Source organism: Roseivirga seohaensis subsp. aquiponti (genome assembly GCF_001267955.1).
GTDB lineage: Bacteria > Bacteroidota > Bacteroidia > Cytophagales > Cyclobacteriaceae > Roseivirga > Roseivirga seohaensis.
In genome coordinates this window covers 173,015-230,685 of record NZ_JSVA01000008.1, presented here as the reverse complement: position 1 = coordinate 230,685, position 57,671 = coordinate 173,015, and the positions used below count along the sequence as shown (strand labels likewise).

Here is a 57,671-nt window from a genome sequence, read left to right as displayed (position 1 = left end):
CACCATCAGGATTAATAACAGGCACTACTAGTGTAATTACATTATCTCTAATTTTCTGCATTTCTTCCGACTCCTCAGAAGCAATTCTCCACATTAGTTCAGAAGTCATTTGAGCGTGTGCTCTTTCTGTAGCGTGCATTCCACCGTCAAACCAAACAATGGCTTTACCTTCTTTTGATAGCTTTTTTGCCTCGGCTTCAGAAATTTCGGCTCTCGAAAGCTTCTCACTGATTTCTCTCCATTGCTCCAACTTTTTCATGTTTTCTTCACTAGAAATAAACACGAGTTTCATCGGACGCCCCATTACAGATTTTCCTATTTCGATCATTTGAACGCGATCGGTAGAGGCAGCTAGTTTATCGTAGTATTCCAGCATTTGGTCATAGTCGGCCAATTTATAGTCGGCACCTACTTCATGACCAAAGGTTTCCCTTGGGTGAGGGATTTTCTGTGCACTCAAAGAAAAGCACGCCAGAAATAGCAAAGCGAATAGTATTTTAATTGATCTCTTCATCTTTTGATATTAAGGTTTGGCTGAATATACCACTAATGCACAAGCCTTATGCCTCCAAATCTGTTAAGCTAAGAATATTTGAAATGAATGGGGAATTATTGGTTTAAGGTAAATTGGTTATTGAGAAGACTGATTACTAACAATCGGAAATCACTTAAGCTACTCAATTAGGCCACACTATTTCATAACCATATATATGCATACATTACGAACGAGACGTTTCCTTCACTTTTAAGATTGAAAAATTTTCAAAGACTTTCACCCACAATTAATAGTGATAGATTAAATTGTGCACTAGGTGTTCACATTTTACCAATAAAGGATATTAAGGAGTAGCAATTTATGGCGAAAACACGCGGAGGTTCTTCAGCGAACCTGTCAGATGGGAATGAGGTGATTGAACGAATTCGCAGAGGAGACCAGTCGGTTATATCTGCTATTTACAGACAGCTTCGCCCTGAGTTTTTGAGCTGGGCTGCCATTCGCTTTAAGGTAGATCAGGAACAGGTAATCGATGTTTTTCAGGAATCGATGATTGTTTTCTACAGAAATGTGGCAAAAGGGAAGCTGACTGAATTAAATATCTCGGTAAAAACCTACCTGTTTGCTATTGGTAAGAATTTGCTACTAAAAACAATAAGAGACGAAAAAATACATCTCGACATAGATGAATTGCCGGCAGAGGCTTTTGAAGATTGGGAATTGGAAAAAGTGTACGAACAGAGCCATAGTAGGCAGCTTTTGTCAAATGCGTTAGATTCACTGGGAGCACCTTGCAAACAGATAATTCTGATGTTTTACTATCGCGAATTTTCTATGGAGGCTATTCAGGAACAGCTGGGGTATAAAAGCGAAGCTGTGGCCAGAACACAAAAAAAGCGCTGCATGCAATACTTAAGAGAGGTGTTCAATACAAAGGATAAAAAATAGTGAACGAGAGAGACTATCAACTTATAGAAGATTACCTGAACGGAAGCTTGAAAGCTTCGGAAAAGGCAGAGGTTGAAGCACGTTTGATGCAAGACAATGCCTTTGCCAAAATTTTAGCTCAGCAGCAAGATTTACTTGCCGTGGTAGATAAAAAAGTGGAGGATGATTTAAGACTGCTACTGGCCAAAGAAGAAGCTAAGCTTAGCAATAACGTAACGAATAAAGTAAGTTCGCCAACAATACCTATTAGCAGGTGGCTCAGTGTGGCAGCAGCTGTAGTTGTGCTAATTACGGTTGGCTGGCTACTTTTTAGAAACGAATCGAGCCCCAATGGGTCAACTTTGTTTGCTGAAAATTTTACAGCCTACACCAATATTATTGCCCCAAACCGTAGGGGGGAAAATGATGAAAGCCGTCTAAGCCTAGCATTTCTAGCATATGATAATAAGCAATACCAAAAAGCAATTGCTGATTTTGAAACACTGAAAAGCGATACCCTTAAGAGCGAGCTCACTTTTTACATTGGGGTGAGTTATTTGGCAATAAATGAAATTGAAAAAGGTATAATTACCTTAAAAGATGATGCAATAGACAGCAAGTTTGCCATGGAAAAGCAGTGGTATTTGGCACTTGCCTACCTAAAGAAAAACGATATTGATGCTGCTAAGATAGCGTTGAATAAGGCCTTACATCTTTCTACAGACCCCGTACTTGGCAGAAATGTATCCGAACTACTAGATAAAGTAAACTCGATTGAGTGAGTTTTGTATCCTTAACCTTTATTCCAGACCTTTTTTCTCCACAAAGCGGTTCCACTTACTAAGGTAAGTGCTACCAATACAATTAGCCATAAGTTAAAACGATTGGGCTGGGTAATGGCTTTTTCGTTACCCGAAAGCACAAATCCAGCCCAATAGAATGGGTGTGTCATGCGGTCGTTGTTCGCTTGTTTTAAGTATTCAGTTTTTGCCAAATGAAGTGCTTCTGTTTTAGATTTTTCAGCCTTAATACCCTCATAAAAGTTATTCATTAGTGTTTTGGTTTCCTTGTCGGGAACCATCCAAAGGCTCATTAAAGTTGCTGGACAACCAGCTGCAGTAAAAGCTTGGGAAAGACTGAGCACTCCTTCGCCTGGAAGTAAACGGCCGTAACCTGTATTGCAAGCGCTGAGCACAACCAGTTCTGTATTGAAATTCTGATGATAGAGCTCCGAAACACTCAATTGCTCATCGTCATTTTCAACGTCTGGCGTAAACAAAAAACTCGAATACATCGGCTGATCATTATTGATGGTACTGTGCATGGCCAAATGCATCACTTTATAGTTTTCGCCAGCTTTTAAAAGTGCAGACTTTGTAGCGTTTTCACCTGTAAACATATCCCCATTCATCAACACAGATAGTTCCTCAACTTCTTCTTGTGCCCCGGGAAGTATCGAGACCCACTCCTTACTTGTGGTATAATTGACCGCTTTTGTTTGGTGATATTCAGGAGCAAAACCTACCCAGAATTGGTGTGCCTTACGCTCCGTTTCGTTTAGTTGTTTGTTCCATAAAGTAGCTGAATAAGCATAATGAACACGGAATTTGTGCAGTAAATACGATAGGCCAGAAAAGCTATTCTCTGCTTTTTGCTGGGTTACCAAGGTCTCAAACGGAATGGTACTGATTTCCTTATCGGGGATAATTAGCAGGTTTTTATAGTTTTGTACATACTTAAAAACAGGAGCAACTAGCGATTGGTGAAGTGCATAGGCAGCGTTACTATACTCCATTGGTGAAGCTCCAGGATTTAACAATAACTCACGATACTGTGCTATCTGCTCTCTTACAGCGGCCGCATTTTCAAATTGCTGGGCAACAATATCTTGCTGAGTAATTGTGTAAATAAAGAAGCGGTCATCGTGAAGAGAATAAACCAACGTAGCAGTCTTTTCGTCAAGCTGTTGCTGTATTTCGGTTAGGCCAACAGGGGTCACATTACGTTTTAACCCATAATATTTAGGGAAATTTTCTTGAAGCTGCGCCTCAAAAATCTGGTTATCCTTGTGCAATTGAAAAAGCTCATTATAAGCATTTCTCAGTGCAGTACTATCGGCTTGTTCCTTCTGACTTTCTTTAAAAATACTTCTCTCAACTTCTGCAATGCGTTTTTTAAAGTCTCTGTCTCGTTCATAAATATCTTCTGGTAATTCGGCCAGTGTACGCACTTCTTGGTCATTAAAATAAAGTAGTGTTTTGTTAATTTTGGCTTGTTCAGACACTCTAAATGCACTTACACTAAACTTCTTTTGCCCGGTAATTTTGAAGAGATCAAGCAATATAGACTGCTGTATGGACATGGCTCTGTCGAAGCCTCTTTTATAAAATAAAGATGCGTATTCTGTTTCCCCTACCTCCTCGAAATGAGCCACTGCTTGTTCAATATTTTGTAATGCCACTTGCAGAATTTGCTCCTCTTCTTTCGGCTTTTGCTTTGCCAATTGCTTCAGGTAGAATGCGTGGTTGCTCAATAATGTAGCCGAGTTGCTTTGTAGCGACTGCTCGTTTCGGTTAAATACCCGAATGGTTGTATCGGGAGCTAGACTTTTGTTTCCATGAGCATCGTACCTCAGCGAGAACAGGCTATACAGCAGTGCATTTTCATAATCGCCTTGTGCATCGTAAGTCTTCGACAACGAATATGTTACATAGCCAAACATATAGTCGTTTGGGTTGGCTGTACGTGGCAAAATTTTGAGAAGTTCAGCTACCGCCTTTTTGTATTGTCCTTTATACCTAAGAAGGTTTGCTTGTGCTGTAAGGTAGCGAGTTTGCCATGTTGGGTGATTTATCATGGTTGGCACATCATAAGCTACTTGGTAGTAATGTTGAGCGGAATCATAATGCTCCATCGCTTCGTGTGTTTGCGCTATTAATGAGTAAGTTGTGGCCAAATCATACTGGTATTCAAAACCAGTCTCCTTTTGCGCATCAGCAAGTGGTTTTAATAGTTTTATACCTATATGGTAGAAACGCAAAGCCTCATTGTAGTTTTCAAACGAAGAATGTTTACTGGCGATTTCTATATACGATCTAAAAGGGTTTAATCCTTGTTTTATTTTTAAGTCGAGCGCCTTTTGTAGATAACTTAAGCTCTCATCGGTGTCTAAATAAGCGCCAAGATTTTCGTACCCAACAATAAGATAATCTGGATTTTGTTCAGCTACTTGCTCCCAATTTTCTACTGCCTTTTTAAAGTGAAAAATGGCTTTTCTGTGAAACTCCATGCTACGATAATTTGCCGCAAGGTTGTTATGTACTAGCCCAATATCGGCAAATGCACTAGGTGTGTTTTCGTAATAAAGCTCCAAGGATTTTTCCAGGTAGTAGAAAAGGCTATCAGGATTTTCCGCACCGCCATGTAGCTCACCTAAATTGTAGAGGGCATCTATGGTGTATTTGTTTTTCTCGCCAAAGTGTTTGTTATATAGTTTCAAGGCTTTATGGCTATGGTTAATTGCTGACTCAAACTCACCTTTATATCCCAATACCATGCTGTATTGGTTCTGGAGTGTTGCAATGAGGGTATCTGGCAGGCTCAGCTTCAGAGTTTCGATCAATAGATTTTCGGCCTTGCTATAATCTTCCTTTTCAAGTAATTCAGAAACTCTGAGGCTATTGGTCATAGCTGCTTCCAAATTGTTGTTTTGTCCCTTAATACTTAAGATAGATGCCCAAAATACTAACATGAGCAAACAAAGCTTTAGTAATCTTGAGAAATAGGAAATGTTCATTGAAGTAATTTAAAAGCCTTTTTCATGACCAATATAAAAGGCAAAACGCAGAGCATGAGGCATTTTTTAAAAAAGTTTCACCACTGTTCACACCTACTATTCTCATGGTATTAACTCATGATTCATTGGGTTCAGACAGCACTCAGTTGATCAAAATTTTTGAAAATTAAATCAACATCTATGAGAAAAAAACTACTCATTTTATTACTGCTTAGCTTTAGCACTTATGCATGGGCACAGCAATTTACGCAAACCATATCTTTCCTTGGTACAGGGGAAGATAGCAGACTAAAGGGCTTTGGCTCAGAGCTTTCAATGTATGGAGATTACCTAGTAGCGAGTGCGCCAGAGTACATAAACGACAACGGATTACGCAGATACGATGACATCTTTTACGTATTTAAGCACAGCAATGGCAGTTGGGCAGAGGTGAGCAAGTTGGAACCACCAACTGGCCATACTTTTGATGAAGCCACCGGTCGAGCAATTATCGGCAAAGATTTTATAGTGATTGGAAGAAAACCTAACGGAGGTGACACGGACAGTTCTTTGGCATTCTTATACCAAAAGCAAACCGATGATAGTTGGCAATTTCATAGCATGCTGCCAGAAATTAACAGAACCGGCATTCGCAATGTTTCAATGGATTTTACCGGAGACCATTTGGCTCTGTTTGTCAATAGTGACTCTGGCTACGAACTGATTGTGTTTGATGTATATGGCGTTGATGGTACCGTTGATTGGGGAATTAGAGCAACGTTGGATTTGGGGACAGCAACCTCAATTAAAAATCAAACCGGAGGCCCGCTTGGACGAGGCGAAATATTCAAACATAAAAATGAATTTAGTGCTAACGGCTTTACTGGTCCGGCCATTGCCATGGACAGCAAATCAATTATTATCGGTTGGGATCAGTCATCAGTAGAATACAGCTATGTAACTCTCAACGTAAACGTGTATACTTATTCCAGCTTTAGTCCTAGGCAAATTCAGGCGGGGAAAGTGGATGTATATGAGCTAAAAGGAACATCTGAAATAGAGCACAAGCAAACCCTTACACATACGGGCTACGATGACTTTCATCAACTTGGCTACCAAGTAGGTATTTCTGGAAATACAGTTTTCGCCACTATGGAGGGTGGGCCAAATTCCGACCGAAAAGTCTACGTATTTGAGGTAGAGAGTGACGGAATTTGGTCTCAAGCCAAAATGTTGGCCCCTGCCGATTTAAGTGGAAACCATAAATACGGAGATAAAATACTGGTACGCGATAATAAGGCTTTTGTAGCTGCACCAGGCCTGACATACACCGAAAGTTCCGTAAATGCATCCGGAGTGGTATACGCATATGAGAGAAGTGCGCAAGGTGATTGGCAGGAAATACAAGCTATAAAGGGTGAGGTTATTCCTCCCAAAAATGGCTATGCCGGTGTTGGCCCATCTGGTTTTGGAACAGGTATGGCTTACACCGAAAACCTGCTTTTGGTAGGTGCTCCCAATACAAGCAATAGCTACTTCAATGATACTGGCAGAGGAGAGGTTTATGCGTTTGGTTCATGCGAAGCAAAAACCTATGAGGTGTCAGAGTCTGTTTGTTTAGACGATGGAAATTATGAATTTGGGGGTCAGTACTATTCTGAATCAGGAACCTATACTCACACTTTTCAGTCGGCTTTAGGCTGTGATAGTACCGTGGTGTTAAGCCTTACCATAAACCCATCAGATTTTGTAATGCTTAACGATATCAATTTGCGAGTAGGTAATTCTATAGACTTTGGCGGGCAAACCATTACTGAAACAGGAGAATACGAGCTTGTACTGCAAAATCAGTATGGCTGCGACTCTACAATAGTTCAGCCAGTAATCGTTTCGAACGATGACTTTGTAGGTCTTGGAGATGTGGAAATTTGTGAAGGCACCGAATATATTTTTGGTGATCAAACATTAACCGAGTCTGGATCATATCAGCTCGATTTGAAGAATGAAATTGGTGGAGACTCTACAGTAGTAGTAAATCTAATTGTTCGAGAAACCGATTTGGTTGTATTAGATGCAGTCGAGATTTGCGAAGGAACAAACTACCAATTCGGAGGACAAACCATTACCACATCTGGCGATTATGAGCAATTGCTAACGAATCAATATGGTTGCGACTCACTAGTAACGGTGAATGTAAAAGTGAATACTCCTGATTTTGTAATTCTAGATGACGAGAATCTATGCGAGGGTGCCATTTACCAGTTCGGAGAAACAGAAATTACTCAAACCGGCATGTACCAGCTCTTTTTAAAAAATCAGGCAAACTGCGATTCCACCGTTCAGGTACAGGTAAATTTTCATTCTCCAGACGTTGTAAATCTCAACACGGTAGATATTTGTGAGGGCGAAACATTTACGCTCGGTAGCCAATTATTGAATGCTTCGGGAGATTATCAGGCCATTTTAGTTAATCAATATGGTTGCGACTCTACAGTAAATGTATCGCTAAATGTACTAGACAAACCTAACCCAAGTATAACCCTTGATGAGTCCAACACAGACGAACCAACACTTAAGGCAGAACCAGAGAATGCCACTTATCAGTGGATAGATTGCGCTACAGGGCAGGCCATTGCAGGTGCCACAGGCATCACTTTTAAGCCAACAGTTTTTGGCGATTATGCAGTCGATGTTACCGTAAATGGATGCACACAGCGTTCGCAGTGTTTTAGCTTACAAGTACTAAGTGCTGAAGATGAGATTGAAATCAGTAATAGAATTTCCGTCTTTCCTAACCCCGCAGAAGACATGTTTAAAGTAGAAATGCCGGCTGTTTATCGAAAGATAAAGGCAACTATTTACAATACTCAAGGCATTGTGCAGAGCACAGCTACTTTCAACAATCGGCAGGCTTTCGAACTCAGTTTGGCGTCACTCCCTCAAGGTATTTATACGTTGCGAATTATTGCCGATGAAAACCGAGGTACCAAGCGAATTTTTAAGCAATAAAGACATCAGTTTACTAATTTTTAAATAGTTAAATCAATGAGAAGATTAAATCTAAAACATATAGTTCTCTGCTTGGTTTTGGCCGTTTGGTCATGCAATAGCGGTAGCGATGAAGAGCCAACGGAACAAGAGTTAGTAGTGAAAGCCCTGACAAAAACCTGGGGTATAGCTCCAGGAAGAAGCGTTGTTTTTCAAGGGCTCGATGCTTCAGTTTTTTGGGCGGATTTTGAATTGAGTTTTACCGACCGAAGGAGCTTTACCGTTTCTGGTGTACCAAGTGGCTATGACGATGTTTGGCCAGCATCTGGCACCTTTACCTTTCCAGATCCTAAAGATCCAAACTTAATAGAGCGCAACGATGGCGTTTTTATTAAGATCGAAATAACCTCTGAGACCAGAGTAGAGTTGGTTTTTGAACTTAACGACACCGGAGGGAGCGCGTTCGGAACAAGCGGCAACTACAGGTTCATGCTTGCTTCAGGTAGTTAATTTGAAATTATAGAAGTCCCGTTAGGGACTTTTTTTCTTTTTACTGTTCACATGAGTTGAGTAAATGATATAAAGGTTTGAAAAAACAAACGCATGAAATTAATACTACTAATCGGCCTACTTCTTTGCAGCCTTGTATTAAACGCTCAGGAAGAAAAGGATCATCCGCTCTTTCCTGCCTTTGAAGGCGCATCGATTTATCAATACGAAGAAACATCATTTGAACCTTACCAGCTGGTAACAGGCCTAGTCAATCCAGCATATAATAGTTCCAAAAACAAAAAGGCAGAAGGCCGAATCTTTAGAATATTCTATACCATGCCAACCGATAAAGCATCGGTTTATGAGGTATTCACCAACTTTAAAAAGGCACTGCAAAACAGTCAGGCAAAAACAATTTTTAGTTGTTATGGCAATGAATGCGGAGATATTAGTCTTTTCTGGAAAGAGCTAGAGCCTGCGCGCTTTCAAATCCCTGTATACTACGGTGAGCGCTTTGCCTACCATGCCGCAAGCTTTAGCAAAGGTGGAAAGGCCTACTATGTAGCCATGGTTTTTGGCTATGGTTTGGGCGAACAGGGTTACGAGATTCATGTGGTGGAAGCAGAAGAAATGGAGCAGAAAGTTGATTTAAATACCCTTGAATCTACTTTAAACGAGAAAGGCATGATTTCTATATACGGTATCACTTTCGACACCGGCAGTGCGAAAATCAAACCTGAATCGGACGATGTACTACAAGAAATTGCCAGCTACCTCAAAGCAAACCCGTCTGTCAATATATATGTAGTAGGCCATACCGATGATGTTGGAACAGTAGCCTCCAACCTTACGCTTTCCCAGAATCGGGCAGCTGCAGTGGTTAAAAAACTAACCTCCGTTTTTGGGGTAAACAGCACCCAACTCGAAAGTTCAGGCGTGGGGCCTTATGCTCCGGTAAGCAATAATATTTCGGAAGAAGGGCGAGCGAAAAACCGCAGAGTAGAACTGGTAAAACGACTAAAATAAGATAACCAAAATCCATGATTATGAGAAAGATAATATATCTGCTTTTAGCTGCAGTGATTGGAAGCACAGCTATAGCGCAGGAAAAAAAGAAAGACGAAGTAAAACGTAAAGCGAAAGAGAAAACAGAAAAGCGTTTGGACGATAAAATTGATAAAACCATTGACGGTGGTCTCAATAAGCTTGAGGGGCTTTTTAAAAGAAAAAATAAAAAGAAGAAAGGTGATGAATCAGAACCTGTTGATAGTACCGAGACAATGGACATATCTACCTTAATGGGTTTAGGAGGAAATGGAAAGGAGATTAATATTAAGCCAAGCTATCAATTTAGTAGCAGTATGAAGAGTCAATTCAAATTCTACGATTTGAAGAAGAATAAAGAAGTAGGTAATATTTACTACGAATACTTCTTTAGTCAAAATGATTACATCGGGATGAAATTTATGGATGAAGAAGGCAACCTTGGCAAAGCTTTCAACCTAATGATCATCGATGGCGATAATAGCATCAATTTTATGGAAAACGAGGGTTCAAAGATGGCTACCAGTTTTAACATGAATACAGCCATAAATTTGGATGAAGTTGCAGAAGAGGACTGGATGTCATCAGCCCAGTTAAAACAAACAGGAAAAACCAAGCAAATTGCTGGCTATGAATGTAATGAGTATGTAATGGAAGATGAGACCGCAAACAGAAAAATGACATTTTGGGTAGCGCCTGCACTTAGCAATTTAGCCAATCAAATGGGCAACATGTACAAGGGAATGCAAGGTAAAGGAGCAAGTATGGGTAGTAATCCTTTTGCAAGAGCCATAGGCGGAATGGTACTTGAAATGCACATGATCGATAAGGAAGAAAACATGGCCATGACAATGAACACACAGGAAGTAAATCCCTCACTAACCTATACCTTCAACACTGAGGGCTACCAAGTCTTCAACATGTCGCAATACACACCAAACGGGAATTAACATGATAAAAGCAATACTATTAATAATATTTCTGGCTGTAGCCGCTTGTGGTGGCAGTGGAGAAGGTACAGCCGTTAGTAATAGCACAACAGCCTCTGACAGCAAATGTCTAGAAGAAAATATCAACTTTCCGAGCAAGTTGCTGACCGAGCAAATGGTGCTTAAACTTGTAGACACTGAAGGAAAAGAGCTGGAAGTAAATGGTAGTGACAACAACAAGCGCACTGAATGGAATAGTCGAGATTTTAATTGGGATACGGGCCGAAAAGGCAACTTCCAAGGAATGGAGCTTCCGCTTATGAACTCAATTTCGCTGTATAGTATGGAGATAGTTAAGGCCGATAATCCTATCGAGAATTTTAAATCTACTTACAAAATACTAACTGATGAAGAGCGAAAAAAGCTCATGGCACAGTTGAAGGAGGGCTTAAAGGCCAAATTGGATGCTGGTGAAATTACCGAAGAGCAATACAATATGTCGCAAGGATTTACTGGTGTCTTTGCTAAACTCAATTATCAAAAGATTGATGAAAAAGTGGGTGACATTGCCATATGGGATGCCACAAGAACAAAGCTTAATCCTGTCTCTATGGGGGCATTAATTGTGCAGTATGGTAAGGTAAGGTTTAAACTAAATGTAGATGTAGGAGGTGAGAATGACGAGGCCAGTAAAGCCTTAGCCATCAAAGTGGCGCAAAGTATAATCGCAAATTGCAATTGACTACTTCACGTCTTATTATAAACAAGTAGTAATCGTCATTCCCAACCCACTGTCACAGGTTCTTCGAACCTGTGACTACTTCTATAAAAGCGAGACATAATAATCAGAAAGGTTTGAATTTAGCTTTTTAGACAAAAACGCTCATCAAATATTATCACTAGAAACAAACCCAAACTAAAGGTATATTCATCAATCAATGCATAATACTACAAAGAACCATTTCAACGGATTAATTTCTATAAACCTATTGGCAACAAATTCTCTCCAGCTTTATTAAAAGAAGAAACCCATATTAACATAAAATGCCCCTTTGCGATCTGGAGTAATACCGTACTGAGCGGTAAGTACTATGTATTCATAGAAATGAAGAAAGGCTCCGCCACCATAAGTAGTGGTAAAGCTGGTGCTTTCTTCTACATCATCGGCCCAAACCTTGCCATTATCTACAAAACCCAACACCCCAAAGTCGCCATTAAGAACAACGTTTTTAATTTTAGCCAAGCTTACTCGGGCTTCTGTATTCTGATAGACACTTCCTTTTCCTGCAAAACGGGTTCTTCTAAAACCCCTTAGGTTGGTTTGACCTCCTAGAAAATTAGATTGATGAAAAAGGTAATCTCCTACATTTTCACTCACCCCAAAACGCGTAGCAAAAGTCAATCTGAATGGTAGTTTTGGAGTGTAGTACAATGAAAAATCTGTGCTTAACCGTGCAAAATTCACATCATCACCATCAATCTCATTAAGATACGAAACCTCAGCATTCCATCGAATTCCTTTCGTGGGGTTAAAAGGATGATCTATATAATTCAATTCGGCAAACATTTTACCGCCAAGCATTCGCTTGCTAAAGGTGTTTAAAAATTGAGTTCCAATTTGATTTTCAAGAATTGTATTCGGTTGCTCCTCAACATCCGCATATTCGTACATAGGACCTATTCCGAACGAAAACATTTTACCAAAACGTTTAACCAATGGGGTTGACACATGAATGTTGCTTAGTCGCACACGGTAATAATCTAAATCTTGGGTAAACTCAGAATCATTTCCTTGCCCAAAGTAATTAAAGGCAAATTTTGGATTATGCCCCCAAGCATTTATTTCCAAATCCCAATTGTGAGCAAATAGTGAATAGAATTTAGCCTCTGTTTTTAAATTAAAACCTCTCGTTTTAGTCGAGAAATTTCCTTCTACTTTGAGTGAAGCCTGTGGGTCTCTTCGAAAACCAAACCGTTCCATATAAACTCCGGCTCCTAAAAACAGCCCATCGTCTGGATTTAACTCAAAAGAAAGCCTTGGTCCAAAGTAGTCATACTCAAAATCATCACGGCTAAACTCATTCACCCATGGGTTGTTTGACGCTACTGTGCTGGTTTCTTTACTTCGTTTAACTTCACTTATATCCTCTGGATTGTCGTAAATTTTTGTCTTATGACTCCACCCTTTTACTCTCGATTCATCTTCAAATGTATCTGTTCCTTCTCCCCCTACAATTCTTACTTTAATGCTTTCATCTACTTCTCCCTCAATTTTAAATTCATCGTCTCCGCCTAGCCCATAGAGCCATAACTCTTTAGTTACTTGGGAAGAAAAAGTGCGAGAATAAATCTTCTTTTCAATTTCATCATCGCTATTAATTTTAAACACCTCCACTTTTACCGAGTCATTATTCACACGTTTTACCTCAAACCTTTCATGTTTATTGCTTCCTACTATTCGTACAAACTTGGACAAGAAGAGGTAATAATCTTCTGCGTATTTATCTAATTCATTCCTTCTAGAAATCAGTTTTTTTTCAATATCCTGAGCGGAAAAAGAATACACTTCAGGTGGTAAATCCTGCATGGCTTGATGGATGATTTCGTCTGTTAATTCTCGCTGAATATCTTTAGCAATCTCTATCCAATCTTTCTTTTCTAACCTTGTTAAAAGGTTGCGGTCTACATGCCTGCCTGCATAGTTAATATCCCTTATGTTTTCTATTTCGTAAGTAAAATGCGACAATTCGCGTTTACCTGTGGGGCGTTTAATCAAAGAAGGCAACAGACCATCCATTAAAACAAAAGCCTGATCCCTATCCCTCGGTACTGCTTCAAAACGAGAGCCCTTGTCTTCATTTTCGAATTCTGCCCAGCGCCATTGATCCCAGTGGCGATCCCAATCACCAATAAGCATATCAAATAAGCGCGATTTGGCCAACTGGCGTTCGTCTACAAAGTTGTCATTGTCTTCATACAAATGCTCAAACAGCTTATCTGTACCTACAATATTTTTACTATTGCCAAACCTCTCATAATTTGAAAGGTCTTCATCTGGCCGTATTTCTGCCATAAATAATGCATCTCCAAATTCCTCAAGAAAATCCTCATAGCCTGGTATATTGGTTGACTTTCGCACATATAGTATTTCAGGCTTGGTATGGTAAACACCTACCGCATCAGCCATTTTTGGAATGGCCATAAAGGCATAAGGATGTGCCGATGAAATTTGGTCTTTAAGGATATTATGAAGCCATGTTCCTCTCAGGGCCTCTGGCAATACTTTGTAAGGGTATTTATCTAAACTTCTAAGGTTATACTGAATACCATTTTCTGCCAAAAGCCTTAAGGATTTCGTTTGATAGCCTCCCCCTATTTGAAGCACCTCCACTCCTCCCTTAAATAAGGTTGGTTCGAATACAGGAACGTTAATAGGAGTTGCCCATTCTTTTCTATAATGGTCTCCCCATAAAAACCTCCATAATCCATCTCTTTCATAATAATCAGAGTTAGGTATGGCTGTTTGATAATTTACAGTATCCTTTTTGGTCTGAGCCTTGGTTGTATTTACCATGAGGATCAGAAGTATAAGACAGGTTAATTTGGTTGTGTTCATACTTCGGCTTTGGCAAAACTTCATCCAAACGCCTGAAACACACAGATTCATTATACTTCAATAATATCGGGGAATTTTATGCACAAGATGAATTACAAATAATGTAGAATTTATTACTCACTATTGTTTAAAACCGCTTTTTCTGGTAACCATATACATGGTATGCTTTTGGTAATTCAACTGGTATGACAGCTCAACCAAACATAATTAACCAAGCCATAGATTTTGTTTCCGAACTCTACAGATCTACACACAACAAAGAAGTGGTTTATTACACACTACCAAACACTCTAGCCTTCCATTCAGAAGCCATGGAAATAGCAGAGCAAGAAGAGCTTAAAGACACCCTACATTTAGAAATTGCTACTTTATTTTTCCATACTCAGTTTTGGAATAAAAAAAATCCAGAGGTCAGTCGAAATACCCATCTGCACGAGTTTATCGAAACTCATAAAGCGAAACTAGATGAGCAAAAAATTATCGCCTTAATGGATTCCATCCATAATAATAGTGAGGGGAAAACTTTAGAAGAATCTATTCTATACGATGCCCATTACAGCTACCTAGGAAAAAAGAATTTCACCCGAAACCTTTACTTAAAAGCTAAAGATGAAGATAACCAACCTTCGGTTATAGAATTGCATCAAAAAAAGATTCGATTTATGATTGATCATAATTATCGAACATCATATGCCATTCGTGAATTTGCCGAACGAAAATCAAAAAACATATATAAGCTACAAACCATTGCCGACAAATGGATTTCTAAAAAGAACAAAGACAAAAGAAAGGATAGAAAACTCGGACGTGGAATTGACACCATGTACAAGTCGATTTATCGCAATCATATAAATTTAAGTGCCATAGCCGATGGAAAAGCCAACTTAATCATCAGTGTAAACACAATTATACTTTCCGTCATTATTACCCTTGCCGGTACTGGTTATACTTTTTTTGAAACTGGTTTTTTCAAATATGCCCGATTTACAGTGCCCGTTATTATTTTGCTCATCTGCTCTTTAACTGCTGTAATATTTGCCATACTTTCGGCAAGACCCAACGTAACCAAAAAGCGAGTAAACCGAGAAAGATTGCTCGCCAAAAAGAGCAGTATACTTTTCTTTGGAAATTTTGCTACGGTAGAACTCCAAGACTTTGTTCGTGAAATGGGCGTATTTCGCCAAGAGCAAACCCGTCTTTATGATAGCATGTCCGTAGACATTTATCAATTAGGCATAGTACTTCATCGAAAATACAGACTCGTTCAAATTTCATATAATGTATTTATGATAGGCCTTGCCGTAAGTGTATTATCATTCCTAGGAATTTTCATTTACTCTGAGTTTCACATTCAATGATTGGCATTTTAAATTGCTGAATTTTTGATCTTTAAACACTCGTATAATTAATCATAAGAGAAGATAAGAGAACAGGTTAATCAAATCACAATTTCCTTCTCTCCCTTTCCATCATTTTCTGTACTTTAGTCTATTATTTCCGATCGAAAAATCGTCATTCCGACTAACAGCCTATGTACCTGATATTTGATACCGAAACCACTGGTTTACCTAAAAACTATAACGCTCCGGTAAGTGATTTAGAGAACTGGCCCCGATTGGTTCAGCTCGCATGGCAGCTGCACGATGGTTACGGAAAACTGATTTCGGCTCAAAATTTCATCGTAAAGCCCGATGGCTTCACCATTCCTTATAACTCTCAGCAAATCCATGGCATTTCTACCGAAAGAGCAATGGAGGAAGGCCACGACCTCAATGAAGTATTAAAGGCATTTACCGAAGACCTCAACAAAACCAAAATTGCAGTTGGTCATAACATTGAGTTCGATTTAAATATTGTTGGGGCGGAATACCTACGTACCGAACAAGACAATAAGCTAGAAGGTGTAGAAAACATCGATACCAAAAACGTAGCTACAGACTTCTGTGCTATTCCGGGCGGGAAAGGTGGAAAATTTAAATGGCCTACCCTTACAGAACTACACTTTAAACTCTTCGGGAAAGGCTTTGACGATGCCCACGATGCCGCTTATGATGTTGATGCAACTGCTCGTTGTTTCTTTGGGCTGTTAGAACACAGCGTAGTTCCTCCCTTAGAAGGCGTTCGTTTATCAGAAATTAAATACGAAGCCCCAGAACTTGATGCCGCCAATTTTGCTAAAACAGATGAACAAGAAAGTGCAGGTGGCATTGGAAAAATAGACAAAGAAACCCTTTCCGATTTAAAAGAAGTACCGTTTTCTCACCTACACTGTCATTCACAGTTTTCCATTTTACAGGCCACTTCCGAACTCACCGCCATGGTGAATACTGCCAAAGAAATGGGAATGCCAGCCATAGCAATGACGGATCATGGAAACATGATGGGAGCATTTACTTTTGTAAAAGCAGCATTGGCAGCTGGCATTACTCCGATTGTGGGCTGTGAGTTTAACATCTGTACCGACAGAAGCAATAAAAAACTGCAAGACAATGGTAACCAAAGCGTACTGTTGGCCAAAAACAAAAAGGGTTATCACAATTTGGTCAAGCTGGCTTCAATTGCCTATACCGAAGGTTTTTACTACCTGCCCAGAATTGACAAAGACGATTTAGTAAAGTACAAAGGTGATTTAATTGCAACAACAGGTGGACTTTGGGGTGAAGTACCCTACCTCATTCTGAATGTGGGTGAAACCCAAGCAGAAGAAGCTTTTGTTTGGTGGAAAGAACAGTTTGGCGATGATTTCTATGCTGAAATTAACCGACATGGCATTCCAGAAGAAGACCACGTAAATCAAATTTTACTTCAGTTCTGCGAGAAACACAATGTTAAATACATTGCTACCAACAATACTTATTACACCAAAAAAGAACAGGCCGTAGCACACGATATTCTTCTTTGTGTTAAAGATGCTGAATCGGTAAGTAAGCCTAAAAAATACATTGGTAAACGCGGAAGAGAATTCCGTTATGGCTTCCCAAACGATGAATTCTACATCAAGTCGCCTGAAGAGATGAAAAAACTCTTCACCGATCTGCCAGAAGCCATTTCGAACACCAACGAAATCGTTGAAAAAATAGAATCTTACAAACTCGAGCGCGATGTACTGCTTCCCAAGTTTGATATTCCTCAGGAGTTTATTTCAGCAGAAGACGAAGCTGATGGTGGCAAGCGTGGTGAAAATGCCTTTTTGCGCCACCTTACTTATGAAGGTGCCAAAAAGCGCTATGGTGAAATCACCGAAGAAATTAGAGAGCGACTCGACTTTGAACTGGAAACCATAGCTAATACGGGTTACCCTGGTTATTTCCTCATTGTTCAAGATTTCACCAATAAGGCCAGAGAAATGGACGTATCCGTTGGACCTGGAAGGGGTTCGGCAGCGGGTTCGGCAGTGGCCTATTGCATTGGAATTACAAATGTGGATCCTATTAAGTATGATCTCCTTTTTGAGCGTTTCCTAAATCCAGACAGGGTTTCACTTCCCGATATTGATATTGATTTTGATGATGAAGGTCGTCAAAAGGTAATTGACTATGTAATCAATAAATACGGAAAAAATCAGGTAGCCCAAATTATTACCTATGGTAGTATGGCGGCCAAATCTTCCATTCGAGATACGGCTAGGGTGATGGAACTCCCATTGTCCGATGCCGATAGAATTGCTAAGCTTGTACCTGACACTTCATTGGCCAAACTGTTCGCCTTTAGCGAAAAAGAGTTAAAGGACAAACTAAAAGGAGATCAGGTGGCCTTGGCCCAAGAGCTTATCAAGATTTCGCATGGCACGGACGAGCTGGCCAGAGTGCTTAATCAGGCCAGAGTACTTGAAGGTTCAGTTCGAAACACCGGAATTCACGCATGTGGAGTAATTATTACGCCAGACGACATTACCAATTTTGCGCCTGTGGCATTGGCCAAAGATTCGGACATGTGGTGTACCCAGTTCGATAATGCTGTGGTAGAAAATGCGGGCTTGCTCAAAATGGATTTCTTGGGCCTAAAAACCCTCACCCTTATTAAAGATGCGGTAAAAAACGTAAAAGAGAGACACGGTATTGATCTGATTCCGGATGATTTTCCTTTGGATGACGAACTTACTTACGGGCTTTTCCAACGTGGAGAAACGGTTGGTATTTTCCAATACGAATCCAATGGAATGCAGAAGTACTTGCGCGACCTCAAGCCTACTGCTTTTGCCGATTTAATTGCCATGAACGCCCTGTACAGACCAGGGCCGCTAGAATACATTCCTTCCTTCGTTAGAAGAAAACACGGTGACGAAGAAATCACCTACGATTTGGAAGACATGAAGGAATACCTTGAGGAAACTTACGGTATTACGGTATATCAAGAGCAGGTGATGTTGCTTTCGCAAAAGCTGGCCGGTTTTACCAAAGGTGAGGCCGATGTTTTGCGAAAGGCCATGGGTAAGAAAAACCGACAATTACTCGATCAGTTGAAACCTAAATTCGTGGGTCAGGCGGTTGAAAAAGGTCATGCAGCCGATAAACTGGAGAAAATCTGGAAGGATTGGGAAGCATTTGCTTCTTACGCCTTTAACAAATCGCACTCTACCTGTTACGCTTATGTGGCTTTTCAAACTGCCTATTTAAAAGCGCATTACCCTGCTGAATACATGGCTTCGGTACTCAGCAACAACATGAACGATATTAAGCAGGTAACTTTCTTTATGGAAGAATGCCAGCGCATGGGTATTCCTGTTTTGGGGCCAGATGTCAACGAATCAAACTACAAGTTTACAGTAAACGCCAAAGGAGAAATTCGCTTTGGAATGGGAGCTATTAAAGGCGTTGGTGAAGCTGCCATAGAGTCGATTATTACGGAAAGGAAAGAGAACGGCCCCTACTCTAACATTTTCGAGTTTGCCGAAAGAGTAAATCTAAGAGCCGTAAATAAAAAGAACTGCGAATCGCTGGCCATGGCGGGTGGTTTCGATTGCTTTAAAGATTACCACAGACGACAGTATTTATACGCGCCTGAAAATGAGCAAACACTTCTAGAAAAAGTAATCCGCTACGCCAATGCTAAGCAAGCAGAAAAAGATGCAGCACAGGTGTCGCTATTTGGTGGAGATAGCAATGTGGCAACGCCTCTACCAAGTGTAGCAGTTTGCGAGCCTTTCAGCGAAATGGAAAAACTCAAAATTGAAAAAGATGTAGTTGGTTTTTACATTTCAGGTCATCCACTTAACCAGTTTGAGGTAGAGCTTGAAAGTTTCTGTAAGCCCATTTCCGATATCAAGAAATTCCCTAACCAAGACATTTCCATTGGCGGCATTGTAAGTGGAGTTAGAAATGGGCAAACGAAGAACGGAAAGCCCTTTGCCATTCTTAGTATGGAAGATTATAACAGTTCGGTGGAGCTCTTCTTGATGGGTGAAAAATACATGAATCACGCGCAGTATTTAAGACCAGGAGAGTTCCTATTCATTACAGGAAGAGTAGAACTGAACTGGCGTAAGAAAAATGAAATTCGAGACAATCCACACATTACCCCTACTCCCGAAGATTGGGAGTTGCAAGTGGCTGCCATTTCTCTTTTAAGTGAATTAAGAGAAAAAAGGGCAAAAGGAATTAAAGTGAGCATTAATGCCAGAGATGTAGATCAAGCAATGATCGATACGATTATGCAACTGGCAAAAGAGCATGAAGGAAATACAGATTTGAGGATTCAATTGGTAGAAAAATCTGAGAACCTAAGTGTAGAGCTTTTAAGCAGAAAAGTAAAAGTAGACCCCAATAGTAACCTGATTAGAACACTAAAAAAACTGGCCAATTCTGCTCATTTAATCACGAATTAATGGGTTTTAATAAAGGCAGACAATACTCTATTTATAATGCCAATGAAGGGTTGCTTTGGTTTTAGCTGTCAAATTGAACTTTTTAATTAGTTTTGTTGTCAACCTGCAACAATAGAAATAAGAACTTAATAAATATATAATGGCAAAAGCAATTGAAATTACAGACGCTAACTTTGATGAGTTAGTATTAAAATCAGACAAACCAGTATTGGTAGATTTTTGGGCAGCATGGTGTGGCCCTTGTAGAATGGTAGGCCCGGTTGTGGAAGAAATCGCAGGTGAATACGAAGGAAAAGCAGTAGTTGGTAAAGTAGATGTTGACGCTAACCCAGGTATTTCTGCAAAGTACGGCATCCGTTCTATCCCGTCTTTACTTTACTTCAAAGGTGGTGAGCAAGTAGACGGTGTTGTAGGTGCTGTTCCTAAAGGAACTTTAACTTCTAAACTAGAAGCTACTTTGGCTTAATTGACCATACATCTTAAAAAGACACTCAAAGGCTGCACGAAAGTGTGGCCTTTTTTTTGTGTCTTGACCGCATTAAGTCAATGACTTGACAACTACTATATCACACTCCATGGTGTCGAAAAAAACAATCTGCGCATATTCTTTTCTGACGCAAAATCGATACATTTTCAACTTGAAAAAATTCTGAAGGCTATCGCTATGCTTATATTGAGCTACCCTTCTAAATAAAACCCTCAGCATAGCATTATCGAAATGAACAAACCATTTGTAAAAGCAAATGAAAGTTGTTAGAACCGAAATACCATAGTCTGTAACTAATTTGGCGATGACCAAGCTTGAATGCTGTATTTATTAAAATTGATAAGTCTTGTTTAATTTATGAATCCAATTAAAACCTATGCTTACACCCTCTTTATTGTGATAAGCATTTTATTAATCTCGAGTTGTGATATCAACTCGAGATTAATAAAAGAAAATGAATTTTCTTCAGAAACCATTGAAGTACAACAGTCCACCATTCACATCCCTGTTGACTCCCTGGGGCTGATTATTTACCAGGTCGAACCTGTGATATATGAAAAAGGAGTTGATTTTTTCATGTATGCTTACAACAGGCATTTACACAGCTTTGATATTTACAATCTAACTAAAAAAGAATTTGACCACCGTATTCTGCTTTCTAGAGAGGGTCCCAATGAGGTCAATAAAGTATACAGTGCATATGTAAAAAATCCAGATAGTATTTACGTTATGGGAGCAGGCAGGCTATATCTTTTAGATAACAATGGAACTGTTAGAAAAAGTCATAACACTATGTTTGAATCGTTACAAAATTCAACTAATGGCTATTTTCATTCTCCTAACGAAGCCGATTTTAAAATCGATGAAAAAGGAGAAAACTTCATGGGCTTTTTCATTCACAACGATACAAAAGCCTCAGTTAGAACCACAGCCTCTCTCAATAACTTGATACTCGGGAAATTCAACCTCAAGAGTCCTTCTATTTCTTTTTATCCAGTCTCTTATTCTGAATTCATAAGGAAAAACCAAGGAGATTTCACTGAGATAAAACCTAATTTCTCATTCATTGGCAGCAAGCTATATTATGGCTTTCCCATTGAGTCTAATATTTATGAGTTTGACTTTTTAACAGAAAAAACCGCAGTGCATGGTGCAAAAAGTCAGTATTCTAAAAATCAGGCTGAAAGATATAGCTTGAACCCCGATTACGACTATAGAAATGAAGGAACTTGGTTCAATAGCGTAAATAAATATCCTGGAAAACCATATTACTACCGAACTCATTGGGGTAGTCAGGAAAAACTACAGCTCAATGGCGCGCCTACCAACGCCTTGACAAAACTAGGGTATATAATCTTCTTTGATTCTGAGTTAAAAATTATCAAAGAAATAGAGGTTGACAAAAACTGCTACTTAGAAAGCAGTTTCGCTACAAATGAAGGTGTGTTTTTCTGGGCGAAAGATGGAACAGATGAATCATTAATGAAGCTCTGTAATTACTCCATTCAATAAGACCTGATTTCCGAAGACCTAACCTGTGGTTGACGGTTATTAAAATAACTTAAGATGATACCACAGGTGATTTTTTCCATATAAATCGTTAGTATTCTCTACAGTACGCTGAACATAGGCCAGCACTCGAAATATTGAATTCATAAAGTGAAAGCTTTTTTCAAAACTTAATTCATGGAATTAGGTTAATTCGATAATGCCCATGATTACCACTCACAATAGATAGGACTATACCATTTATCAAATTCGCAATGCTTTTGTTCTAGACAATTATTTTTGTTTCGTGAAAATACTATCTTTGAAAAAGCTTTTCTAAACCATCTTGTTCTGCTGAACAGAAGAGAAGCGAGTTTTAATCTAATGGCAGTAATTTAAGTTACACCAATTTTTTGCCTCTTGTTTTTTTGAACAAGAGAGCAAATTAGTATCTCGCTTTCGATGAATAAAAACACTTATAAATTAGGGCTTATCATAGCTATAGTAGTGCTGGTTAGTATTGCCTACTCTTCCTATCGTACTTTTAAGGCCTATGATAATGATTCTTCTTGGGTAGTACATACCGCCAAAGTAAAAGCTACGGTCGAAAGTTTAAGTGTTCACCCCAGAGATATTTCCAACAACATTAGAAACTCTGCAATTAACAGAACTCCAATTGATAGCAGTTTGGTGCTGAGTAAATCCAGCCAAATGAAAAAAGAGTTGAGCCTGCTTGACAGCCTTGTTATTGACAATGCAAAGCAGAAAAATAACATGGTGGAAATGAGAAGACTTGTTGAACAATATGCAAGTTTTAGCGATAGCTTAGTAAGACTGATGAACACTAACAGAGGAGGCTTTAATTACAGCCTCCTTCGTATGATTGCAAACGAGCAAACCATGCTCGACAGCATTTTAAATCAGGCTGATGTTTTAAGAAGTGAGGAAAACAGACTACTAGATGCCCGCACACAAGAGCGAAGTCAATCACGTACCCTTACCCCAATTACAATACTATTATTAACATTAGTAGCGCTTGCTGTAATCACATTCCTCTTCATTATTACTTTTAACCTTGCCGATAAGAATACCCGAGCCAATAATGAACTAAAATCTAAAGTAGATGAACTAAACACAGAAATTAAAGAAAGAACATCACTTCAAGAACTGCTCACAAATATTCTCAACAGCTCACTAAATGGAATTATGGCTTTTAAAGCTATAAGAAACGAAAAAGGCAAGATTACAGACTTTCAGTTTGAAGTAGTAAATGAGGGTGCTGCTACTATAACTGGGGTGAGTAAAGAAAAGCTAATAAATACTACTCTGCTTAAAGAGTTTCCTGGCAATATAGAATCAGGACTATTTGACGCCTATGTACAAGTAGTTGAAACTGGTGAGAATTACCACACCACGAATCATTATGAATATGAAGACCTTAACACTTGGTTTGATATTGTTGCAGTTAAAAACGGTGACGGTTTCGTAGTTACCTTTACAGACATAACCCAGCAAAAAAATCATGAACAAGAACTATTATTAAATCAGCAAGAGCTTGAATCTACCAACCATAACTTAGAACAATTTGCTTATATCGCTTCTCACGATTTACAAGAGCCATTAAGAAAAATAAGAACTTTTGGCGACCGATTAAGAGGAAGATTAAGCGATAAATTAGATGACAGAGGAAATGATTATTTGAATCGAATGCAGAACGCAGCTGAGCGTATGCAAACATTAATTGATGACCTTTTGAAATTCTCTAGAGTATCTAGTGCCGACAGAGAGTTTGCGGCAGTAGATTTAAACAACATTCTGAGTACTGTTAAAACTGATCTAGATTACCAGATTTCGAAAAGCAATACCATTATTGAAAGCCAAGAGCTACCCACAATTTCTGGTGATGCAATTCAACTCAATCAACTATTTCAGAACCTAATTTCTAATGCAATAAAATATTCAAAACCAGATATCTCTCCCAAAATCGAAATTTCAGTAGAGTCAAGCGAAGAATGCCTAACGGAAGGCATGCCCGAGACTGATTGTTGGAAAATTCATTTTAAGGATAACGGAATCGGTTTCGACCCTCAATACAAAGATCAAATTTTCATTATTTTCAAACGGCTACACGGACGTACAGAATATACTGGCACCGGAATTGGCCTCGCCCTCTGTGAAAAAGTAGTAACTAATCATGGCGGTTTACTTTATGCGGAATCTGAATTAGGAAAAGGATCGATATTTACAATTATTTTACCCAAAGAAGAATTATGAGCCCTAGCACCAACTTAAACCCTATTAGCATATTAATGGCTGATGACGATCCGGATGATCAGTTAATGGCAAAAGAAGCCTTTGAAGAAAACAGAATGGCCAACGACCTCAACTTTGTTCAAGATGGCGAAGAACTGATGGACTATTTGCAACACAGAGGAAAATACAATGCCCAAAATGCCCCCAAACCAGGCTTAATCTTATTGGATTTAAACATGCCAAAAAAAGATGGCAGAACGGCTCTCAGAGAAATTAAAGCCGACCCTAAACTTAAAAGAATCCCAATTGTAGTATTAACAACAAGCAAGTCTGATGAAGACGTGTTCAAAACTTATGATTTGGGAGTTTCTTCATTCATTACCAAACCTGTAACCTTCGAAGAGTTAGTGGAAGTAACTAAAGACATCGGCAAATACTGGTTCGGAATTGTAGTTTTACCAAAAGATAACGAATAGACTTAACCTATGACCAGCCAACCAATTCGAATTTTATTGGTAGACGATGATGAGGATGACTTTGTATTGACGAAGGATATTCTAGATGAAATTGAAAGATTTCCTTATCAACTCACTTGGGAGCCCAGCTATAGCAAAGCCATCAGTAAGATCAACGAAAATGCCTTTGACATTTGCCTGATTGACTTCCGATTGGGTGAAAATGATGGTATTAGCATTATTAGCAATGCTGTTAAGAATGAAATTCAATTTCCCTTTATCTTACTTACAGGTAAAGGAGATAAAGAAATTGACTTAAGAGCAATGAATGAAGGAGCCGCTGATTACTTAGTGAAAGGTGAAATCACACCTCAGCTAATGGAAAGAAGCATTCGTTACGCTCTTAATCATAATAAAGCCATAAAACAGGTTAAAGAAGGAGAACGAAAGTTCAGACAACTTTTTGAACGTTCCATAGATGCAATTTACATATGCGATTGCAACCATAATTTATTGGAAGCTAACCCATCATTGGAAAAGCTCTTGGGCTACAAAAGCGAAGAAATATCGGGAATGAACATGAAAGATTTGTTTCTACACCCTGCTGATTTCGAACGATTTACACGACTATTATCGTCTAAAAGCCAAATTAAAAGCTTAGAAGCCGTTTTTCTAGCAAAAGATAATCGCAAATTAATTTGCCAATTAAACGCAGTAGTAAGAACTGACTTCAGTAAAAACTCGATCGGTTTTCAGGGCATTTTAAGAGATATAACGCTGCTTAAAAAAGCAGAACGCGATTTGTTAATGGCAGAAAAGTTGTCGGTCACTGGTAAAATTGCGCGAAGTGTAGCTCACGAGGTAAGAAACCCCCTAACGAATATACAGTTAGCTATTTCACAAATGCGTGATGAAGTAACAGAAGATGATTCGGAAATGGCATTTATGATTGATATGGTAGATAGAAACGCTGGCCGTATCAATCAATTAATAACAGAAATGCTCAACTCATCTAAACCAAAAAGTCTTCAGAAAGAAGAACTCTCAATGAATGAACTCATCAACGAGTCGATTGAGCTGGTGAAAGACAGGTTTATTCTTAAAGGAATGAAACTGGTTCAAAATCTAGACCCAGAATTAGAAAGTTTACTCGTTGATAAAGAGCAAATTAAAGTGGTCATGATTAACCTCATGATCAATGCCTTAGAGGCTATGGAAGAAAACAAAGGTGTATTGCATGTTAGCACTTTAGACCTTGATGACTCCATAGAAATTAGTGTTACTGACAATGGGTCAGGCATATCAAAAGAAGATGTGAAAAAGCTTTTTGACCTATTCTACACAAAAAAATCAGGCGGTATGGGGCTAGGGCTCACCTCCACCCTAACCATAGTTCAAAGCCACGGAGGATCCATAGATGTATCGAGCAAGCTAAATGAAGGAACAACATTTACAGTATCATTACCAAAAGACTCACCTGCTTCGATTGAAAATTTAGAAGATGAGTAGAAAACTAAAAATGATCTGAAGGCATAACGCTGTTTTTAACATAAATCTTTTTACTTTTGCGGTTCAATTTTCAAAGCCCAAAAGCCTAAGATCATGGATAACCAACTATTTGCCGGAACTGAGTCAGCTTATCTTGGAAAGATGATTGCCGAATTCTACGGTAAGTCATTGGGTTCCATAGAGATTCAAAAATTTAGTGACGGAGAAATCGCACCTTACTACACCGAGTCAGTAAGAGGCAATAGAGTGTTTTTAATTCAGTCTACCATTCCTCCTTCCGACAATCTATTTGAGCTTTGCTTAATGATTGACGCAGCCAAAAGAGCAAGTGCTTATAAAGCCATTGCAGTAATTCCATATTTCGGCTACGCCCGTCAGGATAGAAAAGACAAACCAAGAGTAGCTATAGGTGCTAAATTAGTTGCCAATATTCTTACAGCTGCTGGTGCAGATAGAATTATGACTTGTGATTTACACGCAGGCCAAATTCAAGGTTTCTTCGATATTCCAGTAGATCATTTAGATGGAGCAGCAGTATTTGTTCCATACATCAGAAAACTGAACTTAGACAATCTTCTTTTTGCTTCACCTGATGTTGGAGGTGTAAAAAGAACTAGAGCCTTTGCACAGCATTTTAATGCTGAAATGGTAGTAATTGATAAGCACCGTACCAAAGCAAACGAAGTAGCCGAAATGAGAATTATCGGTAACGTAGAAGGCAAAAACGTGATTTTAGTAGATGACCTTGTGGATACTGCAGGCACAATCTGCAAAGCGGCCAAAATCATTTTAGATGAAGGCGCCCTTTCAGTAAGAGCATTCTGTACCCACCCAGTTTTATCTGGCAAGGCATATGACAATATAAACAACTCTGTTTTAGAAGAATTGGTTGTAACAGACACTATTCCTTTAAAACAAGAATCAGACAAAATCAAGGTACTCACTGTGGCCGAGCTTTTCGCTAAAGCCATTAAAAGTGTTACCCAAGATGGGTCTATTAGCGAGCTATTTATTTAACAATTATATATTATGAGAAAAGTAGAGATTATAGGGTTTAAAAGAGCAAATCTCGGTAAAACTGAGTCAAAAAGGCTTAGAAACGAAGGACAAGTTCCATGTGTACTTTATGGTGGTGATGATCAGTTGCATTTTTATGCGCCTGCCATTCAGTTCCGTGATGTATTATATACTCCAGAGCCATGTTTCGTTACCTTGAACGTTGAAGGCGAAATATTCGAAGCGATCGTTCAAGATTCACAGTACCACCCAGTAAGCGACATGCTTTTGCACGTTGACTTCTTACAGTTATTCAAAGGAAAGTACATCAAAATGGAAATCCCTGTGAAAATGGAAGGTACCGCACCTGGTGTAATCAATGGTGGTAGCTTAGTAATTAAAAAGCCAAAACTATTAGTAAAGGCTTTACCTAAGGATATGCCAGATTCTATTCCTGTTGACATTTCTAAGTTAAAGCTTGGTAAATCAACAAAAGTTGGCGCATTAAATCCTGAAGGTTTTGAAATCCAAAACAGCCCACTAGTTACTATCGCAACTGTTACAATCCCAAGGGCACTAAGAGGTGCAGGATTGACTGACAATGAAGAAGATGAAGAAAGTGGCGAAGAAGGTGGTTCTGAAGCAGCAGAATCTGCGGAATAAGAATTTCTTGTTTGAAAATATGGAAATCCTGCCTTTTAAAGGCAGGATTTTTTTATTTGCGTACGTATTAAAAATACACACAAATTAAAAAAGCATTAAAATGAAATACCTCATTGTTGGTCTCGGAAACATTGGGCCAGAATATGAATTAACCAGACATAACATCGGTTTTTTGACTTTAGACAGACTAGCTGATGCAAAAGGAGTTTCGTTTGAAATCAATCGCCTTGCTTACCATACCGAATTCAAACATAAAGGAAGAACAGTTCATTTAATAAAGCCCACTACTTACATGAACCTTAGTGGTAAGGCCGTCAAATTCTGGATGTCAGAGCTAAAAATACCTATCGAAAATGTTTTAGTGGTGGTAGACGACTTAGCCATTCCTTTTGCCAAACTCCGAATGCGAGCAAAAGGCTCTAGCGCAGGACACAATGGCCTAAAGAATATTGAAGAGCTATGTGGAGGCCAAAACTACCCTCGTCTAAAATTTGGAATTGGTGACGATTTTGCAAAAGGAAGACAAGTAGACTATGTTCTAAGCCCATTTAGCAAAACCGAATTCGAAGAACTTCCGTTTGCCATGGACAAAGCTATTGACATGATCTACTCTTTCTGTACTATTGGCATTTCACAAACCATGACGCAGTTCAATGACTAATTTAGAATTGCGGGTAAGAATATTAAAAAACAATATTTAAAATAATCGAATCCAAAGAAGGAAGTTAATTTGAGACTCAATATAGAATCGCATAATTAAATACCTCAGATCAAAATTAAAACCATTCTAATCAGTCAAGTTTTATCTTTGACAAAAAAAACACACTAATGAAGGAATCAGAAATTAAACTCAGGGTAATATTAGATAATGAAAACATTCCTGAAAAAATATATTGGGATGCTACTGAAAAAGAAGGTAATGGTGAAGAAGAAACCAAATCTGTAAGCCTAAACATATGGGACCACAACTCTCAGAACACCTTGAGAATAGACCTCTGGAACAAGGAAATGCCTATTGATGAAATGAAAAGATTTTACGTTGACTGCCTAGGTGGCTTAGCGCAAAGCATTCTCAATTCAACAGGTGACGAATTCATGTCTACAGCCATGAATAGACTTTGCGATAAACTCGTAAAACACCTTGAAGAAGAAGCCAAAAATGGCGGTCCAAAATAAGTAAAACAGTCAAACAACGGTGCTAAGACTTACTGGATTTAGTATGCATGACGAATATTTTTTCCTGTAAACCCTTTTTAAACTTACAAAACATTGTATTTTTGAGATAGACGTTGCCTTTCGCACCGTATTTACATTAACAAGCCAAACTTAATTTGTTTCCAAACTCAGAATAAGATGATGAAGATGAAGAGAATTTTGAAGGGGCTGGCACTTGTATTTTTGATCATGCAGTCTGCTGTACTTTATGGTCAATCGCAAGTTTCAATCTCAGGCCGAGTGGCAGATGCCGCTACTGGCGAAAGTCTACCCGGTGTAAACATTAGGGTAAAAGACAAGGTGATAGGAACGATTACAAACGCAAAAGGAGACTTTAGCCTAACTGTTAATCAATCAGCCCCTCTAGTACTTGTTTTTTCTTACGTAGGTTATACTCCGCAAGAGATATCCATTACCGAAGCCAATGTAACAGGGCTAGAAGTTAAATTAGAAGAGCAAGTAATTTTCGGACAAGATGTGGTAGTATCTGCTTCAAGAGTAGAAGAGAGCATTTTAAGATCTCCGGTCTCAATTGAAAAATTAGACATCCTAGACATTAAAAACACAGCCGCGGCTTCATTTTATGAAGGTTTGGCTTCACTAAAGGGTGTTGACATGAGTACACAGAGTATAACTTTTAAATCCATAAACACTCGTGGTTTTGGAGCAAATGGTAACACTCGTTTTGTACAACTGATTGATGGTATCGACAACCAAGCTCCAGGCCTCAACTTTGCGGTAGGAAACATTGTAGGTATTAATGATTTAGATTTAGAGTCTGCTGAATTACAGCCAGGTGCATCTTCTGCGCTTTATGGACCAAACGCAATCAACGGTATTCTTCTACTTACCTCTAAAAATCCTTTCGAATATCAAGGGCTAAGCGTTTATGCTAAAACTGGCGTAAACCATGTAGACGAGAGAGACGACAATATTTCTCTTTATCAAGACTATGGTTTCCGTTATGCAAAAGCATTTGATAATAAATTAGCCTTTAAAGTAACTGCATCTTACCTCAGCGCCAACGACTTTATTGGTGTCGACACCAGAGATCAAGGCTTAGCGACTGGTGGCGTTGTTGAAAGAGGCGCTACTGAAAGAGGTAATAACCGTTTTTATGATGGTGTAAATACATATGGTGATTTCGGAATTACTGTTGGAAGAATTGCCGATGGCGCTATTGCAGGTGGAAATACATCAGTTGCTGCTATCAGATCATTATTCCCAGATGATATGTCAGGTTACTTCACTCCTACTGGCTTCAGCGAGGCGTCTTTTGTAGATAATACCACAGAAAGTGTAAAAATCGGTGGTGCCCTTCATTACAGACTTAATGATAACCTAGAGTTACTAGGCCAGTTTAATTATGGATCGGGTAGCACAGTATATACAGCTAACGACCGTTTCGTATTAGACAACTTTAGTATTACAACTGCCAAGTTGGAATTAAAAGGATCGGAATTCTACCTAAGAGCCTATACTACTCAAGAAAATTCAGGAGATACTTACGCAGCTAATACACTAGCTTCTTTGATCAATCAGCAAACTTACCTTTCTCCATACCTTTCGGCTTTTGCTGGTGCAAGATTAGCCGGAGCAAGTATTGAGCAAGCACATGCATCGGCAAGAGTTTCTGCAGATGCTGCACAACCTCAGCCAGGATCAGCAGCATTTCAAGCGCTAGTTGAAGCGAACAGAGCTAAGCCTATTTCACAAGGTGGGGCTCTTTTCCTTGACAAAACAGACCTGTACCATATGGAAGGAAACTGGAATTTGAGCGACAGGATTGATTTTGCTGATGTTGTTGTAGGTGCCAACTTTAGAAGATATGCACTTTATTCTGAAGGAACACTTTTCGCTTTAGAAAACGATGGTTCAGAGGTTAGCCTTGACGAATACGGGGCATTCTTACAGGCTTCTAAAAGCGTAGCCAATGACAACCTTACATTCCAAGGTTCTGTTAGATATGATAAAAACGAATACTTCAAAGGTCAGTTCTCACCTAGATTCTCAGCCGTAGGTACCATTGCCGACAATCATAACATTCGTGGTTCATTTCAAAGAGGTTTTAGAATCCCTACTACTCAAGATCAGTTTATTGATTTAGATGTAGTAACAAGAAGACTTATTGGTAGCAACGAATTACTTGTTGATCGTTACAACTTTAGAACTAATACGGTTTACACAACAGAAAGTGTAGATGCAGCAAGATTATCTGGCAACGCTGGAGACTTAGTAATAGAAGATAGAGTCAATAACGAATTCAAAACGGAAAAAGTAAATACTTTTGAAGTGGGGTATAAAGGTTTATTTGCTGACGGTAAGTTGCTTGTTGATGCGTACTATTACAATAGTACTTACACTGATTTTATTGCAGAAATTGATTTTACGCAAGCTGTTCCTAATGGCTTAAGACAATCAAACCCTGACGCAGGTACAGCAGCCCAGAGACAGCAAATTGTTGATGGTACTGTTCCAACTCAGCGTTATGGTTTCGATGTAAATGCAGACGGAAAAGTAAAATCACAAGGATGGGCTATTCAATTAGATTATCAAATTGGTAATGGTTATGAAATTGGAGGTAACGTTGCCTACAACGAATTGACTTCACAAGACGACCTTATTGCACAAGGTTTTGCAGCTAGCTACAACACCCCGAAGTACAGATACAATATCAAGTTTGCCAACAGAAAAGTTACTGACAGACTTGGATTTAACGTTACCTACAGATGGCAGCAAGCTTTCCTTTGGGAGTCTTCTTTCGGAACGGGTGTAATTCCTGAATTCGGAACATTAGATGCACAAGTAAGCTATAAGGTTCCTACTTGGAAATCTACTTTCAAAATAGGTGCAAGCAACCTATTGAACGAAAGATACACGACTTCATTCGGTAACCCATCGCTTGGAGGAATCTACTATTTCCAAATCACGTTTGATGAATTCTTCAAATAAATCGAGATGAAAATGAAAAATTTAAAATTATACTTATTCGCTTTATTGGCATCTGGGGCAATCATGACCTCTTGTGATGAAGAAGAAAACCTAGTAGAGCAAAGAAAATCGGACAACCCGCTACCAGTGGTGACTGACCCTTCGGGATCTAACGGAACTGTTACACTAACCAAATATGTGAGTATTGGTAACTCCATTACCGCAGGTTACATGGATGGTGCACTTTATACCAATGGTCAAGCGCATTCATTTGCAAACATGTTAGGAAACCAATTCCAAATTTCTGGAGTTGGAGGCACTACTTTTAACCAACCTGACATTAATTCAGATTTCGGTTATTCAGGTATGGGGCCGGGCAACACCATCTTGGGTAGATATGTTCTGGATTTAAGCATACCTGGACCTAAACCTACACTTACTGGTCAAGTACCTACCGCATATGCTGGAAACAAAGCTGAACTTAACAATTTTGCTGTACCAGGCATGAGAATAGTGGACATCAACAGTGCTGCACTTGCGGGCTCTAATCCATTGTATGCGCGTTTTGCAAGTACTCCAGGAACATCCACTGTTTTGTCTGATGCTCTAGCAGCCTCTCCTACTTTCTATACCTATTGGTTAGGAAATAATGATGCCCTTGGTTATGCTGTTGGTGGAGGTGTTAATGCTGCCATGATTACTTCCCAAGCAGACTTTCAAAATGCTTTGGCAAGTTCATTAACCGCATTAGTAGGCACGGGAGCAAAAGGTGTGGTAATGACTTTACCTCCATTAGTAGTTCTTCCTTACTTTAGAGCTGTAAAATGGAATGCAATTCCATTGGACCAAGCTACCGCAGATCAGTTGAATACAGCTTTTGCAGGCTTGAATGCTGCCCTAAATGGTTTAGCTGCATACAACTTAATTTCTACAGCAGAAGCTGCAAAACGTAAGGTTACGTACCAAGCAGGACCTAATGCAATATTAATGCACGATAAAGACCTTGAAGACTTAGGACCTAAATTCGATGCTTTGGTTGGAGCACAAGCCATTACAGCTGCGCAAAGAGTTGCATTAGAACCATACAGACAATCAAGACCAGCCACATCTAGTGATTTACCCGTATTATCCGCTGCAACAGTATTGGGTACAGGTACAGCCCCAATTGGCTTGGCTATTCCTATTGAGGATAAATACATTCTATCTGCCAACGAAGTAGTAAAAACCGTTACTGCAAGAGCAACTTTCAACCAAACAATTAAAGGTGTGGTTGATCAAATTAACGCTGGAGCAGGCGCAACAGTAATCACCTTAGTAGATGTTCAGCCAAAATTCGCTGACCTGTTTGGTTTAGATGCAGCCACAGTGGATCAGTTGGCTCTAGGATTAGGAACTCAATCGTCTATTGCTGCAGTAAAAGCAGAAGCTGATGGGCAAATTGTAAATGGTGTTAATATTGGTTTAGGTATAAAAGTCAACGGAACTAATTTAGCTCCTGACTTCAGCCCGAATGGAGTATTTTCAACAGATGGTATTCATCCAAACCCTCGTGGGCACGCCATTATTGCCAACTTAATTTTAAGTGCAATGAGAACTGCCTACGGTGTAGATATTCCAGATGTGGATGTTTTAGCGCAAAGAGGTATTCTTGTTCAGTAATTAAACACAACCAAGAAATGAAAAAGGAGTGACGATTCACTCCTTTTTTTTATGCTCTTGAATTTTTACTAATTGCCTTAAAAAATAGTGGCCCGAAGACGTATTCTTCGAGCCACACCTCAACCAAATAGATAAATAACCATCAACTTCACAATCCAACAAGATCTTTATTTATAAATCTTTGAACATTCTATTACAAGCTACCTGCCAAAAGAAAGCTTTTACACAAACCATTCATTTTCAATAGTTTAAAAATAGATCCTATTCCAAACAGAAGAATATACTCCCAATCAACTATTAAAATTCCCAAAATGGGATGGATAACTATATAATCAAGTAATTATGATTCCGCATTTCTATTTATTTTTGAAAAAAACCTTCCTATGAAAGTAGTTGCTATGATTCCGGCCCGATACGAAGCCTCTAGGTTTCCAGGGAAATTAATGGCCAACCTAAATGGCCAATCGGTGATTTTAACCACTTACACCGCTACTTTAAATACAGGTTTATTCAATGATGTTTTCGTTGTGACCGACAGCACAATCATTCGAGATGAAATTGCTGCTCATGGAGGTAAAGTGATTATGAGCATTGAAACTCATGAAAGCGGAAGTGACAGAATTGCTGAAGCGGCTGAAAATATTGACGCAGACATTATTGTCAATGTACAGGGAGATGAACCCTTTACACAAACAGACACACTCAAGAAACTTCTTGATGTATTTGAGCGAGATAATCTAAAAGAAATCGACTTGGCTTCTCCTATGGTGCGCTTACATGGGAAAGATAATATTGATAATCCTAATCACGTAAAGGTAATTGCAGACCAAAATAATTTTGCTGTTTATTTTTCACGCTCTCCTATCCCCTATCCTAGAAATCAGGAAATCGACATTCCATACTATAAGCACATTGGCATATACGCGTTCCGAAAGGCCGCTCTTTTGGCTTTCAAGAGTACTCCAATGACGCCTTTAGAAAATGCCGAAAAAATTGAGTGTATTCGTTATCTTGAAACGGGCAAAAAAATTAAGATGGTTGAAATCGATCATGTGGGAATCTCCATTGATTCGCCAGAGGATTTAGAAAAAGCCAAAGATTATATGAACACAAGGAACAATTAAAGGAGAGACTTGTTCTATTCTAAAATGACAAAACTATGAGCACCGTTACACTAAAAGGCAATTCAATTAATACATCAGGCAGCCTCCCAAAAGTTGGTGAGCAAGCCAAAGATTTTACCCTAACAAAGACTGACCTTTCAACGCTTACATTATCTGACTTGAAAGGATCGAAAGTGGTACTTAACATTTTTCCTAGTGTAGATACAAGTACATGCGCTACTTCGGTAAGAAAATTCAATGAGCAAGCTTCGGGTTTAGAAAATACTAAGGTAGTTTGTATCTCTCGCGACCTCCCATTTGCCCAAGCTAGATTTTGTGGTGCAGAAGGTATCGAAAATGTAATCAACGCTTCTGATTATGCTACCGGACAGTTTGGAAAGGATTATGGTTTAGAAATCGTTGATCCACCATTATTGAATCTTCATTCAAGAGCCGTAATTGTTCTGGATGAAAACGGAAAAGTGATTTACACCGAACAAGTACCAGAAATTGTTGATGAACCGAATTACGAAAAAGCCTTAGCGGCATTGAAGTAACAATCAATTTTCGTAACAATGAATAGAAGCCTGCCTAATAAGCAGGCTTTTTCTGTTTATATCAAAGCCCTAAAATTTGTCGCATGAGTATATTTTACTAGCTTAATAAGCTCAAAGTAAAAATTATGAAACGAAGAGATTTTTTGCAGAAATCGGCACTAACCTCTGCTGGCTTATTAGCCACAGGCTCACTTTTTAGCCAACCATTTTTTGAAGGCAAAATCAAACAATTTGGTTTTCAAGTATATACCGTAAGAGATGTTATTAAAAAGGACATGGCCGGCACTTTAAAAACACTAAAAAAGGCTGGTTATGATTATGCAGAGTTCTTTGACTTTGCTGATGGCAAGCTTTTAGGCATGCCCATAAAAGAAGCCAAAGCGATTATTGACGCTTCTAAAATTAAACTGAAGAGTATTCATGTACCCACTGGAACACAAGCCCATACAACACCTGGCACAATGGTAAACAATTGGCAAAAGGCTGTTGATGACGCAGCAGAATTGGGTGCTGAATATTTAGTTTGTGCTTATCTTGACAGTGCTGAAAGACAAACTATTGACCAGTACAAAAAAGTTTCTGAGCTATTCAATAGGTCAGCTGAAATTTGCAAAAAATCGGGGATCAAATTCGCTTACCACAATCATGCTTTTGAATTTAAAGAGATTGACGGCCAAATACCATACGATGTTCTTCTCAAAGAAACCGATGCCGATCTCGTTAAAATGGAGCTCGATATGTATTGGGTTAGATTTGCCGACCAAAACCCAATTAAAATTATTCAAAAAGACAGAGGCCGATTCCCACTTTGGCATGTTAAAGACATGAGTATGGATGACGACCGAAAGATGAAAGAAGTAGGGGCTGGAAGAATAGATTGGAAACAGCTTTTTGCTTATGACAAAGATGCAGGCTTAGAGTATTTCTTTGTTGAACAAGATGGAAACTGGGCGGAAAATTCTGTTCAAAGTCTTGTCACCAGTATTAAACACCTAAAGAAAATCTAAAATTAGATTAGGGTTCGAACCACAGGTGTAATTGCTTACATTTTTCTAGTCCTCACAAGTCGTACATGAACTTCTATATCAAGTACTAAGCGCATTCCTCTTTGCGGCCTAAATGCATATTATTTGGACAACGACATAAAACAAACTTATTTTCTTCTACGCTAATTATCTGTAACAGTATAAAATTTCAACCATATCACTAAAAACAATTGTAGTACTTTCTCTTTATGACTAGATTGTTTGATTAATCAATCACACCAACTCACTATGAAAAACTTAAAGAAAGCCCTTTACATATTGGCCTTACTTTTTCCTGTCACTCTTTTTGCACAGAAAGAAATTGTAATTGAGCCAGCCAACATTACTATGGAGGTGGGGCAAAAGAAACAAATCACTGCTTATGTCATGGAAAATGGCAAAAAGCTAAATGATCCGATCAACCTGCTTTCAAGGGCCAGAAGAAGCTTAAGCATTGACTCCACCATGATGGCTCACGCCATTCAGCCAGGCACTTACGACATTGTAGCGGTGGCCGATGGGGTAAGAAAAAATTTCCAAATCAAAGTAAATTACCCAGCAATTGCTGAAGTCAAAATTGATGACATTCCACAGAAAATATATGCGGGAACATCGGTAGCGCTTAAATACCATGTTATTGACAAATCGGGCGCTACCAGAGACGATGTTGACGTACAGTTTAGCTCTATGTATACCAATATTGCCGAAGTAGATGATTTCGGAACGGTAAACACCTTGATTCCCGGAAAGGCAACCATTACTGTAAAAGCTGAAAACGTTACGAATACCATAACGGTAAATGTGGTGAGCAACCCAATTGTTAAAATTCAATTAGAAGCTGAAATGAATACAGCTAGAACTGGCGATGTATTCCATTTTAAAGCCAAAGCCTTAGATAAGAATGGAAAAATAGTACCAGACGCTCCTATTTTCTACTCTTTCAGTGGAGTAGCAGACAACACTTCGCAAAGCGCTTCTGGTTTAATTAAAAACGATGGTCGTTTTGTAGCAGACGAAGCTGGAAGATATACTGTAACTGCATCTTGCGGAGTAGCATCAGCTTCAAAAACGCTTAAAATCACACCAAGAGAAGTAACCCGAAAAATAGAAATGGTTGGTCAGGGTTCTGTAAATGACAAACACACCTCTGATTTTTGGGTGTGGGAAGGAATTGATGGTAGAGATTATGCTGTTACAGGAACTTGGGGTGCCGATGGAACTGCCTATTTCTGGGATGTAACCGATCCAAGCAATATTTCTAAAATTGATTCAGTTCAGGTAGATGCTAGAACTGTAAATGATGTGAAAATTTCTGAAGACGGCAAAATTTGTGTAATCAGCCGAGAAGGGGCTTCTGACCGTAAAAATGGTTTGGTAATTATTGATGTTTCAAACCCAAGAGATGTAGAAATCATTTCAAGATTTGACGAAAACATGACCGGTGGGGTGCACAACGTATTCATTTCTGGTGATTATTTATATGCCCTTAGCGGTGGTCAGAAATACTATATTATTGACATTAAAGACCCTAAGAATCCACGTGCAGTTTCTAAATTCGAATTAGATACTCCAGGCCATTCTATTCACGATGTTTGGGTGGAAGACGGCATCGCTTATTCTTCAAACTGGGCAGACGGTATACAGCTAGTAGATGTAGGAAACGGTATTGCTGGTGGTTCGCCAGAAAACCCAAAGCAGTTCGCGAGCTATGCATATCCTAACAAAGCAAACCATGCCTCATTCCCTTTCCGTAGCCCTTCAACTGGTAAGTTCTATGTGATTGGTGGAGACGAAATTTTCCCTTATGGATTAAATACTGGCAAAGGCGGAGTTAACATGGCAGGAGGTTACCTTCACGTAGTAGACTTTACTGACCTTGAAAATCCAGAGGAAGTAGCGAGGTTCGAAATACCTTATGCTGGGTCACACAATTATTGGATTGAAGGGGAAACACTCTATGTAGCCTTCTATAATGCAGGCGTAAGAGTAGTAGACCTTAGTGGTGAGTTAATGGGTGACTTGAGAAAGCAAGGCCGTGAAATAGCCTGGATCATTCCTAACGATGCAAACGGATATACAGCCAACGCACCTTTTACTTGGGGAGCTCAGCTTCACAAAGGCCATGTATTTTTCTCTGATTGGAACAGTGGATTATGGTCTGCTAAATTAGAGCCAGAAAAGCCAAAGAACACTCCTATTAAAGTAAAGTAAGCCATAAAGCAAACGTGGTATATATCTTTGTACCACGTTTGCTTTGATTAACCAACACATCTTAAACCTAAGTAAAAGATGAAAAAAACACTCATAATCGTTTTTTCCTTAATTGCCATTACTGCGTTACAGGCCCAAAATTACTATGTATATGTTGCGGCCGAATCTGAAGATGAAGTGGCTTTGGTGAAATTCGATGGTAAAAAGGCAGAAACCATAAAGAATATTCCTGTGGGAATATGGCCTGCTGAAAACGAAGGCCCTCACGGAATCACTGTTGGCCCAGAAGGAAAATATTGGTATCTCAGTTTAGCCCATGGCAACCCTTATGGAACACTTTATAAATATGAAACTGGTACAGATAAAGCTGTAGGCTCCGTTACTCTTGGTTTATTTCCAGCCTCAATGCAGGTTTCTGCGGCTACTGGCCTACTCTATTGCGTTAATTTCAACTTACATGGCGATATGGTGCCTAGCACGGTTTCGGTAGTGGATGTAGAGAGCATGACCGAATTAACTCAAATCACGACTGGCGCAATGCCTCACGGCTCAAGACTTACTCCTGATGGCTTAAAACAGTATTCCGTTGCCATGATGTCGGGGGAATTATTTGAAATAGACGCCATAAGCTTGAAAATCACTAAAACGCTCGACTTGGATGAAGCCTCTAAAATGGCTCCTGAAGACCACAGCATGATGGACCATTCTAAAATGGACATGGGTAAATCAAAAATGAATGATGAGAAAAAGTCTATGGCAGGTATGGACCATAGTCAGATGGATCACTCTAAAATGGATATGGGCGGTATGCCAGCCATGAAACACTCTGCTTTCAAGCCTACTTGGGTAAGTACGCACCCTACCAAAAATTTGGTGTATGTAGCTGGAAATGGTGCTGCTGAAGTATTAGAAATCAGTACAGATACATGGAAGACTACTCGCAAATTTAAAACCGACAAGGGACCTTATAACATAGATATTTCTCCTGACGGCAAACGTATGGTGGTTTCCTATAAAACTGCAGCCAAAACTGGAGTTTGGGATTTAGAATCTGGAAAGGAATTGGCGAGATTAGATAACAGCCAAAAAGTAACGCATGGGGTAGCCATTTCATCAGACAGCAAGTTTGCCTTTGTTTCTGTAGAAGGAATTGGTGATGACCCAGGCATGGTAGATGTGATTGATTTAACAACTAACCGCCTGATAGACACCGCATACCTTGGTAAACAAGCCGGAGGTATTGCATTCTGGAAAATTGAACGATAAAAAAGACTTAAATTTTTTCGTCAATTCGTTTCCGAAATTAAAAGCAAATACTACTTTTGTACTCCGAAATAAAGCTGGTCTATGGTGTAACTGGCAACACGTCTGGTTTTGGTCCAGAAGAGTCTAGGTTCGAGCCCTAGTAGACCAACAAAAAGCTTCACAGAAATGTGGAGCTTTTTTTATGCCCAACCTCAAAGTTTTCTTTTAATCATACCCATTTAATCATAGGCCGTCTATCATCTACTAATAATTTTACTTTTTATGATAGAATTCATAAAAGAAGAACTTATCTTCCCTTCATTTTTATGAAGCCATTACTCTTTATCACTTTACTTCTTTTCCCATTTTGCTCAATAGCGCAAAAGGTAGACAGAACTGAATCAGTTTCACTGCTTTTTATAGGTGATATTATGGGGCATTACGCCCAAATAGAATCTGCGCTAGATACCACAACAGGTACTTATAGTTTTGATAGAATGTTCCGTAAAGTGAGCCCATTGATTCAAAAGGCAGATTTTGCCATTGCTAATCTTGAAGTTACTTTGGCAGGCACACCTTATAGCGGCTATCCTCGGTTCTCTTCTCCCGATGAACTTGCTGTAGCTGCTAAAAAAAGTGGTATAGATATTCTTCTTACCGCAAATAATCATGCCAGCGACCACAACCTCAAAGGCATTAAGCGCACCATTAATGTATTAGATTCTATTGACGTTAAACATACAGGCACTTTCTTAGACAAAGCCCACAAAGACAGCTCGAACTTAATTATCATGGAAAAGGGCTCTATTAAGGTTGGACTATTGAACTATACAGAAAGCACCAATGGAAGAAGAATACCCAAACCAGCATTGGTTAACCTTACGGATACTACAGCCATGAAAAACGATATAGAAAATGCTTTTAGCAAAAGCATCGATAAGCTTATTGTTTTCTTGCATTGGGGTATTGAGTATGATTCTGCGCCTTCTAAAACACAAAGAGAAACAGCTCAATTCTTATTCGAACAGGGTGTTGATATTATTATTGGAGCGCACCCACATGTGATTCAACCTATGGAGTTTACTCAGGGCAAGGGAGGTAATAAAGAACGTTTCATCGCCTACTCATTAGGGAATTTTGTTTCTGACCAACGCACCCGCAAAAGAGATGGCGGTGCTATGGTAGAAATCATTATTTCGAAAGAAAACGGACTGAGTCAAATTACAGATTACGGCTATCACCTTACTTGGGTAAACAAACCTATTATCAAAGGAAGAAGGAGCTATGAAATATTGGTTTGTAAAGAGTATGAAGACAATGATTTTAAAGGACTTACAGAATACTCAAAAAAGAAAATGAAGCTATTCATCAAAGACTCACGCGCCCTTTTAGACTCGCTCAACATTAATGTAAAAGAGAAACAAATGCGTTAGTTATCCTTAAGCAGCATTCAAATAATAGCCACTTATTCATTCCGCTTTTTTGATTAAATTCAGCCTCATAATTATTTAAAACAAAAGAATGAAGCGCGCACTTTTCCTCCTAATTTTCTCACTCATCACTTTTATCAGTTACAGTCAGAAGAAACCCGCCTATGTGATTTATACTGCTACAGGCAAGAAAGTTTCTTACAAGAAAATGTTGAAGACATTAGATAAGAAGGACATTATTCTATTCGGAGAACTGCACAACAATGCCATAGCCCACTGGATGCAATACGAAGTAACGAACGACTTAAGTGCATCGAACAGCATGATTCTAGGGGCGGAAATGTTTGAAGCTGATAATCAGAAGCCACTGAATGACTACTTGGCTGGAAATATTGATGCAAAAGCATTAGACACCTTGGCCAGACTTTGGCCCAATTACAAAACTGATTACGCGCCTCTAGTGGACTTAGCTAAAAAGAAACAACTCCCCTTTATTGCTACGAACATCCCAAGAAGGTATGCAAGTATGGTAAACAAAAGTGGGTTTAATGTATTGAATACACTTTCGGCAGAAGAAAAATCGTGGATGGCTCCCCTACCAATGCCTTTCGATAGTGAGCTACCTACTTACAAAAATATTCTAGCTATGATGGCTGGCCACGGTACACCCCAATTGGTAGAAGCTCAAGCTTCTAAAGATGCTACCATGGCGCATTTCATTTTAAAGAATTACCAGCCAAGTCACACCTTTATACATTATAATGGCTCATACCACTCTAATCATTATGAAGGTATTCTTTGGTATTTGAAAAGAGAAAGAAGTGATTTACAATACGCTACAATCGCTACGGTAATGCAAGATGATTTGAACAAGCTATTAGAAGAAAATAAGCTTATGGCCGACTTCATTATTTGTATTGACAGCAACATGACAAACACTTACTAACCTGAACTCTATAATTAAAACAGTGATTTTACAGGTATAACTGAACTTTCTTATTTGAAACCCCTCCAAAAGTTCTTATTCACAGTCCATATGAACTCATTTACTACCAATGAATACATAGCACTAACTTTTGGAGGGTTCTTGCTTTATTTAAAGAAGAGTTCAGGTTAGAAAGCTAAATAAAGTTAACCTCCGGACAGTTACGCCCTATAATTCAGTGTAAATGCGATTGTTAATACAGATTTTCTTATAAATTATCGTAACTTTGCACGAGCGTAATGATGTAAATACCCTTCAAGTAATTCCCCTATCGTATGATTTTCTGATTTCCATCAGCTTTCTACGAACAAGCCACTTACTAACTGCGTATTTCTTTACCCCCCTTGGTTGTTTGAGTAGAGCAATCATTGCATCATTTTTAACAAAAACACTGAATGGCTAAATCACAAGAAACATTTAACAAAAAAGAAAAAGAGAAGAAGCGTTTAAAGAAACGTCAGGATAAGCAGCAAAAGAAAGAAGAGCGTCAGCAGAACTCTCAAGGCGGTGGACTGGATAACATGATTGCTTATGTGGATGAAAATGGAAACATCACAGATACTCCTCCAGATCCAACAATCAAAAAGAAGAAGATCGATGCTAAGAGCATTGAAATTGGTGTTCCAAAAAGAGAAGATACTGTTGAAACGGTAAGAACAGGCCGAATCGAATTCTTCAACGATCAGAAAGGTTATGGCTTTATTAAGGAGCTAGAAACACAAGAAAAATTCTTCGTTCATGTAAACGGACTTATTGATGAAGTTCGTGAAGGCGACAAAGTATCATTTGAGCTTGAGCGTGGGATGAAAGGCATGAATGCGGTTAGCGTTAAGAAAGTGTAATTCCCCATTACACTTAAAAAGTCCATTCTAAAACATACGATTAAATTCCTTTACTCATTTATGAGTGAGGTTTTTAGTCGGTTTTAACTGGCCTTAAAACACCCTAAAACAACACTAGATAAAAGCAAAAATCCCCAATTAGCATTTCTAATTGAGGATTTTCAATATCTACCTCATCAAGAGGCATGTGATCTTATGTTACTTAACTAATCACCGAACCCGGATTTACCTTTTCATTTGGCTGAATTAGTCTCAAGTTTCCTTCGGCATCTTCTGCCATTAGAATCATTCCTTGCGACACAGTACCCATCATTGGTCGTGGAGCCAAATTGGCAATAATAGTAACTTGTTTCCCAACCATTTCTTCAGGAGAGTAGTGCTTGGCTATTCCACTCAAAATGGTGCGTTTATCAACGCCAGTATCTACTAAAAACTCAAGTAATTTATTCGATTTGGCTACTTTCTTAGCTTCTAGAATCGTCCCAACCCTGAGATCCAACTTCATGAAATCATCGAATACTATGGTCTCTTTTAAAGGTGTCAGTTCAATTTCCTTATTCTCCATTTCGTTTTGTTTCTTGGTGTTTTCTAATTTTTGAATTTGTGCGGCAATGGTTTCGTCTTCGATTTTTTCGAAGAGCAAAGCTCCTTGTGCTAACGATTGACCTGCACTAAGTAAATCTGGGTTTCCGGCTGCAGCCCAATTGAGTTGTTCCATTCCAAAAATTCCTCTCAATTTTTCCGCAGAAAAAGGAATAAATGGTTCGGCTACAATTGAAATGTTAGCCACAATTTGCAAGGCTATATTCAAGATGGTTGCTACCCTAGTTTCGTCTGTCTTAATCAGTTTCCAAGGCTCTGTATCGGCCAAATACTTATTGCCTAAGCGAGCAAGTTCCATCATTTCTGATTGCGCTTCACGAAAGCGATAACGATCGATAGAAGCACCAACCTTGGTTGGCAATTGCTTCAATGCCTCGATGGTCTCTGTATCGATATCGAAAAGCTCTCCTCTTTCAGGTACTTTACCTTCAAAATATTTATGTGTAAGCACAACCGCTCGATTTACAAAATTACCTAAGATGGCAACGAGTTCGCTGTTGTTTCTGGCCTGAAAATCCTTCCAAGTAAAATCATTATCCTTTGATTCGGGGGCATTGGCACACAAGGCATAACGAAGCACATCTTGCTTACCTGGGAATTCCTCTAAATACTCATGCAACCAAACCGCCCAATTTCTTGAAGTTGAAATCTTATTTCCTTCTAAGTTCAGGAATTCATTAGCTGGTACATTATTTGGCAAAATGTAATCACCATGTGCTTTTAGTATGGCTGGGAAAATGATACAGTGGAAAACGATGTTGTCCTTACCAATAAAGTGCACCAAATTAGTATCATCCGATTGCCAGTAAGGTTTCCAGTCTTTCCCCTGAGCTTCTGCCCATTCACGAGTTGCCGAAATGTAACCAATTGGGGCATCGAACCAAACGTAAAGCACTTTACCATCTGCTCCCTCTATAGGTACTTTAATCCCCCAGTCTAAATCGCGAGTCATGGCTCGGGCCTGCAAACCACCGTCAATCCATGATTTACATTGCCCCCAAACATTCGACTTCCAATCGTCTTTATGCCCTTCAACAATCCATTCTGTTAACCACTTCTCATAATCTTGTAAAGGCAAATACCAATGCTTTGTTTCTTTCATGATTGGCGTATTGCCACTCAAGGTAGATTTCGGATTAATCAGATCGGTTGGATTCAATGTAGCACCACAGTTCTCACACTGATCACCATAAGCTGAGGGGTGTGAACAACGTGGACAAGTACCAGTAATGTATCTATCAGCCAGAAACTGTTGAGCCTCTTCGTCAAAATATTGCTCGCTTACGCGTTCTTCAAATTTGCCTTCAGTATATAGCGTTTTGAAAAACTCTTGTGCAGTTTCGTGATGTATTTTATTTGAAGTTCTTGAGTAAATATCAAATGAGATTCCAAGCTCACCAAAACTATCTTTGATCATACCGTGGTATTTATCCACGATATCTTGGGGGTTAACACCGTCTTTGCGTGCTCTCATGGTGATGGCCATTCCGTGCTCATCTGAACCACAGATAAAGGCTACATCCTCTCCTTTCGACCTTAAATACCTAGCGTAAATATCGGCAGGCACGTAAACGCCAGCCAAATGCCCAATATGCACAGGTCCGTTGGCATAAGGTAATGCAGCCGTTATAGTATGTCTTTTGAATTCATTCTTACTCATAGGCTGCAAAGATAGTTTTTAGATATTAGAAGGAGGAAATAAGGTAAGAGATTTTGACAAGTTTGGCAGTAGATAATTACCAAAAGCTTGAACACAAAAAAAGCACACCCTTTGCAGAGTGTGCTTTGTATATCTAATAGGTAATTTCGATTAAAGTGAAATCCCCATAAAGCTCATAAATGCAATACCCATTAAACCAGTAATGAACATGGTAATCCCCAATCCTTTCAAAGCATCAGGAACGTTTGAGTATTTCAATTTCTCTCTGATCGCGGCTAAAGCTACAATGGCCAACAAGAAACCAGTTCCTGATCCAAAACCAAATACGGTAGCTTCGCTTAGAGTATAATCTCTTTGTGCCATGAATAACGCACCACCCAAAATCGAGCAGTTTACCGCGATAAGTGGCAAGAAAATACCTAATGAACCGTAAAGAGAAGGTGAGAACTTTTCGATCATCATTTCCACTAACTGCACCATAGCAGCAATAATAGCGATGAACATGATAAATCGTAAGAAAGATAAATCGATTGTAGCAAAGCTATCGCCCAACCAAGTTAATGCACCTTCTTTCAATACGAATTGATCCAATAGCCAGTTCATTGGTACTGTAATACCCAAAACGAATACTACAGCGAGCCCTAAGCCCATGGCTGTAGATACCTTTTTAGAAACGGCCAAGAAAGAACACATGCCCAAGAAATAGGCGAAGATCATGTTCTCTATAAAAATCGACTTTATACCTAAGTTAATTAAATCCATGATTGCTTCAATTAATGTTCTACGTAACCTGTTTTAGTTCTCTGTACCCAAATGATAAAGCCAAGTACCATAAAAGCACCCACTGGACTAACCATCAAACCGTTAGTGGCAAGGTTATCCATTCCAATAGCTTCGAAAACTGGGTAACCAAACACTTTACCCGACCCGAAAAGTTCTCTGAAGAAAGCAACAGTAAGGATAATCCAAGAGTAACCTAAGCCACTCCCAAGTCCATCGAGCATTGAATCGTATGGTTTATTCCCCAAAGCAAAAGCCTCAAGACGTCCCATCACAATACAGTTGGTAATGATTAGACCAATAAATACAGATAGCTCTTTGTACATATCGAATGCATATGCTTTCAAAACCTCGTTTACTAATGTTACCAAGGTAGCTACTACAGCCAGCTGTACAATAATCCTTACCCTTGAAGGAATGATATTTCTCATCAAAGAAATAATCAGGTTAGAAAGGATCAATACCATTGTTACCGAGATGGCCATTACCATTGTCGGTTTCATTTGAGTGGTTACTGCCAAGGCAGAACATATACCCAAAACCTGAATGGTAATTGGGTTGTCATCACTCAACGGATCTATTACGAATTTCTTCCTGCGCTTAGAAAAAATTGCTTCTTTCTTAACGATTGGTTTTTCTAAAGTTTCAGTACTCATATCCTCTTTGTTTACTGATTATTCATTGACATGGCATCTGCATTCGAATTTGCAGAGTGCTTATTAAAGTATGCCTGATAATACCCTAAGTAATTAAGTAACATTGCGTTTACTCCATTTGCTGTCAAGGTTGCTCCGGCCAAACCGTCTACTTTGGTATCATCTAATTTTGATGGTGGATTTCCTTCTCCCTTAATCATGGTTACAGAAACCAACTCTTGGTTTTCAACAATAGACTTACCTTGGTAACGCTCCTGAACTTCATCAGTTGTAATTCTGGCTCCTAGTCCTGGAGTTTCTCCTTTGTGTGAGAAAGTCACCCCTTTTATAGTCTCTAAATCTTCATTCAAGGCTACAAAGCCCCAAATTGCATCCCAAAGACCTGCACCATAAGTAGGTAGAATATAAGCAACTTCACTTCCATTTCTGTATTTGAAAACAGGGTATACTCTTTCTTCTGCTGGTTTTTTGTAATTCTTTTCAATGTTTACATTCTCAGCAACTAAAGGCTCTCCTTTTTCATTGGTAGTTACCAAATTACCTTCATAGTCTGCCACCTCTGAACTGATTACCTCTGCATAACGATCCAAAATTTCTTGTGGTGACATGTCACCTAACTTGGCCTTTTCCGCAGGAATTGCTCCCAGAATCTGTTTCTTAGTATCTAAATCTTGCGCCTTCTTTTGAGTTGGCCCTAAAACTTGAGAAACCCCAGACAATAACCCTCCTAATACTGCTGTGAGTATTAAAGAGAATACTATAATATATGTATTAGACTGTCGCACGTGCTAACCTCCTTTTCTTATTTGCTTGAATTACATAGAAATCAATTAGCGGGGCAAAAACGTTCATTAATAACACCGCCAACATAATACCTTCTGGGTAAGCTGGGTTTACTACCCTAATCAATACGCTGAGCATACCAATCAAAATACCGTAAATCCATTTCCCTGTTTCAGTATGGGCTGCCGACACAGGGTCAGTTGCCATAAACACAGCACCGAATGCCAAACCACCCATTACCAAATGGTAATGCGCTGGCATATCCATAAAAGGATTGATTCCTGCTGCATTGAATATTGCCCCCATAATAAAGGCTCCACCGAATACACTTACAATAATTTTCCAACTTCCTACACCTGTAGCGATCAGAATTAGTGCTCCTACTAACACCCATAAGGTGGAAGTTTCACCGATTGAGCCTGGAACTAAGCCCATAAACAGGTTATTAAAACTGAAGGTGTCTCCCAATGCAGAAACTACATTTCCTCCTGCTGTTGAGGTATCATAAGCTACGGCTAAAGCTGTGGCTCCTGTAAATCCATCTACTGGTGTTTTATCTGCCAGTTGCGTCCAAACCGCACCAGAAATTTGTGATGGGTAAGCAAAATATAAGAATGCTCTAGAGGTCATGGCAACGTTCAGAATATTCATTCCTGTTCCTCCAAAGATTTCCTTTCCAACTAAAACACCAAAAACTGTAGCCAATGCTACTTGCCATAATGGAATGGTAGCCGGTACAATTAATGGAATTAACATTCCTGTTACCAAGAAGCCTTCGTTGATAGGGTGTTTTCTAACTACCGCGAAAATAGCCTCGATAATACCTCCTGCGGCATATGACACCAAAACGATTGGTAATACCCAACGAGCACCAAAAAGGAAGTTTTCTAATGAAAGGAAAGTAGTTGCCTCTCCAATCGCAACGTGGTGTTGATACCCCGTATTAAATATTCCAAAGATCAGACAAGGGATCATGGCAATTACCACGGTCATCATCATTCTCTTCAAATCAATTGCATCCCTCACTTGCACTCCTTTATTTTTGGCAGTGCTAGGCGGTGAAAACATAAACGTTTCTCCAGCTTCAAACAGGTAGTAGAACTTTTCAAGTTTACCTCCCTTTTCGAACATCGGTTTTTGTTTTTCTAATAGGTTGTGTAAAAACTTCATCCTTATCCGTTTTGTATCAATTCTATACCCTCTCTTACCATATGTTGAACGTCATGCTTAGAAACATCAACGAATTCACATAAAGCAAGATCTTCCTCAATTACCTCATAAATACCTAAGGCTTCCATGTTGTCAAAATCTTCAGACAAAATGGCCTTCAGTAAAAATGTAGGGTAAATATCCATTGGAGTTACTTTCTCAAAAGTACCTGTTTGAACAAAGGCTCTGTCTTCACCATTGGTGTTAGAATCGAGTACGTATTCTTTGTCCTTACCATTCAAGAAAGAGAATAAGCCCCATGCTCTGTGGAAGCTCAGCACATCTTTCTTAGGCATAATCCAGCCCATGAATTCAGAATGATCTCCCTCAGGAATAACAGTAATGCTATTTGCATAGAAGCTCAAGTAACCGTCTTTCTCTATTTTTTCACCTGTCAAAACGTTGCCAGAAATATATCTCACATGGTCTTGTTTGATGTTTCCTTCAACAAGTTTATTGATGGCTCCTCCGCTGTAGGTTTTATAGTACTGAGGTGTTTTAACCTCTGAACCACAAACCGCTACTAATCTAGAAGCATCGTATTTTCCTTGGCTAAAAAGCTTTCCGATTTGAGCAACACCATAAGGTGTCACAGTCCACACAATATCACCTTTATTAATAGGATCTAAGTGGTGGATTTGAACTCCCACGTTTCCTGCTGGGTGTGGTCCTGAAAACTTATTATGCTCAATACCTTCTACATTGGCAAATACTTTAGATACTTCTGCATTCAGGTTGTGATTCAAATGAATTTTACCCTCAGTAAATTTCTTAAGAATATTGATTCCTGTTTTAAAAGCATCCTCTTCACCTTGCAAGGTAAAAGCTATATCAGCAGCCAATGGATGGGTATCGAAAGCCGAAATATGAATCGCCTTAGGGCTATCATTTTCATTGGCCACAACACCGAAGGGGCGTTGAATAATGTTTGGCCATACACCAGATTTCATCATCTGAGCTTGAGCTTCTTCTCTGCTCAATCCAGTAATGTCTGATGGGCTGTAGGACTGAAACGATTCGTATTCGATCGTTTTATCGGCTAGGATTTTGACTTCGAGGATTTTCCTTTTGGCACCTCTTTTCACTTCGACAATTTCACCACTCACCGGTGAGCAATACATCACGTTCTCCTGCATCTTGTCGAACAAGATCGGAGTTCCGGCTTTAACGTTGTCGCCCTCGTTAACAAGTAACTTCGGACGCTTCATTCCAACAAAGTCGGTGGGTTTAATTGCAAACGTTTCTGGATGAACGGAATCAGCAATTTTATGTGCTGCTTTTCCTGCCAGATTGATGTCAAAGCCCTTTTTAAGCTTTATAATTTTGGACATACTCTTTTAATTGCGAATCAATAGTTTGATCAAATGTTGGGGCAAAAGTAAAATATTTACCGTCAACAAAAAGCCTTTATCTAGCTTTTCGAGGCGCAATTTAGTCCAAAAAAAATGGTATGAAAAGTATTAGTATAGAATTATGCGACTGGTAGTTTCTTAAATGATTTTTCAATAAAGCTACTCACCTGTTCCATAAGCCACATTGGAGTAGATGTAGCACCGCAAATCCCAACCCTATCTTCTTCTTTGAACCATGAAAGATCTATTTCTTCCTCAGACTCAACAAAATAGCTTCGCTCATTTTCCTGCAAACAAACACTGTAAAGCGCTCGCCCGTTCGAGCTTTTCTTTCCGCTAACAAAAATTATTACATCTTGGTCTTTTGAGAAATTTTGGAGTTGCGGTTCTCTATTTGATACTTGACGGCAAATACTATCGTTCGCGCTAAAGTCTATCTCTTTAAAATCACCCTTTGCTTCTTTTATTCTATCTTCAATCATCTGACGAATTCTATAGAAACCTTTAGTACTTTTTGTGGTTTGGCTGTACAAAGTAACTGGACGACTGAAGTCAATTTTATCGAGGTCTTTATCCTCCATAATAATTATAGCCTCATTGTTGGTCTGGCCTGTAAGGCCAATCACCTCGGCATGACCTGTTTTTCCATAAATCACAATTTGCCCGTTCACATCTTGCATACGGTCATAAGCCATTTTTACGCGGTTCTGAAGTTTGAGCACAACCGGACATGAAGCATCCACCAATTCGATATTATTATCCATGGCTAATTGATAAGTTTCTGGTGGCTCACCATGGGCCCTGATCAATACTTTGGCGTTTTTAATGCTTTTTAATTCTTCCCTATCAATAATTTTCAGGCCTTTGGCATTTAGGCGATCTACCTCCATACCGTTATGAACTATATCGCCAAGGCAATATAATTCACTCTCTTTCATTTCATCTTCCGCCATCTGGATAGCAAATTCTACCCCAAAACAATAGCCTGAATTTTTATCGATTGTGACTTCCATACTAATTGATATCTAGCCTTCTATCTGTTCGTTCGCCAAAGTTAACACCTTATTCACTTGATCTTCAAATTCCAAATGCGAAGTATCAATTACAATAGCTTCTGGTACTTGAATCAAAGGACTTTCTTTTCTGTTGGAGTCCTGCAAATCTCGTTCCCTAAAATTCTTCACAATCTCTTCAAGCGATGCTTTCTCTCCTTTTTCTTCTAATTCAGCTTGCCTTCTTTTGGCCCTCGCCTCATCACTTGCTTTCATGAAGATTTTGAGTTCTGCATCTGGAAAAACCACCGAAGCGATATCTCTACCATCCATTACTACACCTCTGTATTTGCCCATTTCTTGTTGTTGGGCTACCATGGCTACTCTTACCGCTTTAATGGCAGCTACAGGGCTCACAAATTCTGAAACATACATTTTGCGAATCTCTTCTTCAACATAGGCTCCATTCAAAAAAGTTTCGCTTTTACCTGTTTGTGGGTTATGCCTGAAATCAATACTTATCGCTTCAAGAGCGCTCATAACTTGAGCCTCATCCTTAATATCTACTTTATTCTGAAGCATATATAAGGTTACCGCCCTGTACATCGCTCCGCTATCTATAAATTTATAGGCCAAACGTTTGGCTACTTCCTTCGCAGTACTACTTTTTCCGCAACCTGAGAAACCGTCAATGGCAATATTGATCTTCTTCATTCAAAATAAATTTCGGCAAAGGTAAGAAGTTTGATGAAGGGGTATAAAGAATCAAAACAAGGATTTGAGTTAAATAGAAATAAAACAATTGAAACCTCACCCAAACTCTGCCGAATCTGGTAGCCCTTGGACTGTTAAGGAAAAAACATCGTTCCGTGCATAATGTCCAATTGGGTCGAAATCGAGCTTACTCTTTATTACTTCATCAATGCTGATTTCAGCGGTAAGTATTCCTTCTTCATCCCACAATGGCCCTGCTAAAACCTCACCTGTTGGCGACACAATAACAGAACCTCCACGGCTCATCACTTCTGGCTGGTGATCTAAATCAGCAATTCCAGGCAAATCAATAGGATACATTGACTTGGTCACAAACTGATTGCAGCCCATTACAAAACACCTGCCCTCCAAAGCAATATGCCTTAAGGTATGCTGCCAACTTTCACGGCTATCGGCTGTGGGTGCCAAATAGAGTTGTACGCCTTTTTGGTACATGGCCGTTCGCGCCAGCGGCATATAGTTTTCCCAGCAAATCAGCCCTCCCATTTTGCCCAAAGATGTATTAAAGGTTGAAAGGGTTGAACCATCTCCTTCTCCCCAAACAATACGTTCAGCAGCGGTAGGTTTAAGTTTTCGATGCTTGCCCATGAGTTCACCCTTTGGGTTAAAATAAAGCATGGTGCAGTACATGGTTCCTGAAACCGTGTCCTTTTCATTCACGCCTATTACCAAAAATAAATTGGCGTTTTTGGCCATCTCACCCAATTGATTAGTTGCTTTACTCGGTACCTCAATGGAGGACTTCCAGTAACGCAACCAAGTTTCGCGTCCTTCTGTGCTTCTGCTACCCACCACAGTACCGAAGCTCAAACCTCGAGGGTAGGCAGAAATAAAAGCTTCTGGAAACAGCGCTAGTTGAGCTCCTTTACTAGCAGCCTCGGTAACCAAATGAGCCACTTTTGCCAAAGTTTTCTCTAAATCGAAAAGCACGGGTGAGGCTTGAACCACCGCAGCAATGAATTTTGTAGACATGGCTGAAAGTTATAAAATTTGAGAATGAAATTACGATTTAAGATATTGGAGCAGTCCACTACCCCACCCTCGTTCTTCTTCTCAACTTCGAAATACGGTCTTTGTAATAAAGTTTAAGCTCGTCCAGAAATTTCATTGGTTCTGGGTATTCCGTTAGCACCTTGTAGGTGTATTTTCCTTTCACTTCATCAATAATTTTCTCAAGCCTCTCTTTCTCCTTTTTTAGAAACTCGCCTTTAGACCGTTGATCAACCTTAACTCCGCTGTGTTCCGCAATATTTACCAATGTATTACCACTAAATATATGAGCATGGTAATCCTTCAACGCGTTTAAATCTCCAGTTTGATAAATATGAATGAGCTTTGTAGTTACCTCCGTTGCTAAATCCGCTTGCCCTTCATTCATATTAAATTTATCGGGATGCACATAAAGCATGGCTTCTCTATAAAGTCGTTTTCTTTCCTTTTCATCCACTTCTGAAACATGGACTTTAGCAGCTTTGGGCAAGGGCTTTAATGAGGTTGGTGGCGTGTAATTCTTCCCTCGTTGCTTTTGTGCAATTCGCTTTTCCTTCTTCGCTAACTTCTGCTTTTTATAAAGCACGGTTAGTTCTTGAACCTCCACCAATTCATTGGACAATTCAGACCTAAGAATAGATTCAAAGGCAAACACTTTTTGTTCTAATACATCTAGCTGTTTTTTCAAAGCATCAACCTCAGCCTGCAATAGCAGTTCATTTTGGCTATAAGTATTGATTGGGTGATTTTGCTCTGACATTAGATGTTTTCAAAAACCAAAGTTGAGAAAGTATCTACAAATAGCCCAATTCAATTATCTCAACTTATTCGTTCGGACTTTCAATAAAGAAAATAATAATTACATTAAATCATTATATTAGCGAATCAACTTTATGTATCACCATTAAAAATTAAATCATGCTCTTATTAGGTATGCCTGGAGGGATGGAAATGTTTTTCCTTTTATTCGTTTTAATACCCGTAGTTTTATGGATAACAGCCTTAGTCGACTGCCTCAAAAGCAACTTTTCAGGAGACAGTAAAATCATTTGGGTTTTGGTCATTATATTCCTACCTGTTTTAGGTTCGATCTTATACTTCCTCGTTGGACGAAATCAAAAAATAACTTAGCCCCAAACGAATTCAATGCTTCATCTTAGAACAATGTCTGAAAACGATTGGCCCATGGTTGCGAAAATCTATGGGCAAGGTATTGCAACTGGTCAAGCTACATTTGAAACGGAAATTCCAAGTTGGGAAAAATGGGATAGTTCACATTTAAAAGCTTGTCGTTTTGTGGCAGAAAAAGAAGGTGAAGTTGTAGGTTGGGCAGCCTTAAGTCCCGTTTCTAGTCGCTGTGTTTACGGAGGCGTTGCTGAAGTAAGCGTTTATGTTTCAACAGCACATTTAGGGCAAAAAATCGGGAGTCAGCTTTTAAAACAACTGATATTAACCAGTGAATCCGAAGGGTTTTGGACGCTTCAGGCTGGTATTTTTAGAGAAAACAAAGCCAGTATTAAACTTCATACTGCTTTAAGCTTTAGAGAAATTGGTTATCGCGAAAAAGTAGGGCAAATGAATGGGGTTTGGAGAGACACCATTTTACTTGAGCGTAGAAGTAAACTTTTTCAGCATTAGATTCAGAAAGTCACAACATCATCCACATTTTTTAACACTCTAATTCATACGAATTCTTACCCTTCACATCATTCGGATTGGCGACAAAACTAAAACGCCCTATTTTGTCAACACTAACAACCACATCAATTTGAATTTTATGAAATACATTTCGAGAAGCCTAGCGTTGGTGGTAATTCTGCTTACCTCCATTGCATTTACAGGTTTTGCACAAACCGATCCCGTAAAATCGGACACCAGCAAAACAAACAAGAAAAAGAAAAAAGATTTACCTCTTGAGCCTGGGAGAACTTTTGATTTCGACCTCACAGAAGGCTCGTGGATTTCTTTGGATGTAAGTCCAGACGGAAAAACCATAGTGTTTGATTTTTTGGGTGACCTATATACTATACCTATTTCTGGCGGAAATGCTACTCAAATCACTAAAGGTATGCAGTTCGACAGCCAACCAAGGTTCAGCCCAGACGGTAAAAAGGTAATCTTTATATCTGACGAATCTGGCGGGGAAAATGTATGGACTTACGACTTTGCTACCGACAAGAAAAACCAAGTCACGAAAGGCAATTCCAATGCTTATCAGTCTCCGGAGTGGACACCTGACGGAAAATATATGATCGCCTCAAAAGGTGGCGGGTCACATAAGCTTTGGTTATATCACGTAGAAGGTGGTTCTGGAACAGCTTTAGTGAGCGAACCTAGTAATATGAGAATGGTAGAAGGCGCATTCGGAAAAGACGACCGTTACATTTGGTTCTCTAGAAGAACAGGTTCTTCACAATACAACGCAAGTATGCCGCAATACCAAATGGCAACTTACGACCGCGAAACGGGAGAAATCACTGCACAGTCTTCTCGATACGGATCGTCCTTCCGACCTACCCCTTCTACTGATGGAAAATGGTTAGTATACGCAACCCGCCACGATGCAGAAACTGGCCTAATTTTGAGAGATTTAGCCACAGGAGACGAAAGTTGGTTAGCCTACCCTATTCAGCATGACGATCAAGAATCACGTGCATCGAGAGACGTTTTGCCAGGTTTTTCATGGACACCAGACAATAAAAGCATTGTAATTTCTTATGGTGGAAAAATATGGAAGATCAATGTAGCAACGAAAAAAGCTCAGGAGATTCCTTTTAGAGTAAAATCAAGCATAGAGTTAGGCCCTGAATTGGATTTTGATTACCCAATTTCAGATTCAGAAGAATTTGTGGTTACTCAAATTAGAGACGTTGCCCCTTCGCCAAATGGAAAGCAAATGGCCTTTACCGCCTTAGACGAGCTTTATATTATGGACTTACCTAATGGAACTCCTCGAAAATTAGTGAACATTGGTGAATCTCAAGCTCAGCCAGCATGGTCGCCAAATGGCGAATGGATTGCCTTTGTGAGTTGGAAGGCCGAGGGCGGAAAATTATACAAGGTTCGCCCGAATGGTCAAAACCTTACGCAATTGAACAAAGATAATTCTGTTTACCAAAGTCCCGTTTGGTCAAATGACGGAAATAAAATCGTTGTTATTAAAGGTTTAACACAAGACTTTAAGGAAGCACTTCAGCGCACAGCTTTTAGAGGTACGAGCGACTTGGTTTGGATTTCGGCCGATGGATCGAAAGATAACTTCATTACATATACAAACGGAAGAGCTAACCCACATTTCGTTAAGTATTCGGATAGAATCTATTTATCAAGTGGCAGAGGTTTATCTTCAATTCGTTGGGATGGAACAGATGAAAAATTTCATGTTCGAGTTAGAGGAAAAGCAGCCGCAGGATCGAGCAATGCTCCAAATGCCTCATGGATTCGTATGGCACCAGAAGGCGACCAAGCCTTGGCCGAAGTTGTGAATGATTTATTCGTAGTAACTGTACCACAAGTAAGTGATGAAGCGCCAACGATTTCGGTTTCAAACCCAGCGAATGCCGCTTTCCCCGCGCGTCAGCTCACAGATATTGGAGGGCAATTCCCGGCTTGGAATGCAGACGGAACTAAAGTACACTGGGCCGTAGGAAATGCACATGTGGTATATGATTTAGCCGCAGCTAAAGCTCTTGAAGAAGACAATAAAACCGAAGAGGACAAGGAGAAGAAAAAAGAATATGAACCAGTAGAAAATCGAATAAGTGTAAAGGTTAAAAGAGATACTCCTCAAGGTTCTATTCTATTAAAGAACGCTCGAATCATTACCATGAAAGGTGATGAAGTGATTGAAAAAGGAGATATTTTAATTGAAAACAACCGCATTAAGCAAGTAGGCATTAACCTTACGGCTGACAGGAAAACCACCGTAATGGACATGGCCGGAAAGACGATTGTTCCAGGTTTTGTAGACACTCATTCCCATTTCCGTCATCCTGTAAATCTTCATAGAGGAGAGTTTTGGCCATATCTTACCAATTTAGCCTTTGGGGTAATCACTACACGCGACCCCCAAACTGCCACCACAGATGTACTCACTTATGGAGACTTAGTGGATGCGGGTAAGTTAATTGGCCCAAGAATTTATTCTACCGGCCCTGGTATTTTCGGTAGCGAAAACATTAGTAGCCTAGAGCATGCTCAAAAAGTAATGAAACGCTACAGCGAATATTATAATACCAAAACGATTAAAATGTATGGTGCTGGAAATCGTCAGCAAAAGCAATGGATCATTCAGGCTGCTAAGGAGCAAAACATTATGCCTACTACCGAAGGTGGATTGGATTTTAAAGCTAACCTTACCCAAGTTATAGATGGCTACCCAGGGCATGAACACACCTTCCCTATCTTTCCATTGTATAAAGATGTGATTGATTTAGTTTCATTTTCACGAACAGTTTATACCCCAACATTGCTAGTAGCTTACGGTGGCCCTTGGGCAGAAAACTACTACTATGCTACTGAAAATCCACATGCTGATCCAAAACTAAATCGCTTTATGCCGCATGAAAATCTTGACTCTAGAACTAGAAGAAGAAATGACGGCTGGTTTATGGAAGAAGAACATGTTTTTGAAGACCATGCGTATTTTGTTAAAGATTTAGTAGAAGCTGGCGGAAGAGCTGGTGTAGGTAGCCACGGCCAATTACAAGGTTTGGGTTATCATTGGG

Annotated in this window: 44 protein-coding genes and 1 tRNA gene (2 of these 45 running past the window's edge); 32 read left to right on the top strand and 13 right to left on the bottom strand. The window is 39.3% G+C overall.

The genetic code is table 11. From position 1 onward, the window contains the following. Positions 1 to 514, bottom strand: partial view of a M14 family metallopeptidase gene (locus tag OB69_RS07940; RefSeq protein ID WP_053223172.1) — the beginning only. 2,045 nt of this gene lie to the left of the window's left edge; only the first 514 of its 2,559 coding nucleotides appear in the window; the start codon lies at positions 512 to 514; its stop codon lies beyond the left edge, outside the window. A 342-nt stretch (positions 515 to 856) separates the two neighbouring features. On the opposite strand from OB69_RS07940, the gene OB69_RS07935 reads away from it, so the two are divergent. Together OB69_RS07935 and OB69_RS07930 are read left to right on the top strand one after the other, a co-directional pair. After that, positions 857 to 1,444: an RNA polymerase sigma factor gene (locus OB69_RS07935; protein ID WP_053223171.1), complete on the top strand. Its 588-nt coding sequence runs from the start codon at positions 857 to 859 to the stop codon at positions 1,442 to 1,444. Next, positions 1,444 to 2,205 carry a hypothetical protein gene (locus tag OB69_RS07930; protein ID WP_053223170.1) on the top strand — a complete coding sequence of 254 codons (762 nt, stop codon included), beginning with the start codon at positions 1,444 to 1,446 and terminating at the stop codon, positions 2,203 to 2,205. The genes OB69_RS07935 and OB69_RS07930 overlap by 1 nt, the downstream gene beginning before the upstream one ends. Positions 2,206 to 2,216: 11 nt before the next feature. On the opposite strand, the gene OB69_RS07925 is transcribed toward OB69_RS07930, so the two are convergent. Continuing rightward, positions 2,217 to 5,219 carry a CHAT domain-containing protein gene (locus OB69_RS07925; protein ID WP_082338118.1) on the bottom strand — a complete coding sequence of 1,001 codons (3,003 nt, stop codon included), beginning with the start codon at positions 5,217 to 5,219 and terminating at the stop codon, positions 2,217 to 2,219. Between the two features lie 180 nt (positions 5,220 to 5,399). Here OB69_RS07925 and OB69_RS07920 point away from each other — a divergent pair, with 180 nt between their 5' ends. The 5 genes from OB69_RS07920 (at position 5,400) to OB69_RS07900 (ending at position 11,393) form a co-directional block, all read left to right on the top strand. Then, positions 5,400 to 8,207 carry a T9SS type A sorting domain-containing protein gene (locus OB69_RS07920; RefSeq protein ID WP_053223168.1) on the top strand — a complete coding sequence of 936 codons (2,808 nt, stop codon included), beginning with the start codon at positions 5,400 to 5,402 and terminating at the stop codon, positions 8,205 to 8,207. A gap of 36 nt (positions 8,208 to 8,243) precedes the next feature. Then, entirely contained in the window at positions 8,244 to 8,696 is a 453-nt protein-coding gene (locus OB69_RS07915) for a hypothetical protein (protein WP_053223167.1), read from the top strand. A gap of 93 nt (positions 8,697 to 8,789) precedes the next feature. Next, complete coding sequence (locus OB69_RS07910; RefSeq protein WP_053223166.1) at positions 8,790 to 9,704, top strand: OmpA family protein; 915 nt, start codon at positions 8,790 to 8,792, stop codon at positions 9,702 to 9,704. Between the two features lie 20 nt (positions 9,705 to 9,724). Next, complete coding sequence (locus OB69_RS07905; protein WP_157608512.1) at positions 9,725 to 10,672, top strand: hypothetical protein; 948 nt, start codon at positions 9,725 to 9,727, stop codon at positions 10,670 to 10,672. Position 10,673: 1 nt separating this feature from the next. Further along, on the top strand, positions 10,674 to 11,393 hold the full coding sequence (locus OB69_RS07900; RefSeq protein WP_053223164.1) for a hypothetical protein: 720 nt from the start codon (positions 10,674 to 10,676) through the stop codon (positions 11,391 to 11,393). 273 nt (positions 11,394 to 11,666) lie between these two features. Here OB69_RS07900 and OB69_RS07895 read toward each other — a convergent pair whose 3' ends face one another. Next, positions 11,667 to 14,267, bottom strand: a complete 2,601-nt coding sequence (locus OB69_RS07895; protein ID WP_053223163.1) for a BamA/TamA family outer membrane protein — start codon at positions 14,265 to 14,267, stop codon at positions 11,667 to 11,669. A gap of 185 nt (positions 14,268 to 14,452) precedes the next feature. Here OB69_RS07895 and OB69_RS07890 point away from each other — a divergent pair, with 185 nt between their 5' ends. The 22 genes from OB69_RS07890 (at position 14,453) to OB69_RS07785 (ending at position 43,145) form a co-directional block, all read left to right on the top strand. Then, positions 14,453 to 15,625 (top strand): Pycsar system effector family protein, encoded by a 1,173-nt coding sequence (locus tag OB69_RS07890; RefSeq protein WP_053223162.1) that lies wholly within the window; start codon positions 14,453 to 14,455, stop codon positions 15,623 to 15,625. Between the two features lie 173 nt (positions 15,626 to 15,798). Then, the gene (gene dnaE, locus OB69_RS07885; RefSeq protein ID WP_053223161.1) at positions 15,799 to 20,091 is read left to right on the top strand and encodes a DNA polymerase III subunit alpha; all 4,293 of its coding nucleotides are present in this window, start codon (positions 15,799 to 15,801) and stop codon (positions 20,089 to 20,091) included. A gap of 139 nt (positions 20,092 to 20,230) precedes the next feature. Continuing rightward, on the top strand, positions 20,231 to 20,557 hold the full coding sequence (gene trxA / locus OB69_RS07880) for a thioredoxin (protein ID WP_053223160.1): 327 nt from the start codon (positions 20,231 to 20,233) through the stop codon (positions 20,555 to 20,557). A 378-nt stretch (positions 20,558 to 20,935) separates the two neighbouring features. Continuing rightward, positions 20,936 to 22,090 carry a DUF4221 family protein gene (locus OB69_RS07875; protein WP_053223159.1) on the top strand — a complete coding sequence of 385 codons (1,155 nt, stop codon included), beginning with the start codon at positions 20,936 to 20,938 and terminating at the stop codon, positions 22,088 to 22,090. A 438-nt stretch (positions 22,091 to 22,528) separates the two neighbouring features. Next, positions 22,529 to 24,340, top strand: a complete 1,812-nt coding sequence (locus OB69_RS07870; RefSeq protein ID WP_053223158.1) for an ATP-binding protein — start codon at positions 22,529 to 22,531, stop codon at positions 24,338 to 24,340. Further along, positions 24,337 to 24,795 carry a response regulator gene (locus OB69_RS07865; protein ID WP_053223157.1) on the top strand — a complete coding sequence of 153 codons (459 nt, stop codon included), beginning with the start codon at positions 24,337 to 24,339 and terminating at the stop codon, positions 24,793 to 24,795. The genes OB69_RS07870 and OB69_RS07865 overlap by 4 nt, the downstream gene beginning before the upstream one ends. 9 nt (positions 24,796 to 24,804) lie before the next feature. Then, complete coding sequence (locus tag OB69_RS07860) at positions 24,805 to 26,283, top strand: hybrid sensor histidine kinase/response regulator (RefSeq protein WP_053223156.1); 1,479 nt, start codon at positions 24,805 to 24,807, stop codon at positions 26,281 to 26,283. A 93-nt stretch (positions 26,284 to 26,376) separates the two neighbouring features. Continuing rightward, a complete protein-coding gene (locus tag OB69_RS07855) occupies positions 26,377 to 27,300 on the top strand; it encodes a ribose-phosphate pyrophosphokinase (protein WP_375596905.1) in 924 nt (307 codons plus the stop codon). 12 nt (positions 27,301 to 27,312) lie between these two features. Continuing rightward, positions 27,313 to 27,942, top strand: coding sequence for a 50S ribosomal protein L25/general stress protein Ctc (locus OB69_RS07850; RefSeq protein WP_053223154.1), 630 nt, complete (start codon positions 27,313 to 27,315; stop codon positions 27,940 to 27,942). A gap of 100 nt (positions 27,943 to 28,042) precedes the next feature. Next, positions 28,043 to 28,603 carry an aminoacyl-tRNA hydrolase gene (pth, locus tag OB69_RS07845; protein ID WP_053223153.1) on the top strand — a complete coding sequence of 187 codons (561 nt, stop codon included), beginning with the start codon at positions 28,043 to 28,045 and terminating at the stop codon, positions 28,601 to 28,603. Between the two features lie 167 nt (positions 28,604 to 28,770). Continuing rightward, on the top strand, positions 28,771 to 29,118 hold the full coding sequence (gldC, locus tag OB69_RS07840; protein WP_053223152.1) for a gliding motility protein GldC: 348 nt from the start codon (positions 28,771 to 28,773) through the stop codon (positions 29,116 to 29,118). 186 nt (positions 29,119 to 29,304) lie between these two features. After that, on the top strand, positions 29,305 to 32,109 hold the full coding sequence (locus OB69_RS07835; RefSeq protein ID WP_221404861.1) for a TonB-dependent receptor: 2,805 nt from the start codon (positions 29,305 to 29,307) through the stop codon (positions 32,107 to 32,109). A 12-nt stretch (positions 32,110 to 32,121) separates the two neighbouring features. Then, positions 32,122 to 33,747, top strand: coding sequence for an SGNH/GDSL hydrolase family protein (locus tag OB69_RS07830; RefSeq protein ID WP_185096882.1), 1,626 nt, complete (start codon positions 32,122 to 32,124; stop codon positions 33,745 to 33,747). A 383-nt stretch (positions 33,748 to 34,130) separates the two neighbouring features. Then, positions 34,131 to 34,871 carry a 3-deoxy-manno-octulosonate cytidylyltransferase gene (gene kdsB / locus OB69_RS07825; RefSeq protein ID WP_053223150.1) on the top strand — a complete coding sequence of 247 codons (741 nt, stop codon included), beginning with the start codon at positions 34,131 to 34,133 and terminating at the stop codon, positions 34,869 to 34,871. A 35-nt stretch (positions 34,872 to 34,906) separates the two neighbouring features. Continuing rightward, positions 34,907 to 35,407: a thiol peroxidase gene (tpx, locus tag OB69_RS07820; RefSeq protein ID WP_053223149.1), complete on the top strand. Its 501-nt coding sequence runs from the start codon at positions 34,907 to 34,909 to the stop codon at positions 35,405 to 35,407. Between the two features lie 125 nt (positions 35,408 to 35,532). Then, entirely contained in the window at positions 35,533 to 36,414 is an 882-nt protein-coding gene (locus tag OB69_RS07815; protein WP_071426742.1) for a sugar phosphate isomerase/epimerase family protein, read from the top strand. A gap of 267 nt (positions 36,415 to 36,681) precedes the next feature. Further along, on the top strand, positions 36,682 to 38,643 hold the full coding sequence (locus OB69_RS07810) for an LVIVD repeat-containing protein (protein WP_053223148.1): 1,962 nt from the start codon (positions 36,682 to 36,684) through the stop codon (positions 38,641 to 38,643). A gap of 78 nt (positions 38,644 to 38,721) precedes the next feature. Then, positions 38,722 to 39,909 carry a YncE family protein gene (locus OB69_RS07805; RefSeq protein ID WP_053223147.1) on the top strand — a complete coding sequence of 396 codons (1,188 nt, stop codon included), beginning with the start codon at positions 38,722 to 38,724 and terminating at the stop codon, positions 39,907 to 39,909. A gap of 75 nt (positions 39,910 to 39,984) precedes the next feature. Beyond that, positions 39,985 to 40,057 (top strand) — tRNA-Gln (locus OB69_RS07800). 157 nt (positions 40,058 to 40,214) lie between these two features. Then, positions 40,215 to 41,321 (top strand): CapA family protein, encoded by a 1,107-nt coding sequence (locus tag OB69_RS07795; RefSeq protein WP_053223308.1) that lies wholly within the window; start codon positions 40,215 to 40,217, stop codon positions 41,319 to 41,321. 88 nt (positions 41,322 to 41,409) lie between these two features. After that, positions 41,410 to 42,264 (top strand): ChaN family lipoprotein, encoded by an 855-nt coding sequence (locus OB69_RS07790; RefSeq protein WP_053223146.1) that lies wholly within the window; start codon positions 41,410 to 41,412, stop codon positions 42,262 to 42,264. Between the two features lie 434 nt (positions 42,265 to 42,698). After that, a complete protein-coding gene (locus OB69_RS07785) occupies positions 42,699 to 43,145 on the top strand; it encodes a cold-shock protein (protein ID WP_053223145.1) in 447 nt (148 codons plus the stop codon). 202 nt (positions 43,146 to 43,347) lie between these two features. Here OB69_RS07785 and metG read toward each other — a convergent pair whose 3' ends face one another. From metG to OB69_RS07735, 10 genes are all read right to left on the bottom strand, one after another. Continuing rightward, positions 43,348 to 45,408, bottom strand: a complete 2,061-nt coding sequence (gene metG, locus OB69_RS07780; protein ID WP_053223144.1) for a methionine--tRNA ligase — start codon at positions 45,406 to 45,408, stop codon at positions 43,348 to 43,350. A gap of 150 nt (positions 45,409 to 45,558) precedes the next feature. After that, positions 45,559 to 46,170, bottom strand: a complete 612-nt coding sequence (gene nqrE, locus OB69_RS07775; protein WP_053223143.1) for an NADH:ubiquinone reductase (Na(+)-transporting) subunit E — start codon at positions 46,168 to 46,170, stop codon at positions 45,559 to 45,561. Positions 46,171 to 46,181: 11 nt separating this feature from the next. Then, entirely contained in the window at positions 46,182 to 46,844 is a 663-nt protein-coding gene (locus tag OB69_RS07770; RefSeq protein ID WP_053223142.1) for an NADH:ubiquinone reductase (Na(+)-transporting) subunit D, read from the bottom strand. A gap of 11 nt (positions 46,845 to 46,855) precedes the next feature. Beyond that, on the bottom strand, positions 46,856 to 47,629 hold the full coding sequence (gene nqrC / locus OB69_RS07765) for an NADH:ubiquinone reductase (Na(+)-transporting) subunit C (RefSeq protein WP_053223141.1): 774 nt from the start codon (positions 47,627 to 47,629) through the stop codon (positions 46,856 to 46,858). Beyond that, positions 47,616 to 48,797: an NADH:ubiquinone reductase (Na(+)-transporting) subunit B gene (locus tag OB69_RS07760; RefSeq protein WP_053223140.1), complete on the bottom strand. Its 1,182-nt coding sequence runs from the start codon at positions 48,795 to 48,797 to the stop codon at positions 47,616 to 47,618. Before OB69_RS07760 ends, nqrC begins: the two co-directional genes overlap by 14 nt. A gap of 2 nt (positions 48,798 to 48,799) precedes the next feature. Continuing rightward, positions 48,800 to 50,167, bottom strand: coding sequence for a Na(+)-translocating NADH-quinone reductase subunit A (locus OB69_RS07755; RefSeq protein ID WP_053223139.1), 1,368 nt, complete (start codon positions 50,165 to 50,167; stop codon positions 48,800 to 48,802). 140 nt (positions 50,168 to 50,307) lie between these two features. Then, positions 50,308 to 51,201 carry a 4-hydroxy-3-methylbut-2-enyl diphosphate reductase gene (locus tag OB69_RS07750; RefSeq protein WP_053223138.1) on the bottom strand — a complete coding sequence of 298 codons (894 nt, stop codon included), beginning with the start codon at positions 51,199 to 51,201 and terminating at the stop codon, positions 50,308 to 50,310. 12 nt (positions 51,202 to 51,213) lie between these two features. Next, positions 51,214 to 51,894, bottom strand: coding sequence for a (d)CMP kinase (cmk, locus tag OB69_RS07745; protein WP_053223137.1), 681 nt, complete (start codon positions 51,892 to 51,894; stop codon positions 51,214 to 51,216). A gap of 96 nt (positions 51,895 to 51,990) precedes the next feature. Continuing rightward, a complete protein-coding gene (locus OB69_RS07740) occupies positions 51,991 to 52,926 on the bottom strand; it encodes a carbon-nitrogen hydrolase family protein (RefSeq protein ID WP_053223136.1) in 936 nt (311 codons plus the stop codon). A 58-nt stretch (positions 52,927 to 52,984) separates the two neighbouring features. Next, the gene (locus tag OB69_RS07735) at positions 52,985 to 53,704 is read right to left on the bottom strand and encodes a hypothetical protein (RefSeq protein ID WP_053223135.1); all 720 of its coding nucleotides are present in this window, start codon (positions 53,702 to 53,704) and stop codon (positions 52,985 to 52,987) included. 158 nt (positions 53,705 to 53,862) lie between these two features. Here OB69_RS07735 and OB69_RS18980 point away from each other — a divergent pair, with 158 nt between their 5' ends. The 3 genes from OB69_RS18980 to OB69_RS07725 form a co-directional block, all read left to right on the top strand. Then, entirely contained in the window at positions 53,863 to 54,075 is a 213-nt protein-coding gene (locus OB69_RS18980) for a PLDc N-terminal domain-containing protein (RefSeq protein WP_062303004.1), read from the top strand. Between the two features lie 15 nt (positions 54,076 to 54,090). Further along, positions 54,091 to 54,582: a GNAT family N-acetyltransferase gene (locus OB69_RS07730; RefSeq protein ID WP_053223134.1), complete on the top strand. Its 492-nt coding sequence runs from the start codon at positions 54,091 to 54,093 to the stop codon at positions 54,580 to 54,582. A gap of 139 nt (positions 54,583 to 54,721) precedes the next feature. Continuing rightward, positions 54,722 to 57,671: the 5' portion of an amidohydrolase family protein gene (locus OB69_RS07725; protein WP_053223133.1), read on the top strand. Its footprint extends 314 nt past the window's final position; 2,950 of the gene's 3,264 nt are visible here — the first part of the coding sequence; it begins with the start codon at positions 54,722 to 54,724; its stop codon lies beyond the right edge, outside the window.

Excerpts from the sequence above, each read along its gene's own strand:
- OB69_RS07935 (WP_053223171.1), top strand. The coding sequence starts at position 857 with ATGGCGAAAACACGCGGAGGTTCTTCAGCGAACCTGTCAGATGGGAAT.
- OB69_RS07925 (WP_082338118.1), bottom strand. The coding sequence starts at position 5,219 with ATGAACATTTCCTATTTCTCAAGATTACTAAAGCTTTGTTTGCTCATG.
- OB69_RS07920 (WP_053223168.1), top strand. The coding sequence starts at position 5,400 with ATGAGAAAAAAACTACTCATTTTATTACTGCTTAGCTTTAGCACTTAT.
- OB69_RS07915 (WP_053223167.1), top strand. The coding sequence starts at position 8,244 with ATGAGAAGATTAAATCTAAAACATATAGTTCTCTGCTTGGTTTTGGCC.
- OB69_RS07910 (WP_053223166.1), top strand. The coding sequence starts at position 8,790 with ATGAAATTAATACTACTAATCGGCCTACTTCTTTGCAGCCTTGTATTA.
- OB69_RS07905 (WP_157608512.1), top strand. The coding sequence starts at position 9,725 with ATGAGAAAGATAATATATCTGCTTTTAGCTGCAGTGATTGGAAGCACA.
- OB69_RS07900 (WP_053223164.1), top strand. The coding sequence starts at position 10,674 with ATGATAAAAGCAATACTATTAATAATATTTCTGGCTGTAGCCGCTTGT.
- OB69_RS07895 (WP_053223163.1), bottom strand. The coding sequence starts at position 14,267 with ATGAACACAACCAAATTAACCTGTCTTATACTTCTGATCCTCATGGTA.
- OB69_RS07890 (WP_053223162.1), top strand. The coding sequence starts at position 14,453 with ATGACAGCTCAACCAAACATAATTAACCAAGCCATAGATTTTGTTTCC.
- dnaE (WP_053223161.1), top strand. The coding sequence starts at position 15,799 with ATGTACCTGATATTTGATACCGAAACCACTGGTTTACCTAAAAACTAT.
- trxA (WP_053223160.1), top strand. The coding sequence starts at position 20,231 with ATGGCAAAAGCAATTGAAATTACAGACGCTAACTTTGATGAGTTAGTA.
- OB69_RS07875 (WP_053223159.1), top strand. The coding sequence starts at position 20,936 with ATGAATCCAATTAAAACCTATGCTTACACCCTCTTTATTGTGATAAGC.
- OB69_RS07870 (WP_053223158.1), top strand. The coding sequence starts at position 22,529 with ATGAATAAAAACACTTATAAATTAGGGCTTATCATAGCTATAGTAGTG.
- OB69_RS07865 (WP_053223157.1), top strand. The coding sequence starts at position 24,337 with ATGAGCCCTAGCACCAACTTAAACCCTATTAGCATATTAATGGCTGAT.
- OB69_RS07860 (WP_053223156.1), top strand. The coding sequence starts at position 24,805 with ATGACCAGCCAACCAATTCGAATTTTATTGGTAGACGATGATGAGGAT.
- OB69_RS07855 (WP_375596905.1), top strand. The coding sequence starts at position 26,377 with ATGGATAACCAACTATTTGCCGGAACTGAGTCAGCTTATCTTGGAAAG.
- OB69_RS07850 (WP_053223154.1), top strand. The coding sequence starts at position 27,313 with ATGAGAAAAGTAGAGATTATAGGGTTTAAAAGAGCAAATCTCGGTAAA.
- pth (WP_053223153.1), top strand. The coding sequence starts at position 28,043 with ATGAAATACCTCATTGTTGGTCTCGGAAACATTGGGCCAGAATATGAA.
- gldC (WP_053223152.1), top strand. The coding sequence starts at position 28,771 with ATGAAGGAATCAGAAATTAAACTCAGGGTAATATTAGATAATGAAAAC.
- OB69_RS07835 (WP_221404861.1), top strand. The coding sequence starts at position 29,305 with ATGAAGAGAATTTTGAAGGGGCTGGCACTTGTATTTTTGATCATGCAG.
- OB69_RS07830 (WP_185096882.1), top strand. The coding sequence starts at position 32,122 with ATGAAAAATTTAAAATTATACTTATTCGCTTTATTGGCATCTGGGGCA.
- kdsB (WP_053223150.1), top strand. The coding sequence starts at position 34,131 with ATGAAAGTAGTTGCTATGATTCCGGCCCGATACGAAGCCTCTAGGTTT.
- tpx (WP_053223149.1), top strand. The coding sequence starts at position 34,907 with ATGAGCACCGTTACACTAAAAGGCAATTCAATTAATACATCAGGCAGC.
- OB69_RS07815 (WP_071426742.1), top strand. The coding sequence starts at position 35,533 with ATGAAACGAAGAGATTTTTTGCAGAAATCGGCACTAACCTCTGCTGGC.
- OB69_RS07810 (WP_053223148.1), top strand. The coding sequence starts at position 36,682 with ATGAAAAACTTAAAGAAAGCCCTTTACATATTGGCCTTACTTTTTCCT.
- OB69_RS07805 (WP_053223147.1), top strand. The coding sequence starts at position 38,722 with ATGAAAAAAACACTCATAATCGTTTTTTCCTTAATTGCCATTACTGCG.
- OB69_RS07795 (WP_053223308.1), top strand. The coding sequence starts at position 40,215 with ATGAAGCCATTACTCTTTATCACTTTACTTCTTTTCCCATTTTGCTCA.
- OB69_RS07790 (WP_053223146.1), top strand. The coding sequence starts at position 41,410 with ATGAAGCGCGCACTTTTCCTCCTAATTTTCTCACTCATCACTTTTATC.
- OB69_RS07785 (WP_053223145.1), top strand. The coding sequence starts at position 42,699 with ATGGCTAAATCACAAGAAACATTTAACAAAAAAGAAAAAGAGAAGAAG.
- metG (WP_053223144.1), bottom strand. The coding sequence starts at position 45,408 with ATGAGTAAGAATGAATTCAAAAGACATACTATAACGGCTGCATTACCT.
- nqrE (WP_053223143.1), bottom strand. The coding sequence starts at position 46,170 with ATGGATTTAATTAACTTAGGTATAAAGTCGATTTTTATAGAGAACATG.
- OB69_RS07770 (WP_053223142.1), bottom strand. The coding sequence starts at position 46,844 with ATGAGTACTGAAACTTTAGAAAAACCAATCGTTAAGAAAGAAGCAATT.
- OB69_RS07760 (WP_053223140.1), bottom strand. The coding sequence starts at position 48,797 with ATGAAGTTTTTACACAACCTATTAGAAAAACAAAAACCGATGTTCGAA.
- OB69_RS07755 (WP_053223139.1), bottom strand. The coding sequence starts at position 50,167 with ATGTCCAAAATTATAAAGCTTAAAAAGGGCTTTGACATCAATCTGGCA.
- OB69_RS07750 (WP_053223138.1), bottom strand. The coding sequence starts at position 51,201 with ATGGAAGTCACAATCGATAAAAATTCAGGCTATTGTTTTGGGGTAGAA.
- cmk (WP_053223137.1), bottom strand. The coding sequence starts at position 51,894 with ATGAAGAAGATCAATATTGCCATTGACGGTTTCTCAGGTTGCGGAAAA.
- OB69_RS07740 (WP_053223136.1), bottom strand. The coding sequence starts at position 52,926 with ATGTCTACAAAATTCATTGCTGCGGTGGTTCAAGCCTCACCCGTGCTT.
- OB69_RS07735 (WP_053223135.1), bottom strand. The coding sequence starts at position 53,704 with ATGTCAGAGCAAAATCACCCAATCAATACTTATAGCCAAAATGAACTG.
- OB69_RS18980 (WP_062303004.1), top strand. The coding sequence starts at position 53,863 with ATGCTCTTATTAGGTATGCCTGGAGGGATGGAAATGTTTTTCCTTTTA.
- OB69_RS07730 (WP_053223134.1), top strand. The coding sequence starts at position 54,091 with ATGCTTCATCTTAGAACAATGTCTGAAAACGATTGGCCCATGGTTGCG.